Consider the following 57,671-nt stretch of genomic DNA (forward strand, 5'->3'; position numbering starts at 1 on the left):
ACATGGGCAATTAAAAGCCGGCGATATCTTACTATGTGGTATTGAATACGGTCGCGTTAAAGCAATGCGTGATGAAAATGGTAAACAAGTTAATGTTGCTGGTCCTTCTACTCCGGTTGAAGTACTAGGTTTATCAGGAGTTCCACTTGCCGGAGAAGAAGCTTTAGTCGTGCAAGACGAGCGAAAAGCTCGTGAAGTGGCCTCTAAACGTAATATGAAACAGCGTGAGCTTAAACTGGCTAAGCAACAAAAATCTAAATTGGAAAACATGTTTGCCAATATGGAAGCGGGTAAGTTTAGTGAATTGAATGTGGTACTTAAAGCTGACGTTCAAGGCTCTGTTGAAGCAATCGCTGAGTCATTGATGCGTTTGTCTACTGATGAAGTTAAAGTGAATATTGTCGGTAGCGGAGTAGGCGGTATTACTGAAACAGACGCGAGTTTAGCGAATGCTTCAGGTGCGATTGTTATCGGCTTTAACGTTCGTGCGGATGCTACAGCTCGTCGTATCATTGAAGCTGAAGAAATTGACTTACGTTACTACAGCATTATTTATAATCTAATCGATGAAGTTAAGTTTGCGATGACGGGTATGTTAGCCCCTGAATTCAAACAGCAAATTATCGGTTTGGCTGAAGTTCGTGATGTATTTAAGTCTCCAAAATTGGGCGCAATCGCTGGTTGTATGGTAATTGAAGGCTCGGTTAAACGTAGTAATCCAATTCGCGTATTGCGTGATAACGTGGTTATTTATGAAGGTGAGCTTGAGTCATTACGTCGCTTTAAAGACGATGTACAAGATGTGCGTAACGGCATGGAATGTGGTATCGGCGTGAAAAACTACAACGATGTTAGAGCTGGCGATCAGATCGAAGTCTTTGAAATTGTAGAAGTTAAGCGCGAACTATAATGAGATAGTCACTCTCAAAAACTAGCTTTGGTTCGAGAGTAAATATAAACGGAGGCTTAGGCCTCCGTTTTAGTAACATACTAAACACCTCAATGGTGTTAGGAGACATTAAGATGGCAAGAGAATTTTCCCGCACTGATCGTGTTGGTCAGCAAATTCACAAAGAAATCGCCAGCATATTGCAGAATGAATTTAAAAACCGCGATCCTCGCTTAGGCATGGTGACGGTTTCATCTGTAGAAGTATCTCGTGATTTGGCCTACACCAAGATTTACGTGACCTTTTTTGAAAATGATGAAGAATTGATGGAAGAATACCTCAACATTTTACAAGAAAATAAAGGTTATATTCGGACCTTACTTGCTAGTCGTATGCGCATGCGTGCGGTTCCCGCCTTAAAGTTTTTGCGCGATGGCTCATTAACTGAAGGGATCCGAATTGCTAACCTAGTCAGTGAAACCCGCAACAAAGATGCCGAACGTGCCCGTTTAGCTGGCCGCACGCCAGATGAACAAGAATCTGATAAGCCAAGCGAGGAATAACACTTGGCCAGAAAACGTAAGGGTAGGTTGGTCGACGGTATTTTACTGTTAAATAAACCGCTGGATATCTCGTCTAACCAAGCCATGCAAAAGGTCAAATGGGCATTCGGTGCTGCCAAGGCTGGTCACACGGGGGCGCTTGACCCTCTCGCCACAGGTATGTTGCCAATATGCTTGGGCGAAGCAACGAAGTTTTCACAGTTTTTACTCGATACTGATAAAACCTATCAAGTGACGGCTAAGTTAGGGGTACGGACAACAACGTCTGATGCAGCTGGTGAAGTGGTTGAAACCAATGAGGTTGCAGTCACTGCTGAACAGTTAGCCCAAGTATGTGAGTTGTTCCGTGGCCCTATAAAACAAGTTCCTTCGATGTTTTCTGCTTTAAAGTACCAAGGTAAACCGCTTTACACCTACGCACGTCAAGGTATTGATATTCCTCGTGAAGCCCGTGATATTACTATTTATAGTTTAGTGGTAGAGCGCTTTGAAGGCGACGAAATTGATATGACAGTGCATTGCAGTAAAGGGACCTATATCCGCTCTTTAGTCGATGATATGGGCCAAGCACTGGGCTGTGGTGCCTTTGTCAGCAAATTACATCGCTCACAAGTAACCGATTATCCTAGTGATAAAATGCTGACCTTTGAACAGCTCGATGCATGTGTTTCAAAAGCCAAAGAGCAAGGTTTACCGATAGCTGACATACTTGACCCGCTATTGCTACCAATGGACACCGCTGTTAAGTGTTTAGCTGAGGTTACTCTTAGCCCTGAGCAAGTGATTTATTATAATAATGGTAACTCCGCACGCTTATTGAGTGATATTCACACCACAGCAAACCCTGGCGATGAGGTACGAGTTTATTCACCCACTGCGCGGCTTTTCTTAGGTGTGGGAGTGCTTGAAGAAGGGCACAGAGTGCAACCTAAGCGAGTTGTTGTCAGAGAAGCCGTTTAGTCATACTACCGCAGTGCGACAGCGTCGCGCTGTAGTTTGTTTTATTTTTGACTAAAAACCTGTTTTACCCCTCTTGTTAATCCCTCATTTAAACCTGAAATCACTGAGAAGCAGTTTACTCAGTTGACATCAATGGCCCTTTTGCTTAGAAATGAAGCTCAAAGTAGTGAATTAAGCAGGACCAGCATGCCTTATCAAGTCAATATTGGTGTAACCCGCTATGTTTTTCCAGATCTTCGAACTTTACTTGCCAAAGCAAGTCCATTGCGTTCAGGTGATTGTTTAGCAGGCTTGGCGGCAGAAAATGCCACAGAGCGTGTCGCTGCTCAGATGTGTTTAGCTGATGTACCTTTGAAACGTTTTCTTGAAGATTTGCTTATTCCTTATGAGCAAGATGAGGTAAGCCGTTTGATCATTGATGGCCACAATGTGCAGGCTTTTGCGATGGTCTCCCATATGACAGTTGGTGATTTTCGTAACTGGCTTTTATCTACTGAGGCAAATCAAGGCAGTTTGCAGCAGATATCCAGTGGGCTAAGCCCTGAAATGGTCGCGGCAGTCTCAAAGATAATGCGTATTCAAGATTTAATCTTGGTGTCGCAAAAAATAGAAGTTATCAGTCGGTTTCGCAATACACTTGGGCTTCGCGGCAATTTGGCTACTCGCTTGCAACCTAACCATCCATTGGATGATCCTGCCGGTATCGCATCTTCCATACTCGATGGATTATTATATGGTAGTGGTGATGCTGTAATTGGTATCAATCCTGCCACAGATAATTATCAGGCTGTAACACGTCTGATGCACCTAGTTGATGATGTTATTCAACGATTTGATATTCCAACTCAATCCTGTGTGTTGACTCATGTCTCCACTCATCTTGAAGCGATTGAAAAGGGCGTGCCAGTGGATTTAGTCTTTCAGTCTATTGCGGGTACCCAAGCGGCTAACATGAGTTTTGGCATTGACTTATCGATGTTGCATGAAGCCCATCAAGCTGCATTGTCGTTAAAACGCGGCACTATCGGCAACCAAGTCATGTATTTTGAAACGGGGCAGGGAAGTGCGTTGTCTGCTAATGCGCATCATGGCATCGATCAGCAAACCTGTGAGGCCAGAGCCTATGCTGTTGCGCGCAAGTTTAATCCACTTTTGGTTAACACTGTGGTCGGTTTTATTGGACCAGAATATTTGTACGACGGTAAACAAATCATTCGAGCAGGGCTTGAAGATCATTTTTGTGGCAAATTATTGGGCTTACCAATGGGGTGTGATGTTTGCTACACCAACCACGCTGAGGCGGATCAAGATGATATGGACAGTCTTCTTACGCAATTGGGGGTGGCTGGTGTTAACTTTATTATGGGGGTGCCAGGTGCAGATGACATCATGTTAAATTATCAAAGTACCTCATTTCATGATGCCTTGTACCTGCGCCAAACGTTACATAAACAACCTGCTCCAGAATTTCTTGCGTGGTTGGTGAAGATGGGGATTACTGATACGCGAGGTCTATTAGTCGGTAATGGATCTTTACCAGAGGGCTTTTCATTTTTAGAGGCAAGGTTATAAGCCATGAAAAACCATCATGCAGACAAACAAACAATAGCGATTGAGAATCCATGGAGCAGCTTGCGCCGCTATACTGATGCAAGAATAGGCCTGGGCCGCACTGGTATTAGTCAAACGACTCAAGCGCAATTGGCATTTCAGCTAGCCCATGCTCAAGCTCGTGACGCAGTAAATATCCCAATCGATTTTGAAAATATCCAACAACAGTTGTCAGAGGCAGCCTTACCCTCTATTACCCTACACAGTAAAGCAACGGATCGGCAGGTTTACCTGCAACGCCCTGACTTAGGCCGACAATTAAACCTTGCTTCGCGAGCAATGCTAAAAAAACAAATTCAGACTGGCTTGGTATACGATGCCACCATAGTCGTAGCTGACGGTCTGTCTTCCACAGCCGTGCAGCAGCATAGTGCTGAGGTGACGGCTCTTATTGTTGAGCACCTTACACAATCCGGTTTGAGTTACGGCCCGGTGTGTTTAGCTCAACAAGCCAGAGTAGCTGTTGGTGATGAAATAGCTGAAATAGTAGGGAGTCGACTCCTTATCTTGTTAATTGGTGAGCGACCAGGCTTGAGCTCTCCAGACAGTTTAGGCATCTACTACACCTATAGGCCCAAAGTTGGCTTAACGGATGCTTCTCGTAACTGTATCTCTAACATTCGACCCCAAGGTCTACAAATTCAAGCAGCGGTTAGCCGTTTGATGTGGTTAATTAAAGAGTCTGAACGTTTAGATTATTCTGGTGTACGTCTAAAAGACAGAACGAATATTGAAAATGATTTGCTAGAAAAACAGAGGAATTTTTTACTTGAATAAAACTGTTTTAGCCCAGCCTCCAAGGGCTAGGCTAAAACGTTTCTTTACGATTTTGCTGGAGTAATTTTAAATACCAAACTATACAGCACTGGTACAAATACGAGGGTAATGAAGGTAGAAAAACCCAGTCCACACATGATTGCCACAGCCATGCTACCGAAAAAGTCGTCGAATAGCAGGGGGATCATACCTAGTATTGTGGTGATAGCTGCCATACATACCGGCCTTACACGGCTTAAGGTGGCTACAAATAACGCGTTGTAGGCGTCTTTACCTTGCTCAAGTTCAAACTTGATTTGCTCTACCAAAACGATACCATTTTTGATGATCATGCCAGACAGGCTCAACATACCAAGCAAAGCCATGAAACTAAATGCATAGCCGCTAAAGAGTAATCCGTAACTCACGCCAATCAACGCTAAAGGCACGCAAGCCCAGATAACACCTGCAATGCGGGCTGAGTTAAAGAGTAGTACGGTAATGATAAACATAATCAAATACCCCAGTGGTAAAGAGCCAAATAAGGCTTTTTGGGCATCAGTCGATGACTCATGTTCCCCCCCCCATTCTAACGAATAACCCTTAGGTAACGGGATTGCTTCGATGGGGGCTTGGATCCGCGCAAATAAATTTGCCGCGGTTTCACTACCTAAAATATCATGATCGGCCATCACAGTGATGGTGCGCTTGCGGTCACGTCTGGCGACGATGGGATCTTCCCATTCCACATCAAAGCCGCTTACTACTTGAGTGACAGGAATAAACTGCCCCGCGACTGAGCTATAAATTTGTAAGCTCTGCAAGTTTTCTACGCTTAAATGTTCTGTCGCAGGTGGACGAGTTACGATGGGTAACAAATTAACACCGTCTCGATATACCCCAATGGTTTTACCACTAAAGCTAGTTAACAATAAATCGTCTAAGTCGGCTTTACTGACCCCAACTCGGCGTGCGCTGGCTTCATTAAATTGAGGTCGTATGACAGAGGTTTTTTGACGCCAATCATCGCGAATATTAAGTGCGCCTTTATCCGCTCTTAGAATTGCTTTACTTTGCTCTGACAACTCTCGCAATATGACGGGGTCGGGGCCTGAAAAGCGAGCTTCAATTTTAGCATCGGTAGAGGGGCCAATTTCCATCAACTTGATCTTAAAAAACACATCACCGTGCTCAGATTGCATATAGTCTCGCAATTTAGGTAAGCCTGCTTGCAAGGCTTCTAAATCAGTCATTCTGATGGCCATTTGCGCATAGGTGCTGTATTGCTTTTCTGTTTGATAAGTTAGTAAAAAGCGCAATAAGCCTTGGCCGACCGTTGTGGTTATTTCTTCTACACCGGGCTCTTTAAGCAAATGCGCCTCGATTTCTTCCATAACCTTTGCATTTTCTCGAATGTCAGTACCCGATTTGTGCCACACATCAACAAAAAACATGGGGGTTGTTGAAGGGGGGAAAAATGATTGTTTGACCTGTCCAAAACTCACGATAGAGCCGATAAATAAAGCGACTAAAGCGACGACAGTGGTTTTACGCCAAGCAAGGGCTAAAGTTAATAAACGACCAAACGCTTTAAAAATAATACTTTGATACAGCTCTTCTTCTTCCTCATCTTCGCCTTTTTCAGTAAACATAAGGGATGCGAAAAAGGGAGTGAGAGTAATAGCGGTTACCCAACTCAGTAATAAGCTAATCAGCAATACCCAAAATAAGCTACCGGCAAATTCACCTGTTGCATCGCTTGAAAGACCAATTGGGGCAAAGGCAATAATGGCAATCACAGTGGCACCTAAAAGAGGCCATTTGTTTTGCTTAACAATAGCAGAGGCACCCTGGGCTACGGTTAATTTACGTTGTAAACCAATGAGTATGCCTTCGGTTACCACGATAGCGTTATCAACTAACATACCCAGTGCAATAATCAGCGCCCCAAGTGATATGCGCTGGAGGGTAATATCCATTTGCTGCATGAAAATAAAAGTGCCGAGCACCGTTATCATCAATATAAGACCAATTAGTAGACCTGAACGTAAACCCATAAAGAGCAGCAATACGATAACAACGATGACGATGGCTTCAACTAAATTAAGTAAAAAGCTTTGAACAGATTTATCGACTTCTTGCGGTTGGTTATAAACAAAATTGGTTTCCATACCCACTGGGCGCATGTAATCAAGTTCTTGAATACGCGCTTCTATACGGTGCCCCACCTCAACCACATTGACCCCATCCGCAAATGAAATGCCTAAAAGCATGGCTTCTTGACCATTAAAGCGAATAAGATTGGTTGGAATCTCTGCATAATCGCGATAGATAGTCGCTACATCACCTAAATGAATAAGTTTGCTAGAACCGGTACTGCTGATAATCAAATCTTTAAGCTCATCTACTGATTGAAACTCGCCCGTGGGATTAAACCGAATATATTCACTCCCTATTTTGACTTTACCTGCATTTGATACTTGGTTTTGAGTCGATAATAAGGCGCTGAGATGGTCAGGGCTAATCCCTAGGTTTGCGATTTTTGTACGCGAGATTTCTACTACAACTTGTTCCTTTTGCTCACCTTGCAACATAACTTTACCCACGCCATCCACTAATACTAGATCGCGTTTCAGATAGTTGACGTAGTCGCGAACGTCATCGTACTGGTAGCCTTTACCTGAGATGGCCAACATCATGCCATACACGTCGGCAAAATCGTCTTTCACAATAGGTTCATAGGCCCCTTGTGCGATGCTCGAACGTTTATCACTGATTTTTTGCCTCAGCTCTGTCCAGATTTTTCTCAAGTCATCTTTGCGATAAGTGCTTTTCATCTCAACTAATATTTGAGACAGTCCAGCACTAGAAAATGAACGGATATTTTTTACGTAGGGTAACTCTTGAATGGCATTCTCAAGGGGATAAGTGACCTCTTCTTCAACTTGGGTAGGAGAGGCGCCCGGATAAGACGTAATGATCATGGCTTGTTTGATCGTAAATTGAGGATCTTCTAAACGGCCGATCTCCAAAAAAGCCATAATACCACCAATGAGCAGTATCAATGTCACCATCCAACTGGTGGTGCGATTTTTAATAAAATAGCGAGCGAAATCCATGTTACAAGCCTCGCTCTTTTTGCCACACTCTTACGGTGTCACCTTCGTTAAGCATTTGCACACCTGCAGCGACAATGCGATCACCAAAACGTAAACCAGATGTCACGGTAAAGCCGCTCTCAGTGATTCCGCTTACCGTGACTTGCACTTTTTCTAATTTGTCTTGCTCATTGACCCGCCAAACATAGCTCAGTTCTTGCTTGTCTTGGTTCTGCCCAAAAAAAGCAGACGCTGGAATTTTCCAACCGTCTATTTTTGATTTCATGACCTTATCAAGCTCAACTTTGACCGTAGCCGACATACCGGGCAACACATTAAACTCCTCTGGCCTTGGCATGGAAAAAACCACCTTAAAGCTTTTGGTCGCTGCATTTGCTTCGGTATCATATTCTTTTAATTTAGCGCGAAAGATGGCGCTTTTATTGGCTTCAAAATGCACTTCGGGTTGATATCTTGTGGATTTATCAATATGCGACAAAAAGTCTTCTGGCAGTTGGATAGCGATATCTAGCGTCTGCATCTTTTGCAGGGTCACGATGGGCTGCTGAGCAGTAATGTTTTCGAAATTTTGCACAAAGCGCTGGGCCACTTGGCCATCAAAAGGGGCGATAAGCTTGGTGTAAGCTAAGTTTTGTTGCGCTACCTTTAGCGCTGCCTGCGTCAGTTGAAGCTGTGATTTCACTTCATCAAACCCAGCACGAGAGACAAGTTGTTGAGACAGCAGTTGTTCTGAACGTTTAAACTGTGACGATGCTAAATCAAAATTGGCTTGAGCACTGTCTAGGGCTAACTGATAGTCGGTAGGGTCAAGAGAGGCAAGAACATCTCCTTCTTTGACTTCCGCTCCAGGCAGGACCAACAGTTTATTGAGTTGCCCTGCGACTCTAAACGCTAAGATTGCGTCCTCACTGGCTTCCACTATTGCTGGAAAATCACGGTACTGACCATAGCCTTCATCAACCAATGTAATAACCTTGACGAGTTTGGCTTGCGGTGCTGCCGCCTCTTTCGGTTGCTCCTGACAACTACTGATTAAAACCGTAGAAAAGATCATCGATAAAATAACTAAGTTAAGACGCACTGGCACCACTCCTTTAAATAAGTATTCCTACTATAAAGTAATATGAATTTATATTATATTTAATTAGATTTACCAATTAATTAAATTAAATTTATATGACACTTGAGCAAATTAAGATGTTTGTCACTGTGGCGCAGCTAGGCAGCATTTCGGCTGCGGCTAAAGTGTTACACAAAACACAACCCGCAATATCCATTGCACTTAAACGATTACAAGATGAGTTAAAACTGGAACTATTGCATAGAGAACAGTATAGATTGTCTTTGACAGATGCGGGTCAAAAGTTACTACGACATTTTGAATTTTTACTTAAACAACAAGTACATATTGATGCTATCGCGGTGCATTTAGCCAGTGGCTTAGAGAGAAAAGTTGAACTAGTGTACGAAACTATTAGTCACAGCTTGCCTATTTTTAATGCGGTCAGTGAGGTGCAGCAACGTTTTCCCTTAACAGAATTTTACCTAAGTTCAGAAAGTAACTTAGGTGCCATTAAGCGGTTAATTGAGGGGAAGGGCGATATTGCTATCTCTCCTTGGATTGACCGTTTTTATGAACTTGCTGATTTTGATACCTTACCTTTTAGTCGATTTGAGATCATTACGGTAATTCATAAAAATGCACTACCACTTAAGGAACAGGTGCCTCGTTTTGTTAGCGAAATCGACCATTTGCCTCTATTAAAACCCCAAACCGTGTTGTTTGATCTCGACCTTGATGGCTTGTTTGGCTATGTGGCCCCATCACAGGTTCGCACAAACGATTTGTGGGCACAAAAATCAATGTTACTTAGTGCCAGTGGCTGGGGCTATATCCCTAAGCATCTCGTGGAAAACGAGTTAGCAACAGGCGAGTTGATTCAACTTAATTTAGAAGATATTAATTTTGATGCTAAGGGAGAAAGTCGCATTGTAAAACTTGCGAACCATAACTTGGGAGTGACAGGCTTAGATCTATGGAAGACCTTAGCCAAACTGAGTACTGAAGGGTAGTTTGATTGTCACTCAGGTTAAGGATACAGGGGGTTAAGTAAATTACTAACAACGCAATTACTTAACCCAATGATCAGCAGATGATTAGCTCAGATCCATACCTTGGATTATTTCGTGAGCAATTTCAGGCGTGGTGCAAGTAGGCTTTTGATGAAGCTTACCTTTTAAGTGTCCTTTGCGGTGACTAAGTGCTGCATCGAGTTTTTTCGCTGCTTTTGCTAATGCGGGATACATTATTGCGTCACTACCAGAGGCAGATATTTTGCTGCCTTCATAATTAGTGCGAATTTCAACCTCATACTCGCCATGCTCTTTTGCTACGATAATGTCTAGAGAAATAAGAGTGGGAAAATGACTTTCGATTTTGGAAAACTTTTCGTCAACGTATTGTTTGACGGCATCGGTAATATCAACATGGTGACCAGAAAGCTTTATTTTCATAGGTTTTCCTTTTGCTTTAAATGAATACAATTTTCTTTGGTGACTCAATTACAAGCTTGGGGCAAAGTGACAGAAAAGCAAGCGCATTTTGTCACAAGTTTGTCATATTAATAGAGTAGGGCAATTTCGTTTAGTTCACGTAATAGTCTGAACAAATAACTGTTTGCACGAAATTTAATCATCTTGAAATCGCAACGAGTATAGCGTTATTTCTCAAAGTCTTGATATTCATAGTAAAGTGGCTTCATTGAGCCGCAAAAGCCAAGTTTTCGATAAGTTTCATTTGCGCTTGGTACTGCCGATTTACTCACAAATTCCGTGATACAAGTTACATCGTCGAATAATAAAATAATTTGATCATAGCTAGGTGCAGCTTGAATTTGATGCACTAATAAACGTTGATTGTTTGGCAACAGAGCGCTTTCATATTTTTGCCTAATATGTGATTGCTCTAGTTCCTCAAGTTTTCGTAAATACAGTTGGCTATCTAATAGAATTTCGATATTTTTATAAGTCAGCATTCCACCTCGTTGAAAATGTCCCATATAAACATCAGCATTGATAGTAAGTCTTTCGCCGCGTATAAGATGCTCAAGGTTAAAAGCGCTTGGTACTATGGTCACTAAATCAGCGTCACGCACTAAATTTAATAAAGGTAGATTAGTATTATCTAGGTCATAAATAAGCTGTACATTTCGAGGTTCTTCATAAGTAGGCATTACAGAGGCGTAAATACGAGAGCCGTTACTGACCAAAACCATGGGGTGTACGCCCATGTATTTTTCATCCACAGGTGGAAGAGGGGCGGGTTCTTCCTGTGCAAAAGCGAAAAGATTCACTAAACACAGCAATATCGTGGCAACACTTTTTTTCATAACAATACCTTTAATAACTGAAACCCTATGGAATATCTGAATATACAACAAGTTTGCTAATTTTTTGCAAATAGATCTCTTTATTACACTGTAATTTTAATGCTTACAGGCTTTTAGTTAATATTGATTAAAAACGCCTAAAGTAATGGCTTAAACTGCTTTGTTGGCCTTGCTATCTTTGTTTTCATCGCTATAATACGCGCTCTTTTTGACTTGCTGAATTAGTGATTGGCAGGTTTGTTTAAATATTCCGGTTAGCGCCGGTCATACATTGGAGAAAAATATGTCACTAACTAACGTAGAAAGTGCAAAGATTTTAGCTGATTTTGGTGTTAAAGAAGGTGATACAGGTTCACCTGAAGTACAAGTTGCTTTATTGACTAACAACATCAATAAATTACAAGGCCACTTTTCAAAGCATAAGAAAGATCACCATTCACGTCGTGGTTTGTTACGCATGGTAAGCCAACGTCGTAAATTGCTTGATTATTTGAAAAGTAAGAATGCCGAGCGTTATCAGACTCTGATTGAACGTTTAGGTCTTCGTCGCTAAGATAAGATTCAAATGAAAAAAGACGCTTAGGCGTCTTTTTTTATGTCTGGAATATCGTTATTTATCAATGCGTTATGTTGTTTTTGTTTTTTATTGTGGCGATAGATTGGCTGCGCTTAGTAAATTAACGCTCAAAGCAACGGCGCGCTGTTTGCGTCCGTTTAAGCAACTTGTTAAGTTGATTTACCAACTACTATTGCAGAGTTGCCTCTCACAAGGCTCTCCATCATTATTGCCGTCTATTTTTACATTTGGGCAATGAGCTAGATAATATTTCGCTTCATCACAAGATATCATCTGACTACAGTGAGTTTTACCCTCACAACTAAATCCCATTTCTTCATATGCAGGATAAAGCTTAGGCTTAATTACAAATGAATAAACGATAAAGGCGATAAGCATTATAAAAAGAATACTAATAATATTTGATGTTAATGAAGGTTTATCTTTTGGATTAGGTTTAACACCAATTAAAGATATTAATTTAGCATTTTGTTTGCCATTTTCATTCACAACTTGAAATAATACGGCATCACCAACTTTTGGTCTTCGATACCCTTTCTTAAACTGAGAGATATGAGCAAACACATCACCTTTTATTTCTTTCGATGAGATGAATCCAAATCCTCGATCATCATTCCAGCGAACTATACTTCCTTGCATCATACTTCCTATGTTCGATTATCAACTTAACACCCAAATAAGGGGTACAAACATGGCGGCTATAATCGGAACGAAGTGCCACAGCCGTCATGTTTGTATCCCAGCGAGCCAGCGAGCGACTTAATTTGATTGTTAGCTGCCACTTACTAGTAATGGTAACGACACGAGATAATCGTAATTGAGGTATCGTCCACGGCATATACCAAACGGTTGGTGTCATCTATTCTGCGGGACCAGAAACCTGAAAGATTTTCTTTAAGAGGTTCCGGTTTTCCAATTCCATCAAATGGAGAACGCTTAACATCCGAAATTAACTTATTGATACGTTTTAAGGTTTTCTTGTCTTGAGTCTGCCAATAAACGTAACTATTCCAAGCTTCATCAGTCCATGATAACAACCTGTTACTCATCAATAAGTTCTCGCTGGATCGTTTTTGCCGCTTTAAACTGTGCTATTGAACGATTTAAGTGTTCAGCGTTCGCTGGAGAACGAAGTAGATGAACGGTTTCCATAAGGCTGTTGTAGTAATCTAATGACATTACAACAGCATCCTCAGAGTCACGACGAGTGATTACTGTTGTATCTGCATCGTTGATTACATTGTCCAAAACGGCTTTTAGACCATTTCGTGCTTCGGTAAAAGAGACAATTCTCATTTTGCACCCCTCTTGTACATTATATGGGACAAGTTTAGACTGAAAATGGGAACATGTACAGGATGTTGTGCATTACTGCGCCGTGGCAGCTAACGCCTCATTCAGAGGCAAATAATTGTTGGCTAAAATCGCGACGCAGGAGCAAAGCCAACTGTTATTTGTCCTGCTGCAATGACTTGTTAGGTGCCTATACTTGAATTGTTAACCAATATGCATAGAACAAAGGTGAACCTATAGCAATTACCAATAGGATTGTCCCAACATAAAATAAATTTGCGGTTAACTGAACTCTATCAAAATCATATTGTGGTTCAAAGTCATCACCTAGTTTGTCTTTTAATTCTTGTTCTGTTTCAAGTTCTGCCTTATGAATTTCATCAATAAAATTTTTACGGCTAAATGATTTTTGGTATGCCCAGCCAGACCACCCGAAAGTAAATAAGAAGCAAAGAGAGCTAATAACTACTTTGTTCTCCGACTCAATCACATTGTATGCGAGCAAAAATATTAATATGCAACAAGAAGCATTTAAAACTTCTCCAAATGGTTGGTAAATTGCCTTAAGTCGATTTTTGTCAAATAAATTAAATAACGTTCCAAGTACAATGAGTAGAACGTAAAAATATACCCAAGTTGGCAAACTAACTCCTTGGCACCTAACAATATTAATGTCCGGAAAAGTTCCGTGTTTAATCGCGGTTGCTAAACACGGATTTATTCCGCCTTTCTACATTGTTCTTTTTTAACACGGCATCTAACTATCTGTACAGGTTAAATATATTTCCAATTTAAAAAAAAGAGTGTTCTGGAAAGACGGAATAATTCCTAAATCTTGCTGTTTACCGGAACACTGGATTAATTTTTACCAATAAGCATTACACCAAGGCTCTTTTTAAACCGTACTTCGACATTCTAAAAGCTGGTAAAAGATACCCCCCTATTAGTAATGGGGGGTACCCGTCAGAGCTAGGATTTTTTAGCTTTGGTACTAATCGCAAAAGCACTATGCTCCCGCAAGGTTCGCTCGCCGCGAAAGGCAGTAAGACCCCAATGACACAACCCATAATCGAGTAAATTACATAAATCGGAACCCCAAAGGGGACCCATCGCAAGCGACCCTACGGGCGATTTATTTCATTAACACGATTCTGTGTCTTAGTCCTCTTCGTTATCACTCAGTAAGCGCGGACTAATGGCTGCAGGCAGCCGCCACACTATATGAATGATTTACTTTGGGTGATTAAAAGACATGAAAATTAGCATCACTAATCATCTAGGACCTAGGGCTATGTTTCAATTCGCCTTCTTCCATAAATTCTGGAATTTTTTATAGCCAAAATAAGTGTAAGGGTTCCAGTGACTTGGGATGAGTTCCAAGTTTTTACGCTCTTCAAAGTTTGAACAGAGTTGGCTTAATATTTCATTTAAACGATTAGGGCTGATTTTGGCAAACTTTTTCCGGGTTGTGGCAAAATAGAGATTATTACTCACCGGTACAACGAGCATTTTCCCCGCTGAATTAAAGGTTAAATGCCGTGTCGCAGTGCGGCAAATCGGGGCAAAAGAATTTACAGGGTTAAGTGCGCATACAATGGCGTATTCGTAGCGGTCTAAATCGTGACCATCGTCATCTTTAGGTATATAAGTTACACCAAATCCTTGTGGAAAATGGCCAACCATTTGAATAAAGCTTTTGGTGTATTGGGCTGAAATAGACTTTATTTCTGCTGCTTTTTCCAATACGAGTGTTGCCTTAGGTAGATTTGCGAGGCTTGGATCTGGTTTGGTTGAAAATATCACAGAGGCATAAATTTGTGGAATTTTTAATAAGTGCCCTTCAACTTGTTTGGGTTTTATAGAGTCATTTAGCAGAATGGTGATAAATTTTTGTCGATGTATTTCTGTGGTATCAAATTGACTTTTTTCCTCTTTAGAGTTGCCGTTATAGTTGCCCAGCCCAATGCCATGCACCAAATAATCGAGGGTTTGTTGATAATTGATTTTTAACAACGACAATCGCTCTTCATTTTTAAGTACACGAAATTCATCCAAATCGCCGTTTTCTCCTTTTAATATGTGCTGAGCTTGGGGATGTTGTAGTCCGATATCTTGTATCAGCGCCGCAATAACAATCGGTATACAAACGTCATGTTGAAATTGACTTAATTGTAAGCCAGTCGCGCTGTACCGTTGTCCTAATGCCTGTTTTTGTAAAATGTAATTCGTCGCAATGTGGTTATCGACCAACAACTTATCTAACAAACGAAGAGCCAGAACAGCCTTGTAAACAGGCTTTAACTTTTGATGTTGAATGGCCAACTTACTGCCCTCGTGAGGCGACAATAATAGCAGTGTACCGAGTAGCTTAGCGCTGTTAGTCAGGGTTTCTTGCTGGTCACTGGCTTCGCTTAATAAAACTAGCGATTCACTGGTATGAAATAAACTGTCATAACGCTTTTGTTTCTCTTGTTTTTGATTTTGCTGTTCTTGTAAAAGTAAAGCCTGTGCTGCCTCAAGTTCAGTGCTGAGTTTTTGTTTATTGGTAAAGTTACCCTGTGCAAGTGCTGTTTGACTCGCTTGTACACTTAAGCTCAGTTTTTCTAGATTTTCCTTGTTGGTTTGATAGTGTTGGAAATAGTGTGATGCTTGTTCATACAGTGACGTTTGCAGTGAGCTGCGATTCACTATGCGTTTGACTAGGTTTGTTATTTCTTGGGTGTAGCTTGATTCAGCTATTTCGCCGTGCATGAAAACGTTACTTATCCACCAAGTCAATTCAGAACATCACCATAGTACAGTTTTGGATGAGAAGCTACCGAGGGAGCGGGGCAGTTACAATGATGTCGATTTTTTTAATTTGTTTCTAAAGACAGCAGTGCTTGTTGGCGTTCTTCTTCACTTAATATCCCCACGAAAGGGGTCTTTCGTCGATATTTTTTCATAAGAGGTGAATCTTCTAATACTGCTGCCACAAAGGTGTCTTTGTCGTTTACGTGCTCTAAAATACACTGCCAAGTTAAAAATGCGCCGTAGCGCAAGGTGCCATTTTCTAATCGTTCTTCAAGGGTGAGCTTTACTTGTTCGACTAGGCTTGGATTGTCGACAATTTTTTCTGCCATCGCCTTGTGTAAAATACTGATTTGTTGATCAACAAAGGAATGAGTAATACTTCCTTTGCGTAAGGGGCGTCTTGCTCTCATTGGTCACATACCTCGCTTATTCGCGCAGTAAAGGCGCTAACATAGACTCGAGTCCGTTGAGCTTGACCTCATACATTAATGCTAATTGTTGACCTAATTTACCTGCGGGAAATCCTTGTTTTTGAAACCAGACGAGATAAGGTTCAGGTAAATTAAGTAACTTTCGTCCTGCATATTTGCCAAACGGCATGGTTTGATTAATGGCTTCAATCAGTGCTTCATTATCCATCTTTAGCCTCTGTTTTACTGCTATTTTGTTGGGTATTCCACAAGTGAGCGTAGCGCCCCCCATGGGCCAGCAACTCGGAATGCGTCCCTTGTTCTACAATGCCGCCCTTGTGCATCACGACAATGTTGTCAGCATCGATGATAGTAGACAGGCGGTGAGCAATCACCAGGCTTGTATGACCATCAGCTATTTCTCGTAATGCTTGTAAAATAGATTGTTCAGATTGGCTATCTAGTGATGATGTGGCTTCATCAAATACTAAAATGGGGGGGCGCTTGAGTATGGTACGTGCAATAGCAACTCGCTGTTTTTCGCCACCAGAAAGCTTTAACCCCCGTTCGCCCACTTGGGTCTCTGTGCCAAGAGGCAGCGATTGAATAAAAGTCTGTAAATGCGCTAGTTTAATGGCTTCCTGTACTTCTTCATTACTTGCTTCTGGCCGTCCATAGCGAATGTTTTCAAAAATACTATCATTAAATAACACAGTATCTTGCGGCACGATCCCGATACTTTGGCGCAAAGAATGCTGGTTAACGTTTTTGATATTTTGTCCATCAATGTAAATCCCACCACTTTTAACATCGTAAAATCGAAAGAGTAATTTAACTAAGGTTGATTTACCTGCACCGCTTTCACCCACCACTGCGACTTTTTGACCGGGTTTGATGTCAAAGCTCACCTGTTTGAGTATCGCTCTGTCCTCATGGTAGTGGAAGCTAATCTGTTTAAACTCGATTTTACCCGCCGAGACGTTTAAGTGCGGTGCCGTTGGGGGGTCGCTTATATGCGGCACTTTGGCCAGTAAATCGAACAGGTTTTCTATGTTCGCTAACGAACTACGGATTTCACGATAAACAAAGCCTAAGAAATTTAGGGGCATAAAAATTTGCATGGTGAAGGCGTTAATCAATACAAAATCACCGATAGTCATTTGCTTGTGGGCCACTTGATATGCCGCCATGGCCATCATACTGGTCATCGCCAGTGCAATAATTGTTGCTTGTCCACCGTTTAGCGCAAATAACGACAAGCGGTTTTTTCGCCGAGCGCTTTCCCAATTCTCTAAATCGTTGTCGTAGCGGCTTGTTTCATAATGCTCATTATTAAAATACTTTACGGTTTCGTAATTAAGTAGGCTATCAATGGCTCTCGAACTGCTCTGAGAGTCAGCTTGATTCGCTTGGCGCACGTATTGTGTGCGCCAATCAGTCACTTTAAAGGAGAAACCAATGTAGACAATCACCGAAACTAAGATAATGAGTGCAAAGCTGATCCCATAGTTGTAAAACAGGACACCGATAACAATGATAATTTCTAGCAGGGTAGGCACTATATTAAACACTAAAAAGCGCATTAAAAAACTGATGCCGCTGGTGCCGCGCTCCATGTCTCTGGAAAGCCCACCCGTTTGTCTATTTAAATGAAAATCTAAATCTAGCCGGTGTAAATGCTCAAATACCTGCAGACCGAGTCGCCGCATTGCGCGCTCTGTCACACGGCCAAATAGGGTATCACGCACTTCACCTAGTAACACGTTTATGAGCCTGAATACTCCGTATGCAATAACTAAAGCAAAGGGCACCAAAATCAACTCTTGTTGAACGCTCGGGGTATTGAGTGCGTCAACCGTATGCTTCAACACAAAAGGTAAACCGATACTGGCGACTTTGGCTCCTACTAAGCACAGCAGGGCAAGCGCTACTCGTTGTCTAAATTCTAACAAATAAGGCCATAGCTGTTTAAATATACGCCAGTTGATGGGCCCTTCGTTAAAGTTTCTGCTGTGTCTTGAGGACATGTTTACCTTATGAAATCACTATATAGCGTTAAATGGATTGTTCTACGTGGATGACGCTGCGGTTTCGGCCAGAATTTTTTGCTTGATAAAGCCCTTTATCTGCGAGGGTTATCGCATGGTTGATAGAGTCACTTGGGTTGACCTGATAAACACCCATGCTAACAGTGACGTTGAAGGGCCGACCGTTGTCGTAAAAGTGTTTTTCTGCGATGGTGGTACGCAGTTTTTCGGCAATAATAAAAGCTTGCTGCTCGTTGGTTTCAGGCAACAAAAATAGATATTCCTCACCTCCCCAACGCGCCACATTATCATGTTGGCGTAGCGCCGTTTTGAACGTTTGCGCTATTTGTTCAATGACTTGGTCACCAATTTGATGTCCAGATTGGTCGTTGATTATTTTAAAATGATCAATGTCACACATGATTAAACTTAATTCTTTTTTATGGCGAATAGCGCGCGAAAATTCAGCCTCTAATACCTCCGACATACCTCTTCGGTTAAGTAAACCAGAAAGCAAATCAACCCGAGCCTGGTTTTCGAACTTGCGGCTAATTTGTAAACTTTGCTTGTAGGATTTTTGACGAGAATATTCGTAAAAAGCAAAAAGGAGGCTTACGGTGAGAAATGAGTAGAGTAGGCGCGACTTAAACTCAAAACTATAACTTGCCGCTAACAACGCATTGTTTGGATAAAACAACATAAAACTAATTGCTAAAATAAACAGACCAATGTTTCGGGTACCTTTACGTAGACCACCAAAAAATAACGCTACGGGTGGAACAATATAAATCCATAAGGGACCGGTTCCATGCACTCCCCCAGCGAAAATTAAATACACCATCAAAAGCATCAAAGAAATAGTGACTAAACTGCCAGATACTCGATAAGCATTTTTTAAACGTTTATTGACCAATATGAGGCGAGATGTGAAAAACAATGTAGAGGCAATCAATAAAACAGTAGCGAGCAGGTTGTCTTGCCGAATCACGGCGGCTAAGCCCATGATCAAGGTTAAGGTATAACCAATAAAACCAAATAAGTTGGCAACAAGAATTTGTTGGTTTTTTTCAGGATCGTTATTCCTATTGGTACCGGTATTCAGATAATTTCTGATGAGCTGCTCTAACTTCATTATTGACGTGATTCTCTTTTAACTATCGAGTTTGCTGAGTTCTTGTTGAATTTGCTGAGCAACAAGTTGTAACAGGGCTCTTTGTTGCTCAACCGCATGAGTAAAGCCATCTTTACTAAGGGGAAGCTGGAAGAAAAAAGGCTGCTCTAACTCCTTTTTTGCCTTGGCAGATGTAATCCAAAACGCACCACTGACCAACACTGTAGAACGATCAGTTGGATAAAAATGATCAATTTGTACATTTAGTTCCATCATATTTTGTTCTAATAAAGGCGAGTTGTATCCAATAATTTGCATGTGCTCGCTTTGATTAAGGTCAATCAACAGTACCTTAGCGATGGCTGCCTCTAATGATTCGGCCCACAAATCATGTCGAGAAAAATACATTTGGTTTTGATTAATTTGCATGCTCAAGCCTGATTGCTTGAGGTAGTCCGCCAACACAATTTTGTTCAGTCTCACCTTGATACTTTTATTTGCTTGGCTAAATGGGTCTGACACCTTAGTTGGGACATAGAGCATATAATAATTTACTTTATTGACTGGCGCACTGCAGGCAATGAGGCTAAAAATGAACAGTAAAATTGTCATTTGGCGCATATTAATTGTTTCCTGTGGGTGAAGGTGCTTGGCCACGTTTGGCCGCCTTGGGCTCCAATCGTTGCTCTTCTATTCCGTCACCAAAAATTAAACTGTTGGGTTTGTTATTTAATTGCAATAAGAGTGGTTGCATATCATTTAAGGTATTTTGAATAGTGCGCAGGGTTTGATTCACTTCTTGGTAGTTCTCTGAACCCGCAGAGAAGTCTTTAGTCAACTGACTCAAACTATTTAAGGTCTCAGCTAATTGACTATTTAGTTTCTCGCCTTGAAAACTAGACACCAAATGGTCAAAATTTTCGCTGGTCTTTTTCAGTGATTCTGCGGTTTGGGTCATGTTGAGTAACATTGTATTGGTGTTATCAGCAATATTTTGCAGTTTTATTTGATTGATATTATCCAGTACAGCCGATATTTTTGCGGTGATTTGGGCAAATTCATTACTCACCGTGGGAATAACGTCGTAGTTGAGCAAGGTACTTATTTTAGATGGTTTTTCATCTGGATAGTGCTGCAAGTCAACAAATAACGCGCCTGTTAAAAAATTGCCCATTTTTAGGCTGGCGCGCAGTCCTTCAGACACCCACACTAAGGTCTGTTTCTTTACATAATCTAAACCCCTTTGATCGTCGGATTGCTGCACTCGACCAGGCTGGATACCGATGATGACCGGGATATCGAAGCTCTCTTCTAATAAATAGGCTTTATTTAACTCAGGTGGATTAATGGCTAATACTTTACCGATTTCTAAACCCCGATATTCAACGGGGGCACCGACATGTAAACCGCGCACGGTATCTTTAACTAAAATCACAAACTCGACACTTAACTTGTAACGCTGCTCTGAGGCCTCATCGTAATTACTATGAATATCAAAATTAGTGCGTTGTGAAATAACATCTCCAGACGGGATCCCTTCTGGCACACCAAAGGTGACCCCGTTAGTGAGTAAACTTTCTAAGCTGCCAGTGTCAAACTTCACCCCCCCTGCGTTTAACTGTACTGATATGCCACTGGTATCCCAGAACTTCGTATTTTCAGTGATAAGCTTGTGGTAAGGCGCGTTAATAAAGGTGTTGTAATACACAACTCGTTCTTCAAAATTAAAATAAGTGTCTTCGATTTCACCGACTTTTAAGCCTTTATAAATAACTGGGTCGCCCTCTTTATAGGCAAATTCTGCGTTACTATTAAGGGTGATGTGCAAGCCCGGTGTGCCAGCTGGAGTGACAGGAGGTGCTGATAAGGCGGAAAAGTGGGTACTTTTTTCCTGCTCTTCGCCAGGCGCCATATTAATATAAGGCCCTGACATAATTGTGCCTAAACCAGATATTCCATTAAGTGAGATACGCGGGGATACAATCCAAAACTGACTGTCTTTATGTAACAAGGACGCCACATTGGCGTTCATTCTGGCAGTGACTAATACGCCTTGCAGGTCGTCAGCGAGTTCTATTTTTTTGACTACACCGATGTCAACGCTGCGGGTTTTAATTTTGGTTTTACCCGCTTCTATTCCGGTTGCGTTAGGAAATGAAATAACAATTAGCGGCCCTTGGCTACTCCACTGATAGTAAACCATCCACATACCAATAAATAAGGCCACCAAAGGAATAAACCAAATCTTGGAAATTCGCCTCACTGGTTTTACTTCGGCCACTTCCCTTGTAGAAGAATCGTTTTCAAGGTTTGAGTGATCACTCATTGTCTGATGGGTCCTTTTGCCAAATCAGGCGGGTATCAAATGACATGGCCGCCAGCATGGTAACAATGACGACGCCACAAAAAGCGATTACAGCGTGCCCTGGATGAATACTCATTACGTTTCCTAATTGAATTAAACTGACTAACACCGCCACTACAAATACATCAATCATAGACCAACGACCAATAAATTCGGTGAAGCGATACCATTTCATACGCTGAATAGTTAAGTCTTGATGAGCAAATTGCACGCTAAAGTTTAGCCAACATAAAATCACTATTTTAGCCACAGGTACCAGTACACTGGCAACAAAAATAATAAATGCAATGGGGTAAGAGCCTGATTGCCATAACAATACTACACCACCAATAATGGTACTGGGTTGCTCATCGCCTAGAGTATCGGTAACCATGATAGGGAGCAAGTTGGCGGGAATGTACAATAGAATGGCAGTCAGGAGTAAAGCCCAAGTGGTTTGAATACTTTTTGATGCATCAATGTTTTTTTTAGCTCTATTGGGTTGGCCTTTTATTTCGCTTCGTAACTGGTGTTCATCCAGGAAAAGCAACATCGCACTCATTGCTACAGTGAACAACAAAAAGGCATAAAACGACAAACCTATCCCCACATCGGCAAGTGAACTTATTTTCACAAGACTAACTAACACACCAACTAAAAATATTTCCGCCATTGCCCAAGGTAAAATAGCAAAGATAAAGGTCACAAAATAGGATGCTTTGGGTAAAACAATGCCAAATTGCAAAGGCACCAGGATCAGGAGTAGTGACAGTAAAATACATGCAGGTAGCACAATAATGGCGCTGGCCATTATTAGGCCTAAAATTGCATAATCTTGGGCAAATAATAATTCGATACTGCTTAGTATATCTATTTGTTGGCTTTGCCCTCCCGCGCTAAAAGACAAAAACTTGAAGGGCAGGGCTATGAGCAAAAATATTAACGCTGAAAAAGCCAGTGCACAGACCCATTGCGTAGCATGTTCACGATAGGCCGTGAGGCGATAACCACAACGGGGGCAAATCGCTTTGTGTTTATTGGGCAAGTGCGGAATATCAATATGATATCCACATTCATGACATGTGATTGAAGCAAACGCTGAGGTTTGAGATTGACTCAATGTTGATAATCGTTGTTCACTCACATTGAATTCTTATTAGGATTTCCTGATAATCATGTTACCAATATTCATTGAGCTAAGCCAAGGGAAGCGTGGTGCTTTTATAAGTTTGATGTATCAAACAGAAAAACCTAAAGGTGATGCTGAAAAAGCCACCTGTCGGTGGCTTTAAAACAAGACTAATTATTAGTAATTAGCGTTACCCGGAGTACGAGGGAAGGGGATTACGTCTCTAACGTTTTGCATGCCAGTCACATAGGCCACTAAACGTTCAAAGCCAAGCCCGAAACCAGAATGAGGCACTGTACCGTAGCGACGTAAATCACGATACCAAGCGTAATCTTCTTGGCTTAAGCCCATTTCTGCCAAGCGCGCATCAAATACATCTAAACGCTCTTCACGCTGTGAACCACCGATAATTTCACCAATGCCTGGGGCAAGAATATCCATGGCCGCCACTGTTTTACCATCGTCATTAATGCGCATGTAAAAGGCTTTAATATCTTTAGGATAATTTTGCATGATGATAGGTGCGCCAACATGTTCTTCGGCTAGATAACGCTCATGTTCTGAAGATAAATCCACCCCCCAAGACACCGGGAATTCGAATTTTTTACCGCAATTTTGCAGTATTTCGATAGCGTCAGTGTAATCCATTCGCACAAAATCTTGCTCAATAACTTGCTCTAATCGAGTCACTGCATCGGGTTTAATGCGCTGAGCAAAAAATGCCATATCATCGGCTCGCTCTGCAAGAACAGCTTTGAAAACATATTTAAGCATGTCTTCAGCAAGTTGAGCTACATCGGCTAATTCAGCAAAGGCCACTTCTGGCTCAATCATCCAAAACTCTGCTAGGTGTCTTGAAGTATTAGAGTTTTCGGCTCTGAAAGTGGGACCAAAGGTATACACCTTAGACATGGCGGTACAATAAGTTTCAACGTTTAACTGACCTGAAACTGTTAGAAAGGTTTCTTTACCAAAAAAGTCTTGGCTGAAGTCGATTTCGCCTTGCTCTGTCTTGGGTAAGTTCATCATATCCAAAGTCGATACTCTGAACATCTCACCCGCACCTTCGGTATCACTCGCGGTGAGGATTGGTGTACTTATCCAACAGTAACCCCGTTCGTGAAAAAAACGGTGAATAGCTTGAGATAGACAGTTTCTAACACGGGTTACTGCGCCCATCACATTGGTTCGCGGGCGCAAATGAGCATGCTCACGCAAATATTCCATGCTGTGTCTTTTAGGCGCCATTGGATACGTATCTGGATTTTCTACCCAGCCGATAATATCAATGCTATTTGCATCGATTTCTAGCGCTTGACCTTGTCCTTCAGACGCTTTTAAAACGCCGCTGGCGATAATAGAACAACTCGTTGTTAAGCGTTGAATATCAGCATAATTTTCTAAAGTATTCAAAGCAATAACTTGAATGGGATCGAAACAGCTTCCATCGTGCAAGGCAACAAAAGACAGGCCTGCTTTTGAATCACGACGAGTTCTAACCCATCCTTTTACTGTGACATGTTCGCCAACTGCGTATTTACCGGCAAATATATCTGCCACCGAGGCGTGCGCCATTTCTTCTTCTCCAAGCTGTGGGGATAATCCCTATTTATTAATATCAATTTACTATGACGCTTTTTCATCGCTAAAGCGTTAGCCTGCTAGGCTGACCAGATAGTTTAAAACGTCTATCAAGATGATGTACTCTTACCGAAACCAACATAAAACGCAGATGGCGAGTAATGGCCGTAAAATTACGTAAGTGAGCGTTTTAATTAAACGACTGACTTGGCTAAGTTAGCAAGGTGTGTAATCTTACTCAGCTAGCGCACAGACTCAAGAAAAATCGAAGTAGAGAAGGTATGCAACAGCAAAAAAATGATCGTAGGGGTGAAAAACAGGCGATGAATCGGCGTAAACAGCCCAGAGAGACTGATCGCTTGTTTAAATTCATGGTGGCAATCAATGTTATTGGCTGGCTGGTCTTCTTAGCTGCTTTAGTTGTGTTTCACTATGCCCGGCCAGAATTTATCTCAGGTGTTCAAGCTTTCTGGGGAGTGACAGGACGAGAGGAGTGGTCTTCGGCTTTGAGTCATTACCTTGTTGCCCTATTAATCATCTGTGTAGCGATCAGTTTGCTGGTTCTCATCATTAAGCGCAGACGCAATAGACGAGAAAACGACTATTACGGAATCAACGGCTATGTACTCATGTTTGCTGCCGCGAGTAGTTTAGTTATTTTATATTTTGAACTAAATAGTCAGTAAGGAAAATATGTGGTTTCAGGATACAGAATAAGCCACCAGTTTGAAGAGCAAAATATAGGAACCATTCATGGATTTTTAGCCACTTCATATTGGGCAAAAGGGATTCCGCTCAACACCTTACAAAAAGCCTTAGAAAACTCCTTATGTTTTGGTGTGTTTACCGAGGCGGGAGAGCAAGTTGGTTTTGCTCGAGTGATCACTGATTACGCTACCTTTGCTTATTTAGCGGATGTATTTGTAGTCGAAAAACATCGAGGGCGAGGCTTAAGTGTTTGGCTGATGGACGAAATACATCGTCATCCTGATTTACAGGGTTTGAGGCGTATGTTGTTAGCTACCAGTGATGCTCATGGTTTATATCAACAATATGGTTATAACAGCCTCAGCAGTCCAAGTGTTTTTATGGAAATTTGGCAACCAGATGTGTACAAAAACCGACTGGGTTAAATGAAAATAATGGCTTATTAGGGCAGAGTATTGATGTTAGATAAATTTATTCAGTTAATTCAACTTGGCGCCGGTGATTTTGAACATTTCGATGCGAAGCAAATATACCTGCTTGACAATGTTCGTTGTTTACTGAAAGCGTGGGCCGCAAACGAAGTGCTGCAAAAGGCCGGACTCTACCATTTAGCGCACTCGCCTTTAGACGAACTCAATGACGAAGCGAGACATCATTTGTCTGAGCAAAGAGCAGCCCTTGCGAGTTTACTTAGTCCCGAAGTTGAAATCCTAATTTATTATTTTCATGTTTGCGACTATCAGCGCCTGTTTGATGAGCCTAAAGATAAGAAAAATGTCACGATATATGACCGATATTTGCAACAACATACTCGAGTTAATGAGCGTTTGATGAGCCAAGTATGTGAGTTAGCGACAGCCGTCGCGCTCGGGCAATTAAGCAACCAAAAAAAAGAATTGAATTGTATTACCCCATTTTTACAACAAATGGAGGAAAAAATGCACCCCTATTTAAGTCGAGGGGCTAAAAATAGGCTCAATCAGATACCTAAGGGCGTTTAGTGGGGCAATAGCCCTAGCGTTTAAAAGATGATTGTTAGCCATAATAACGAGATTGAAAGAAGTCAATTGCTCGAGGCTTTAGGCCTTCGACGCGATTGATTTGACGTTAGTGAATGAGCAAAGACTCAAACCTTGAGCAAAATTAAATAGGAAAAATAGATGTTAAATTTAACGCTCGAAAGAATAAATAAAGGCTTCATTTTAGTGGGCTTGTGTTGCTTAATTATTGGCTGTGGTGCCGATAATAGTGATACAAAAAGTCATAAAGTAGCTGCTAGTTCTCATCAATCGGCTGTTGCAATGCCTGATAGTTATAGTGCTGACGCCGCAAAAGCGATCTTGGATAAAGGCGGTAATGCGGTTGATGCCGCCATTGCTGCGCAATTTGTATTGGCAGTGACACTGCCTGAAGCCGGTAATATTGGTGGCGGTGGATTTATGTTGATTCATAAAGATGGCCTAAATGACTTTATTGATTATCGTGAAAAAGCGCCCTTAGCTGCGCATCGAGATATGTATTTAGATGAAAAAGGTGAGGTGATCCCCAATCAATCACTTATTGGTGTATTGGCATCCGGCGTGCCTGGCACCGTGGCGGGCATGTGGCTAGCCCACCAAAAGCATGGCTCTTTACCTTGGAGTGAGTTAGTTCAACCCGCTGTCGAATTGGCGGAGCATGGATTTGTGGTTCATCCGAAGTTAGGCGGGTATATTGAACGTCATATAAAACGTCTGGCTGAACAGGGCTTTGACGTCAATTTTAAAACTTACTTTGAAAAAGCGAAAGCGGGCGAGATATTCAAACAAGCCGAATTAGCAGCGACTTTACGTTTGATTCGGGATAAGGGACGAGACGGCTTTTATTTAGGTGAAACGGCTAGGTTAATCAGCGATTTCATGCAAAAAGAGAATGGCTTAATTAGTTTACAAGATCTGGCTCAGTATGAGGCTATCGCGCGCAAACCTATCATTGCAAATTGGCAGCAATACCAATTACTCACTGCGCCACCACCTAGCTCTGGTGGTGTTGCGATTATTCAGTGGTTAGAAATGTATGAAATATTAGCCAAAAAACACCCAAACTTAGTGCACAACTCAAGTGCTTATATTCATCTTTTAGCCGAGATTGGTAAACGGGTTTTTGCTGATAGAGCTGAGTATTTAGGCGACCCTGATTTTATTCAAGTTCCCCTGACTCGTTTGATTGATCCCACTTATATGGAAAAACGCAGTATGGGTATTGTACCCAATGTCATCTCAGAAACAGAGAGTATTCAACCAGGTCTGAAGGAGAGTGAAGAAACCACGCATTTTTCTATCATAGATAGTTGGGGCAATGCGGTTTCTAATACCACTACAATTAATTTAGGTTTTGGCAATTCTGTGGTCGTTGAAGGGGCCGGCTTTTTATTGAATGACGAAATGGATGATTTTAGTGCGAAACCTGGGGTTGCCAATGTGTTTGGTGCCATAGGTGGCAGCGCTAACGAAATACAGCCGCAAAAGCGAATGCTTTCTTCTATGACGCCCACCATCGTCTTAAAAAATAATGATGTTGCCCTCGTCACGGGCTCACCAGGTGGAACCACTATTATTAGCTCGGTCTACGAGTCTATCCTCAATGCGTTAGTGTTTAATATGAGTGCGCAAGATTCCGTCGACCGTCCTCGCTTTCACCATCAGTTGTTACCAAAAGATCAAATTCGTTATCATCCAGGGCTAGATCCTAGGGTAATTACTGAGTTAGAAAAAATGGGTTATGTGTTAGATGAAAACCGGTTTGGTGACTTGCAGTTAATCATCAACCAAAATGGTAAAATTGATGCTGCTTCTGAATCAAGCGGGCGCGGGAAAGCGATGGTTTTTTAAACACGCTTAATAAACTAGGTTTGCTATTTTAAATGACTCGCAAGGTTCGTCTGGGCCTTGCTTGTTTAATGTGTTTGCGGCCCTTGAGCCTGCTCACTGTTTCGTGACATATGACAAGCTTTCGACACACCTAACTTGAGGCTGTGAAGGAGTTAACACCTCAATACATGTTAATTTTACTGCTCTGGGTAATGTTTTTATTGGTATTACACAACAATAAATAACTATACTTGCGGTCTTAGCGAGAACGCTGTAGCAATAGGCACTAACAAAGTTAGTAAAAATAATAATTATAAACGTATGGTTGTTTTATTCATGTTTGAAAAAATCCCACAAAATGCATTGAGGTCTTTCAGTATTACTTTGTTGCTAGTCTTAGGGGGATTTCATCAAATAGTGAGGGCCGATGATATTGATGACTTCATCAAAAAATCACAAGTTAAGACCTATGATTGCCCGAAAAGTGAGGTTCTTCCACAACTCGATACTTTTCTAAATAGTTCCAAAACTACTCATTCTCAATCAATTGCTTTACAAGTTATTAAAACTCAGTCAATGATTTGTGTAGGCCAGCTTGAACAGGCTCAAAACGTGCTCGAAGACATAATACGTGATCCTGCCATTGATAAGTTGTCATACAGCTATGCCAGCGCAATTTATCAAATGGGTTATATTTTTGAGGCACAAGATGATCCTAAACGCTGTGCTTATTACAAACAGGCTGAAGAGCTTGGGATGGATAGTTTTAAAGATATAACACTGAGTTCTCAAATTGCGCAATTATCAGGATGCAGTGGAAATAAGCAAAGTATTGGTGAAAGGCTTGGTAAACTATTTGCGCTCCTTGAATCCCATGTGTTAACTAACGATAAAGAGGAAGTGGCACATATTCATAATGAAATTGGGTATCTGTTTGGAAAAATTGGTCAAAATGTATTGGCTGTAGAGCAATACCAAAAAGCTTATGATATAGGCTTAGATGTGTATGAAGAAAAAAACCAAGTAGCGCCTTTGATGAGTCTTATTAGTGCTTACATCGGTAGTGGTAATTTTAATGAAGCTAAATTGATGATTGATAAACTGGCCGATGAGAATAAAAAAATCAATACGCCCCTGACCAATTCATGGTTATATTACTCATTAAGCCGGTATTACTATTTAACTGACGAGTATGCTCAGATGCGCGTCAATTTGGTTAAATGGCAAGCTTTTTTGCCTATGGTGACTAATAAACAAATGGACGATTTATTTGCATGGTATTCGGCTTTCATTTGCATGATAGATGACGATAAAGATTGTATTACACAATATCTTAGCGCGCGTGAAATTGAGGACGCCCAAGTATCAAACGCCCTATCAAACAACAAAGACTATCTGCGCTTTTTGGTGGAGGCTAATTTATATCTAGGTAATGTTTCTGCTTCCGAAAAAGTATTTCAACGCTATGCAGATAAATTGACCACTAAGTTAAATCAGCAACAAGCGTCTGGTCAAGTGCTTGGTGTTGCCAATTTGTACACAAAAATCAATATGTTAGAAGAGAATATCACGAAAATTCAACGAGAAAATATACAAACTATTGTGTTGGTGTGTTTACTAATAACCGTGATAGCTCTTTTGCTCTATTTGACACTAGGACGACATTACTTGCGTAAATTGGCAACCGATAGTCTTACAGGTTTACGTAATGAACAATCAGTACTCGGTGCTATCAAGCGAATAAGATCAGTTCAGCGAGACAAGGTCAATGCTATTGCAGTGTTTGACGTGACTAATTTTTCTGAAGTTAATGCGCAGTTTGGCTATTTAACGGCTGATACCTTATTAAAACGGGTGGCAGGATGTTTAAATCAAGTCACTCGTGAGAAAGACCTGTTAGGGCGACTTGGGACAGACCGCTTTATCGTGTGTTTGAAAAATATAGATGATGAAACGGCTCGAGTGTTGTTCGATCGAATTCAAAATAGTCTAACTGATATGGCTATCAATGCAGGTAGCGGTGAAAAAGTGAATATTCATTCTAGTATGAGCATGTATCTCTCTCAGGACGGATTGCAAGACATCGAACAGGTGCTCGAAGAAATGCGAATGTCTGCGCATTACAACAAGAGAGCATCGGCTTTGTGACGATGAGTCAACACGCAAAGGTGTGATTGTATGCAACCCATTATTGACCTTGAAGGTTTAAATTACTTTGGCAAGATTACTACTTGAGTTGAAATACTACGATGAGGCTGGTCGGGTAAAGCCATCAGCTATACTGTCTTGGTGTGCGTTGTTTTTATGCCGCAGTATGTTTATTTTTGCCTTGTCGTTTATCCTGCAACAAAATAGCTCTGAATTGTTATCTTGGATCTACCCTGAAAAACGCTATTTATACCTCTCAATGTTGATTGCTGCTCCCGCGTTTAGTGCATATCTGCTGCTGGCATTTCGTGAGTCATTGACTAAGCATGAGAGATACTGGCCACTACTACTTATTAAGCCTTTGCTATTGCTCAGCTGTTTACTTGATATTGGCTTGCACTACTTTTTAGCTAAATCGCTTTATTGGCAGTTTTCATGGTCAATCGCTTTGTCGTTTCTGATTAATGTGATGATTGGCTTTTATCTGTTTAAAGACCGGCATTTACGTTTGTTGGTGAGTGACTGGTCTAGACCAAATAGCCCTATAGAATAGGGCCATAATATTCGCCTAATAATGGCTTATTGCATCTTGTTGGCCACAGCCTGCTCAAAGTAACTCTTAATACTAATATCACTATCATTCACCAAACGTTGATAGCAAATTCCAGCAAAAGCATAGGTGTTTCCAGCATATTCAAGCACAACATAGGGTGCATCAGGATCACTGACATCGTAATTCCAATTACCACCGATTTTATGGCGGAAAATTTCGCCAACATAGGCGCCATAAATATTACACAGTGTAAAAACAGCATTCTCTTCAAGGGCTTGATTTCGATAACGAGCTAACCAACCTAGTATGACTTCATCGACCAACTCTACACTTTGATCGCTTCCGTCTAGTTCAAGTTTAAATTCTTCTTGAGTGGTAATCACGGCATTTTGCGCACAATCAATCATAAGTTCTGTGAGTTCTTCTTGGCTCATTTGCATGTGTATCTATCCTTTATGCTTGTGGTTCTGGTAGTTGTGAAGGACACTGACGTAACGCAAGTATTTGCTGGTACAACATTTCGGTACCCGGTCCTATCTTGTCAGCACTTGGCACAACTAAATAAAAGGGGATCACCCTAAAACTACTGCCTTTAATGGCTAATTTCACTAATTTTCCTTGGCTAAGCGCTTCTCTAATGGTGTATTCTGGAAGCCAGCAAAAACCAATGCCTTGAGCCATGATATCAATTGCCGCGCCAAAGTCACTTACCGTCCAGCGCTGCTCTGACTTTAGCCATCCCTGTTTTTCTATCGGCAGTTTACCCGAATCTTTGATAACTAACTGTAGGTGTTGAGCTAATTCTCGAGGATCTATTTGATGGGGTAGTTTAGCCAGCTCATGCTCTGGATGGCAAACGGCATAAAAGTAGTGTTGGCAAAGAGGCTCACCTAAGTAGCCGCGAGGAATGGTACCGGAAATAACCAAATCAGCCCATTTTTCGGTTATCGCTTCTTCGGTGCCGGTTAACACGGTATTAATTATTTTAAGGCGACTACCACGGCTATATTTGTGAAAGTCGACTAAGGCAGGATAAAGATATTCTCTTGGAAAGGCGAGCTCTACGGCTAAGGTAATCTCAGGCTCCCAGTTTTGATTAATGTTGGTAGCCAGTTCTTCTAATTCTTGAATATTTTGCGTGAGAAGTCTGGCTCGTCTTAGCATGACCTCCCCAGCTTCAGTTAAGTGTGCCTTACGCCCGATTACTTCAAGTAGTTCGACGCCGAGTTGGTCTTGAAGTTTTGTAACCGCATGATTAAGCGAGGATTGGCTTTTGTTTAATTTTGCTGCCGCATGAGCATAACCCCCGTAGTCAACTACTGCTTGTAAAATTCGCCATTGCTCAATCGTTGTTTTTGCGCGATACATAGTTGTTTCTATTTTTTCGAATAATAACTTTTTGCTATTGTGACCTGAAGTGTGCAACAACGCCAGAGTGATCTGAGATCCGCCTCACTCGTAATACAACGAAATATAATGATACTGACTATTATGAATTATCGATCGTGGTTACCCTTATCTGCACTATGTATATTGGCTTTATTCAGTGCTTTAATAGAATTCAACATAATTCCGCCCGGTTTAGCCTTACTCGAAAAACTGCAATCTCAATTTAGTGATTATTTTTACCTGCTCATCGGTTTGATTATCTTACTTGAATCGATTGTCTACGTTGGTTTTTATTTTCCTGGTCAATTTTTTGCTGTGGTCCTAGTGGTGATGGCTAAACCTCAATGGCAAGACATTGTATTTTTGACCTTAGCAATGGTCATTGCAGCAACAGTGGGCTCTTTGCTTAATTTTTTGCTAGGGCGCCGCCTAGCGAAATATAATCAAACATCGGCAAAATTAAAAATAAAGTCCTTGCTAACTGCCATGATACACATCAATTCGCTGGCATTTTTTATGTTTTCTCAAGGCGGCCAGAGGCAGAGTATGAAGGTTGTCTTACTAGCTGGTTTGCTAAACCTACCCTACTACTTACTGCTCATCTTTGTGACGAGTTTGTTAAGTGAAGAAGTCATGTTGTTGGCCGAAAATACATGGCTTTTGGCAGGGGCGATATTGCTATGGTTGGCCGTCACAGTAGTGTTGGATATCCGTAAATATAAGGATGAGAAAACGCCATAATCAATTTGTCCACAACAATGTCAGGTTTTATGGCAAATGGGCTTTTGCTATTAATTTTTCAATTACTCTGGCTGCAGCAACAAATCCGAAGGTGCCGGTGACTGCTACAGATGCACCAAAGCCTGTATTACAATCTAACTTTACGCTTCCGTCTGACAAACTTTTAGTCGCGCAAACAGAGCCGTCTTTTTGTGGATAGCGCAGTTGCTCAGTTGAATAAACGCAATCAATGCCAAAACGTCTCTTACTGTTGACGGTAAAATTATGAAAGCGGCGTAGATAGGAGCGAAGTTTGGCTGCAAGAGGGTCTTGAATTGTTTTACTTAGGTCAGTAACGGCTATTTGGGTTGGATCTATCTGGCCGCCAGCCCCACCAATAGTGATGATTGGAATTTTATTCCGTTTGCAATACACAATCATACTGGCTTTGGCTTTAATACTGTCTGTGGCATCAACCACATAATCAAAGCCTTTATTAAACATTTCGGCTACGTTTTCTGGGGTGACAAAATCTTCTATTGCGTTAACTATACAATCGGGATTAATGTCGAGAATACGCTTTTTCATCTCATCGACTTTAGCCAAGCCGACAGTAGAATGCATCGCATGTATTTGGCGATTGGTATTGGTTACACAAAGATCGTCTAAATCAATAAGTGTAAGCTGCCCTAAAGCTGTGCGGGCCAATGCTTCTACTACCCAACAACCCACGCCGCCAATACCCACAACACAAACATGAGATTTAGCCAGTACTGCTGTTTGATTCATACCGTAAAGGCGCTCAGTGCCACCAAATCGCTGTTTTATTTGCTGCATAAAGAATCATTTAAATCGAATAATGGAAGATTATACCAGTGTTCGGGATTAATTTTGACTGACTGAAGCAATTTAAAAGCATAAATCTGACGAAAAACATTCGAATTAATAGATCTATCAATTCATAAATCTGAGATTTTATTCATTTACTAAACGTGGTGTTATGCGGCATCGATTTTAAGCACTAGTTCAGAGGTTAACCCAGTGAAGCATCCCAAGCAGATAAAACAAATCGTTCGAGGTTTAGCTACTCAAGACGGGGCAGGGGTAACATTAACACGAATCATAGGTCAGCCTGCCTTACCGCGACTCGACCCCTTTTTGCTGTTAGATGAATTTGGTTCAGATAAACCACAAGATTATTTAGCAGGTTTTCCCGAGCACCCACATCGCGGTTTTCAAACCGTCACTTACATGTTAGCCGGTAAAATGGAACATAAGGATTCTGTCGGCAACACGGGCTTAATCGAAACCGGCGGTATTCAATGGATGAATGCCGGACGGGGGATCATTCATTCCGAAATGCCGAAACAAACGGAAGGCTTGATGCGTGGTTTTCAACTTTGGGTGAATCTACCAGCAAAAGACAAAATGTCTGCGCCTAATTATCAAGATATTAAGGCCGCGGACGTCCCTGTGGTTAATATCTCTGAAGGGCTAAAGATTAAGGTATTGGCTGGAGAGTTTGACGGTGTAATAGGGCCTGTTTCAGCGCAAGCGGTAAGTCCTTTGTTTCTAGATTGTGTTTTTGAAAAAAAGCAAGCTGTCGTTATTCCTCGAGAGGAACAGCAATACTTCTTTGTATATTGTTATGAGGGAGAAGTTGAAGTTGGCAATGAAAAAATCATCAAGGGCCAATTAGCCGTGTTAGAAAGTCAATCGACTATCGAATTAGGTGGTGAATCAGGTGCTCAATGCATCGTTGTTGGAGCATTTCCCATTAATGAGCCCGTGGCTCAATATGGTCCATTTGTGATGAATACGGAGCATGAAATTCAACAAGCTTTTGAGGATTATCAAAAGGGACGCTTTGTTTGATGGTATTTGCTCTTTTTATCGCTAAATAGCGTTTTAGTTTCAGCGATGTGTTGAATAAGGTCACTAGCTTTAATACCATTCACGAAGAGAAATTTTGCCATGTTGACAGTAGTAGATAACATAACTGAAAAAGGAACGTTTAATGAAACCTGTTGTACTTGCTGGTGGGAGTGGTAGCCGTTTATGGCCTAAGTCGCGTGCTGCCTTGCCAAAACAATTTTTACGCTTAACTTGTGAACTCACCATGTTGCAGGACACCATTAAACGCTTGAATGGAACTCAAATTGCCGATCCCATAGTGATCTGCAATGAAGCTCACCGTTTTTTGGTTGCAGAGCAACTGCGACAAGAAGATATCAAGCACGGAGGCATTTTACTTGAGCCGGTGGGTCGGAATACGGCGCCTGCGATTGCCCTTGCCGCTTTACATGCTTCATTGGCTGGCGAAGATCCGACCCTGTTGGTTTTGGCTGCAGATCATTTAATTGGTAACAAGGCTGAATTTCACAAGGCTATCGAGCAAGCAGAGAAACTTGCTGAGCAAGGAAAATTAGTAACCTTTGGCATCGTGCCAGACAGTGCCCATACTGGCTATGGGTACATTAAGCGCGGTCGCGAAGTTTCAGCTCAAGAAGTCGGCTTCGAAGTGGCTCAGTTTGTTGAAAAACCCAATTTAACGACTGCACAGGCATATGTTGATTCAGGTGAATATTACTGGAATAGCGGTATGTTTATGTTCAAGGCGAGTCGTTATTTACAAGAACTTGAGAAATATGCGCCGGACATGCTGGCGATTTGTAAAAGAGCCATTGCTTCTGAATCACCTGATTTAGAGTTTGTTAGACTAGATGCCGAAATTTTCTCTACGTGTCCCGACGATTCGATCGACTATGCAGTGATGGAAAAAACCGATTCAGCTTGTGTAGTGCCACTTGATGCTGGTTGGAGTGATGTTGGCAGTTGGTCTTCTTTGTGGGAAACCGCACAGCAAAAAGACAGTAATAACAATGTGGTAATCGGTGATGCCATACTAGACGGTGTGCACAACAGTTATATTAATTCTGAACAACGATTAATTTCGGTCGTTGGGCTTGATGATGTGGTTGTGGTTGAAACTAAAGATGCAGTGTTAGTCGCCCACAAAGATAAGGTGCAGGACATTAAGAATGTGGTTAATCAACTAAAGGCTGAAAAACGTCCAGAATTTGAATTTCACCGCGAAGTATTCCGTCCTTGGGGCAGTTACGACTCCATTGATAATGGGGCTCGATTCCAAGTAAAACGTATCACCGTCAAGCCGGGTGAAAAATTGTCGGTACAAATGCATCACCATCGTGCAGAGCACTGGATTGTAGTTGCCGGTACCGCGAAAGTCACCAACGGTGAGCAAACCTTATTACTCTCTGAAAATCAATCGACTTATATTCCTATTGGTGTGATTCATGCTCTTGAAAACCCAGGTAAAATTCCACTTGAGTTAATTGAAGTACAATCAGGTACTTACTTAGGTGAAGACGATATTGTGCGTTTTTCTGACCGCTATGGTCGAGTAGATAGTAAATAAGGATCGTTAATATGCAACTAAGCTGTTTTAAGGCCTACGATATACGTGGCAAACTAATCGAGCAATTAGATGAGCACTCGGCTTATCGTATAGGACGCGCTTTTGCTGAATATCTCAATGCAAAAAGTGTGGTCGTTGGGGGCGATGTAAGATTGACTTCAGAGCCACTTAAGTTAGCGCTTGCGGTGGGCCTGATAGATGGTGGAGCTAAAGTACTTGATTTAGGTATGACGGGCACTGAAGAGATCTATTTTGCAACAAAACATCTAGGCGTTGATGGCGGCATTGAAGTAACAGCGAGTCATAATCCGATTGATTACAACGGCATGAAATTAGTCAAGGCAGACTCGAAACCCATTAGTGGTGATACTGGCTTGTTTGCAATTAAAGAACTAGCTGAAAGCTATGAAGAAAATTCAGTAAAAGCAGGTTTAATGTCTTTTTCGAATGGCTTTGTGAGTTCAGCTGACTTTGTTTCAGGTCAAAGTTCCGTGTCAGTTGAAAAGCTCGTGTTGAGTCAGGCTTATCAAATGGTATCTACGGAGAATGCTTACGTAGAACATATGTTGTCTTATATTAATCAAGATAATATACGCCCCTTGAAGTTGGTGGTTAACGCGGGTAATGGTGCAGCGGGTAAGGCCCTAGATGCGATTGAACAAACTTTGATAAAACTGCAAGTGCCTGTTGAGTTTATAAAAATTCACCACCAACCCGACGGTACGTTTCCAAATGGTATTCCCAATCCTTTACTACCGGAAAGTCGGGCTGATACGGCAAATGCAGTGAAGGCCCACAAGGCTGATATGGGTATTGCTTGGGATGGCGATTTTGACCGTTGCTTTTTGTTCGACGAAAACGGTGATTTTGTAGAAGGCTATTATATTGTTGGTTTGCTAGCGAAGGCTTTCTTGGATAAAGACCCAGGCGCTAAAATTATTTTTGACCCACGGGTCTATTGGAACACCGAAGATATTGTGAAATCTTCTGGTGGCGTACCTATTATGAGCAAAACAGGTCACGCTTTTATCAAAGAGCGGATGCGAGCAGATGATGCTGTTTATGGTGGTGAAATGAGTGCTCACCATTATTTCAGAGATTTCGCTTATTGTGATTCGGGTATGATCCCATGGTTATTGGTGGCAGAGCTGATTTGTACATCTAACAAGCCCCTATCAAATTTGGTCAAAGAGCGCATTGCGGCATTCCCTTCATCAGGCGAAATTAACCGCACCGTCAGCGATCCTGATAAGGTAATCAAAGCGGTGTTAGCGAAGTATGAAGCAAGTGCAAAGTTAGTTGATTACACTGATGGTATTGGTGTTGAATTCGACGAATGGCGATTTAATTTACGCAAATCAAACACCGAACCTGTTATTCGCCTGAATGTAGAATCGCGGGCAAATATTCCCTTAATGGAAGACAAAACAAAAGAACTGCTTTCTTTACTGCAATAAATGATAAAGACGACTTTTTTGGCCTACTAAGAAAGTCGTCATCTTTCACAGCTATGCGAATAAACCTGCCATAACAAAATGCATCAAAACCGTCACTGCAGTGAGCTCTATTCTTAATCGTTTATAATGTTTGTCTGAACTAAATACTCGCAGATCATACAACAACATAAAAATAAAGCCGCTTGCTAACAACAATATTGAAACCCTGCCATTTGGATTGAACAAGCATAGCCAAGCCAATAATGAGGGTAACATTGCCACACTCATTTGCATTTTACTGAATGTTCTTGATAAGGCATCGCTCCAATGAACGCCCCCTAAAAATGCTAAAATAACCGCACTATATTGGATAAAAAGTGTTTGTGACAGTAAGGGACTTAACCCTTCCAGAAAAGATAAAAGGGGTAAGCCTAAAAAGGGTAACAAACCACAATAGCCGAGCAATTTTGAATAGGGAACTACGTTCATCTTATTAGGCCTTAATATTCAACAAGTCAAAAAAAAGCGCTGTTTCAGTGAACTGAAACAGCGCTCGATAGTGTACTGGTTACATCAATTATTTTTCAATTTTATTGTACGGACGCAATGTATGACCAGTATATAGTTGACGAGGGCGGCCTATTTTTTGACCAGGCTGACTTAACATTTCATGCCAATGAGAAACCCAGCCAACCGTTCTTGCTAAAGCAAATATGCAAGTGAACATGTTGGTAGGAATACCGATTGCTTTGAGAATGATGCCTGAATAAAAATCAACGTTCGGGAATAGTTTCTTCTCAGCAAAATACGGATCGCTAAGTGCAATTCTTTCCAATTCCATTGCTACGTTCAGCAAAGGATCGTCAATGTTTAATTCAGATAATACTTCATGGCAGCTTTCACGCATGACTGTTGCACGTGGGTCAAAGTTTTTATAGACACGATGACCAAAACCCATTAATCGGAAGGGGTCATTTTTGTCTTTTGCTCGTGCAATAAACTCTGGGATACGGTCTACAGTTCCAATTTCTTCGAGCATAGTCAAACATGCTTCGTTGGCGCCTCCGTGAGCAGGGCCCCAAAGTGACGCTACGCCTGCTGCTATAACAGCATATGGGTTGGCACCCGAAGAGCCTGCTAAACGAACTGTTGAGGTAGAGGCGTTTTGCTCATGATCGGCATGTAAGATAAAAATTCTGTCAACCGCACGTGCTACTGCTGGACTAATTTTATATGTTTCAGCCGGTACAGAGAACATCATATTTAAAAAGTTTTCTGCATAGCTAAGATCGTTTCTTGGGTATACAAATGGTTGTCCGATGTTGTATTTGTAACACATGGCAACCAAGGTTGGCATTTTAGCCACTAAACGGTAGGCACTGCGTAAACGTTGGTCTGCATCATGTATATTTAAGTCATCGTGGTAGAAAGAAGCCATTGCGCCTACCGTGCCACATAGCATTGCCATGGGGTGTGCATCGCGTCTAAAACCACGGAAAAAGTTATTTACTTGATCATGAACTAAGGTATGGCGAGTGATGGTATTTTTAAAATCTTGATATTCTTCTGTGTTTGGCGTTTTGTCGTGTAACAACATATAACACACTTCGATGTAATCAGCTTCTCTTGCTAAATCTTCGATTGAATATCCGCGATGTAATAAAACACCTTTCTCTCCATCTATGAAAGTGATGGAAGACTCACATGAGCCAGTGGCCATAAAACCGGGGTCGTAAGTGAAATAACCGCTGCTGCCTAGTTTACGAATATCGATTACATCATGCCCTGCTGAACCAGACAAAATGGGTAGTTCAATTTCTTTATCACCGGCTTTTAAAATGGCTTTATTGTCTGCCATACTTTGCTCTCCTCAGACTGGTTACTTTTTGATAAAACAGCAATTGATTATGCTTACACGGGGAAAATCGCCGCTATTTGTACTGATAATGTCGTGTTATGTCAATTTTAATGCTTAGTTAAACGCATAATTATTTAATTAACTTTATTATTTATAAAAATTAATTTTAAATCTAAGACTTATAAGGCATTAATAATGAACAACAATTGTAATTAGCGAATTCGCTGGATATACTTTGCCATCTTGTTTGAGTGATAGCAAAGGCATTAATTTATTAATATCTAGTTAACATTTGAATAACATTTTCAGGGATGAAAATACTGTTTTTAGCAGGCTGTGGTGCGCAATGCGCCGGAGCATAATGTAAAACACCCTACAGGTAAAAGAGCATAAAACGTGAAAAAACAAAGACCAGTAAATTTACAACTTAATACCATTAGTTTTCCTCCTGCAGCTATTACTTCAATTCTTCATCGCATCACAGGCGTCGCCTTGTTTTTTGCTTTGTTGTTTGTGATCTGGGCGTGGGCGGTTTCAGTATCTTCTTTAGATGGGTTTGCGATGGTTCAGCAACAACTTAACGGTTGGTTGGGTAAATTTATCGCTATTGGGACTATTTCAGCATTGAGCTACCACATCTTAGGTGGAATCAGACATTTCATCATGGATACTGGTGCTTGGGAAGAACTTGAGTCAGGCAATAATAGTGCTAAAGCTATTATTGGTATTTGGATCTTATTAACGATTGTTGTAGGAGTTGTATTATGGTAACTAGCCAAGCTAGTTTGAAACGTGATGGTGTGCAGGACTATGTCACCATCAGAGCAACTGCCATCATTATGACGGCTTTTTCATTGTTTATGCTGTGGTATTTTGTAACAACGCCTCAGGTTACATTTGAGAGCTGGAATGGCCTTTTTTCTAATATTGCAATGAAAGTATTTACTTTCGCTACACTAGTTTCAATCATGCTGCACGTCAGAATCGGTTTATGGCAAGTCTTAACTGATTACGTTAAAGCACCTACGTTGCGTGCGGTGGTTCAATTCATACTTAATTTAATTGCCTTCGTTTATGTCGCGGTAGGTCTTTTTGTGTTGTGGGGTATTTAGATGGGTATTACAGTTCATGAATATGATGCAGTAGTGGTTGGAGCAGGCGGTGCTGGTATGCGCGCTGCTTTACAAATTTCTCAATCAGGTAAATCTTGTGCATTGTTATCTAAAGTTTTTCCAACGCGCTCACATACGGTTTCTGCGCAAGGTGGCATCACTGTAGCATTAGGTAATGCCCACGAAGATAATTGGGAATGGCACATGTACGATACCGTTAAAGGTTCTGATTATATCGGTGATCAAGACGCTATCGAATATATGTGTAAAACAGGTCCTGAAGCGATTATTGAAATGGAAAACATGGGTTTACCTTTTTCTCGTTTCGAAAACGGAAAGATTTACCAACGCCCCTTCGGCGGTCAATCAAAGAATTTTGGAGGCGAGCAAGGTGCTCGTACGGCAGCAGCGGCTGACAGAACAGGTCATGCCTTGTTGCATCTATTGTATCAACAAAATGTTAAAAATAAGACCAAAGTGTTCAGTGAATGGTATGCCTTGGATTTAGTTAAAAACCAAGACGGTGACGTGGTGGGTTGTACCGCGATTGATATTGAATCGGGTGAAGTCGTTTACTTCAAATCAAAGGCCGTTGTGTTAGCAACGGGTGGTGCGGGTCGTATTTATGCATCAACCACAAATGCACACATCAACACTGGCGATGGCGTTGGTATGGCGCTTCGTGCTGGTGTACCAATGCAAGATATGGAAATGTGGCAATTCCACCCCACCGGTATTGCCGGTGCTGGTACTCTAGTTACTGAGGGGTGCCGTGGTGAAGGCGGTTATTTGTTGAATAAAGACGGTGAACGCTTTATGGAACGCTATGCGCCCAATGCTAAAGACTTAGCAGGTCGTGATGTTGTTGCTCGTTCTATGATGACGGAAATACGCGAAGGTCGTGGTTGTGATGGCCCCTGGGGTCCTCACCTTAAGTTAAAACTAGACCACCTTGGGAAGGATGTACTAGAGTCACGCCTACCGGGAATACTCGAATTATCTCGTACTTTCGCTCACGTCGACCCTGTTAAAGAGCCTATTCCTGTTATTCCTACTTGCCATTACATGATGGGTGGTATTCCGACTAACGTTGATGGTCAAGCTCTCAGTATCGACTTACAAGGCAAAGCGACGCCAATTAAAGGTTTATTCGCTTGTGGTGAAATTGCTTGTGTATCAGTGCATGGCGCAAATCGATTAGGTGGTAATTCATTATTAGACTTAGTGGTATTTGGCCGCGCAACAGGTTTGCATTTAGGTAAAGCAATTGATGGCATTGAAGCACGTGATGCATCACAAGATGATGTCGATGCGGCTCTAGTTCGGTTTAATCGTTGGGAAAATTCTCCTAAAGGTCAAGGCGAAGACCCAGTGCAAATTAAGAAAGATTTGCAACAGTGTATGCAACTTAACTTCTCAGTATTTAGAGAAGGCGAGGCAATGGCACAAGGTCTTAAAGAATTAGGTGAAATAAGAGAGCGTCTTCAGTCGGCTCGCTTAGACGATAAGAGCAACGACTTCAACACCGCACGTATCGAATGCCTAGAATTAGATAACTTGATGGAAACGGCTTACAGCACAGCAGTTGCCGCTAACTTCCGTACTGAGAGTCGCGGTGCCCATAGTCGCTTTGACTTCCCAGACCGTGACGATGACAACTGGTTATGCCACTCAGTGTATTTACCTGAAAACGATACGATGCTGAAGCGAGACGTGAATATGACGCCTAAGCTTCGTGAAGCCTTTCCACCAAAAGCAAGAACGTATTAATAGGAGTAGCGAAGATGCAATTACATTTCTCAGTTTACCGTTACAATCCTGATATTGATAACGCGCCCCGTATGCAAGACTATCAGTTGGATCTTGAAGAAGGTCAGGACATGATGGTTCTGGATGCGCTGATTTTATTGAAAGAGAAAGACCCAACTTTGTCATTTCGTCGCTCATGTCGCGAAGGTGTGTGTGGTTCTGACGGCGTTAATATGAACGGCAAAAATGGCCTAGCATGTATTACTCCTTTGTCAGCATTAAAAGGTAATAAGATAGTGGTTCGTCCATTACCTGGTCTACCTGTCGTGCGTGATTTAGTTGTAGATATGAGTCAGTTTTACACTCAGTATGAAAAGATTAAGCCGTTTTTGATCAATGATGACAATCAACCACCTGCACGTGAATTTTTGCAATCGCCAGAAGACAGAGCTAAGTTGGACGGTTTATACGAGTGTATTTTATGCGCTTGTTGTTCAACATCGTGCCCATCGTTCTGGTGGAACCCTGATAAGTTCATTGGTCCTGCTGGTTTATTACATGCCTATCGCTTTTTAGCAGATAGTCGTGATACGGCCACTGAGCAACGTCTAAGTGGTTTAGATGATGCCTTTAGTGTGTTCCGGTGTCATGGCATTATGAATTGCGTCAGTGTATGTCCAAAAGGCTTAAATCCAACTAAAGCCATTGGTCAGATCAAATCAATGTTGTTAAAACGCGCAGTATAAGTTAGCTTGCCATTCTTAATTGAATGGCAATACCTATTTTTTGATTTAAAGTAACCTGTGGGTTAAGCCCACTAAAGTAACGTGTGTATCTGCACACATAATTGTAAGTCTTATCAAATCAAGGGACGACAATGCAACAAAGCGTGATGAAAGCATGGTGGGACTCTTCTCACATGGCTGGTGGCAACGCTGCTTATGTAGAAGAAATGTATGAAGCGTATTTAGATAACGCACAAAGTGTCTCTGAACAATGGCGTGAAATTTTCGACAAATTACCCAAAGTTGAAGGCGTATCAGTCGAATCTAAACACAGCGTAATAAGAGAACAATTTCGCTCATTAGCCGCTTTAGGACCCGCTGCGCGGGTTGGTGGAAGTGCTTCACCTACTAGCAATACAAGTGATGAGAAGCAAGTCAAAGTATTACAGTTGATAAATGCATTTAGATTTCGTGGGCACCAACATGCCAATCTCGATCCTTTGCAGCTTTGGAAGCAGCCCAGAGTTCGTGATTTAGAACTATCTCATCATAATCTTTCCGAACAAGACTTCGATACTGTTTACAACGTTGGTTCTTACGCTATTGGCCAAGAAACAATGCCTCTGGGTGAGTTGTTTAAGTCACTGAATCGCACTTATTGTGGTTCGATTGGTACCGAATACATGCACATCACCGACACTGAACAAAAGCGTTGGTTACAGAACCGCATCGAGTCAGTACAAGCCAAGCCTGAAGTGCCTCGTGAAGAAAAAATTGCGATTCTCAAGGGGCTTGTTGCTGCCGATGGTATGGAAAAATATCTCGGAGCTAAATTTCCGGGTGCCAAACGCTTTTCATTAGAAGGCGGTGATTCTTTGGTACCGATGTTGAAGGGACTAATTTCTCACGCTGGTAATTGCGGTACTAAAGAAGTGGTCATTGGTATGGCTCACCGCGGGCGTTTAAACGTACTTGTCAATGTTCTGGGTAAGAATCCTTCTGTGCTGTTTGATGAGTTTGCCGGTAAACACGATAATTCGTTAGGAGCCGGTGACGTTAAATACCATGCGGGTTATTCTTCAGATTTTGCTACCCCAGGTGGAAACGTCCATTTAGCGCTAGCGTTTAACCCATCTCATTTAGAAATTGTTAACCCAGTAGTGATTGGTTCGGTTAGAGCACGTCTAGACAGACGCAACTGTACTGACGGTTCGCTTGTTTTGCCGATCACCATTCATGGTGACTCTGCGATTGCTGGCCAAGGTGTGGTGCAAGAAACCTTTAATATGTCACAAACTCGCGGTTTCAAAGTGGGTGGCACTGTTCGTATCGTTATCAACAACCAAGTTGGTTTCACTACATCTAAAACTGAAGATACGCGTTCTACTCAGTATTGTACTGATATAGCAAAAATGGTTCAGGCGCCTATCTTCCATGTCAATGCTGACGATCCTGAAGCTGTTTTATTCGTGACAAAACTAGCTTTAGATTATCGCAATCAGTTCAAGCGTGACGTTGTCATCGATCTAGTGTGTTACCGCCGTCATGGGCATAACGAGGCTGATGAGCCAAATGCAACTCAACCCTTAATGTACCAAAAAATCAAGAAGCATCCTGTTCCTCGCGAATTGTACGCTGATCAATTGGTAGCAGAGGGCAGTATCGAAGCCCATGAAGTTGAAAAATTAATTGGCGATTATCGTGCAGCGCTTGATCATGGTGCTTGCGTATTAGATGAGTGGCGTCCAATGACAGAACATTCTGTCGACTGGTCACCTTACCTAGGCCACGACTGGGACGTGAGTTACGATTGCGAAATCAGTGTAGAAAAACTTCAAGAGTTAGGTAATAAACTGTGTTCTTTCCCTGAAAGTCACCAATTACAGTCTCGTGTTGCCAAGCTTTATCAAGATCGCGTAGCGATGATTGCTCAAGAAAAACCCTTAGATTGGGGAATGGCAGAAAATTTAGCCTATGCGTCTATCGTGGATACGGGCAGTAAGATCCGTATGACCGGCCAAGACTCCGGCCGTGGTACCTTCTTCCACAGACACGCTGTTCTGCACAACCAAGCTGATGGCTCTGCCTATATGCCGTTGCAGCATATCAGCCCTAAGCAAGGAAAAATGGAAATTTATGATTCTGTTTTGTCTGAGGCGGCGGTACTTGCTTTTGAATTTGGATATGCCACTGCTGAGCCAGGTTGTTTAACTATCTGGGAAGCTCAGTTTGGTGATTTCGCCAATGGTGCTCAAGTGGTGATTGATCAGTTCTTGAGTTCTGGTGAAGCAAAGTGGGGCCGCTTATGTGGTCTAACCTTATTGTTGCCCCACGGATATGAAGGGCAAGGACCTGAGCATAGCTCAGCTAGACTTGAACGCTTCTTACAGTTATGTGCTGACCACAATTGGCAAGTATGTGTGCCATCTACCCCGGCTCAGGTATTTAACATGTTGCGCCGTCAAATACTCAGACCCACACGTAAGCCTTTGATTGTGATGTCTCCAAAGTCTTTGTTGCGTCATCCGCTGGCTGTCTCTTCACTCGAAGAACTCTCAACGGGGGTTTTCCATAACGTCATTGGTGAAGTAGACGAGTTAGTGCCGAGTAAGGTTAAGCGCGTAGTGTTATGTTCAGGCAAGGTTTATTACGATTTGCTCGAACAGCGTCGTAAAAATGAACAAGACGACATCGCGATTGTTCGAATCGAACAACTCTATCCTTTCCCTCATGCTGAGTTAGCTCAGGCTATTAGTGACTATCAACATGTGACTGATTGGGTGTGGTGTCAGGAAGAACCTCAAAACCAAGGCGCTTGGTACTGTAGCCAGCACCATTTTTGGGCGTCAATCCCTGAAGGTGCAAAACTGAGTTACGCTGGTCGTCTTGCTTCTGCATCACCTGCGGTAGGGTATATTTCTGTTCACAACCAACAGCAAGCTGATTTGATTGCTGATGCATTAACAATTAAGTAAGGAACCAGTATGACTATTGATATAAAAGTACCGGTATTGCCAGAATCAGTGGCTGATGCATCGATTGCAACTTGGCATGTGAAAGTTGGCGAAAAGGTCAGCCGTGATCAAAGCATTGTAGATATAGAGACAGACAAGGTAGTACTTGAAGTTGTTGCTCCAGCAGATGGTGTAATCAGTGAAATATTCCAAGTCGAAGGTGAAACTGTTCTTGGCGAGCAGGTTATCGCTAAATTTGAATCAGGTGCCAGTGCTGCTAAAGAGAGTAGCGCTCCAGCACCTACCGCAAAAGAAACTTCAAACAGTAAAGGTGAAGCAGTGGAAATTAAGGTACCGGTACTGCCCGAGTCAGTGGCAGATGCAACAATAGCAACTTGGCATGTTAAACCAGGCGAAGCTATCTCTCGTGATCAGAATTTGGTTGATATTGAAACCGATAAAGTGGTGCTAGAAGTTGTTGCGCCAGCTGACGGTTCACTTAGTGAAATCTTGTTTGAAGAAGGTGCCACAGTTTCAGGTGAACAAGTGATCGCTTTGTTTACTGCTGGCGCTGCGCCTGCGGTAAGTACTCCAGCTGCAGATTCGGCGAGTCCTGCATCGAATGAAGAAAATGATGCATTGAGTCCATCTGTGAGAAGATTACTTGCAGAAAAAGGCTTAGATGCAGCAAAAATTAAAGGTACAGGTAAAGGCGGTCGTGTAACCAAAGAAGACGTTGAGAAATTCCTACAGGCGCCAGTTGCTTCTGCTAAAAGTGCATCATCAAGTGCTGCAGCTCCAGTCTTAAACGTGGGGAGCCGCACAGAGAAACGTGTGCCGATGACTCGTTTACGTAAAACGATTGCAACTCGTTTGTTGGAAGCAAAAAACAGCACGGCAATGTTAACGACATTTAACGAAGTTAACATGAAGCCCATTATGGACTTGCGCAAGCAGTATCAAGATAGTTTCGAAAAACGTCATGGCATTCGTTTAGGTTTTATGTCGTTTTATGTTAAAGCGGTAACAGAAGCACTGAAGCGTTTCCCTGAAGTTAACGCTTCAATTGATGGCGATGATATTTGTTACCATAACTACTTTGACATCTCAATTGCCGTATCGACACCGCGTGGCCTAGTTACGCCGATATTGCGTGATTGCGATACGCTAGGAATGGCTGGCATCGAATCTGGCATCCGCGACTTAGCGGTAAAAGGTCGTGATGGCAAACTGACGATGGAAGATATGCAAGGTGGTAATTTCACTATTACTAACGGCGGTGTTTTTGGCTCTCTATTGTCTACGCCTATTATCAATTTGCCACAAAGTGCAATTTTAGGGATGCATAAAATTCAAGACAGACCAATGGCAGTTAACGGCAAAGTAGAAATTTTGCCCATGATGTATTTGGCACTTTCTTATGACCACAGAATCATTGACGGTAAAGAGTCGGTGGGGTTTTTGGTTACCATTAAGGAAATGCTTGAAGATCCTACACGTTTGTTGCTAGACGTGTAATGTAAACGAGGTAAGTAGCAATTCGTTACTTACTGAAGTGCCGTTTTCTTGTTGAAAACGGCTTCTAATCAAGCTGCATAATTGCGGCTTTTTCTAAATTAAAACGGATAGATACACCATGAATTTGCATGAATATCAAGGCAAGCAGCTATTCAAAGAGTATGGTTTGCCAGTTTCTGAAGGGTTTGCCACTGATACTCCTGAAGCGGCGGCTGAAGCAGCTGACAAAATTGGCGGAACTGAGTGGGTAGTAAAATGCCAAGTACATGCTGGCGGTCGCGGTAAGGCTGGCGGTGTTAAGTTGGTAAAATCTAAAGAAGAGATCAAAGCATTTGCTCAAAAATGGTTAGGTCAAAACTTAGTAACTTTTCAAACTGACGAAAATGGTCAACCTGTCAGTAAGATCTTGGTTGAATCTTGCACTGACATCGCAGATGAGCTTTATTTAGGTGCAGTTGTTGATCGTACTTCACGTCGTATCGTTTTCATGGCTTCGACTGAAGGCGGTGTAGAAATCGAAACTGTTGCTCATGAAACACCAGAAAAGATTTTAAAAGCTGAAATCGATCCTATCGTTGGTGCTCAGCCTTATCAAGCACGCGAAATGGCGTTTAAACTTGGTTTACAAGGCGTTCAAATTAAACAGTTTACGCAAATCTTTTTGGGTTTAGCGAAAATGTTCGTTGATTTGGATATTGCGTTGATCGAAATCAATCCACTTGTTATCAAAACTGATGGCAACATTCACTGTCTAGACGCTAAAGTAGCCATCGACGGCAATGCGGCTTATCGACAGCCAAAAATTCGTGAAATGCATGATCCATCACAAGATGACGCACGTGAAGCTGAAGCGGCGAAATGGGAACTTAACTACGTTGCATTAGACGGTAACGTTGGTTGTATGGTTAATGGTGCCGGTCTTGCTATGGGTACTATGGATATCGTAAACCTTCACGGTGGCAAACCCGCTAATTTCCTTGACGTTGGCGGCGGTGCCACCAAGCAACGTGTTGCTGAAGCGTTTAAAATTATCTTATCTGATAAGAATGTTAAAGCGGTTTTAGTTAACATCTTTGGTGGTATCGTTCGTTGTGACATGATCGCAGAAGGTATCATTGGCGCTGTTAAAGAGGTTGGTGTTAACGTACCTGTTGTTGTTCGTCTTGAAGGCACTAACGCTGAACTAGGTCGTGAAGTACTAGCAAAGTCTGGCCTTGATATTATCGCTGCAAGCAGTTTAACTGATGCGGCCCAGCAAGTTGTTAAAGCCGCGGAGGGCAAATAATGTCTGTATTAATTAATAAAGACACCAAAGTTATCTGCCAGGGTTTCACCGGCGGTCAGGGTACATTCCACTCTGAGCAAGCAATTGCTTATGGGACAAAAATGGTTGGCGGTGTAACACCTGGTAAAGGTGGCACGACACATCTTGGTTTACCCGTTTTCAATACAGTACGTGAAGCGGTCCAAGAAACGGGCGCAACAGCGACAGTAATCTATGTACCAGCCGCGTTTTGTAAAGATTCTATCGTTGAAGCTGCTGATGCAGGTATCGAATTGATCATTTGTATCACTGAAGGTATCCCCACTATCGACATGTTGTTTGTGAAAGAATATTTGAACGTAAAAGGCGTTCGAATGATCGGTCCAAACTGCCCAGGCGTGATTACTCCTGGTGAATGTAAGATCGGTATCATGCCTGGACATATTCACAAGCCAGGTAAAGTGGGTATCGTTTCTCGTTCTGGTACATTGACTTACGAAGCCGTAAAACAAACTACTGATGAAGGTTTTGGTCAATCTACTTGTGTTGGTATTGGTGGTGATCCAATCCCTGGTTCTAACTTCATCGATATTTTGAAGTTGTTCCAAGAGGATCCTCAAACTGAAGCCATCGTTATGATCGGTGAGATCGGTGGATCTGCTGAAGAAGAAGCTGCTGCTTATATCAAAGCACATGTGACTAAGCCTGTTGTTTCCTACATCGCTGGTGTGACTGCACCTGCTGGTAAACGTATGGGGCACGCTGGCGCCATAATTGCTGGTGGTAAAGGTACAGCTGATGAGAAGTTTAAAGCCTTAGAAGATGCAGGTGTCAAAACCGTGCGTTCTTTAGCTGATATAGGTAAAGGTTTACGCGAAATTACTGGTTGGTAAGGTAAGCTAAACATCGAGTTAGAAACCCGCTTTTATGCGGGTTTTTTGTTTTCTCGTCTCTATATTTTTATAAACATGCCCACTACATACACTTTCCTGCCTAATAACGTGTCCTTTTGCGCTAATTGAGAAGTTTTTGTTCCGTAAGTTGTACTATTTTTACCTGTAAACTACAGTCTTTTTTGTAAGGCTCCTTATCATGTAAATGGGTTATAACGTTGAGGTTTTTCAGAAACTAGGTACGAGCCGGCTATGGCTCAGTATTCTGCTCATACTAAACCATTTCAGTTTTCCATTTTCTTTATGGGGCGTTGCCGATTTTTTAACATTCATACGCCGTATTTGTTGCCAACTTGTAAAATTATTAACTAATTGTGCAGTGAATACGTATGCAGTGCGTTGAGTCATTGCCTATGCTACCTGTAGTATTCGGCCTAGAAAAACAAAAATGTAACAATTGAATGTGAGTTTTTAACGTTTCATTGTTTGCATCAGTAACTCTTAAAAACGGGACACACATATGAAGTACTTCAAACCTAATTTAATTAAAGCGGCACTTATCACCAGTGGTTTTGCAGTGGGATTAACCCCAGCCTTAGCCCAAGAAACACCTGAATCTGACAATCTTGAGGTGATTCAAGTCTCCGGTATACGTGGCTCACTTATCAGAGCACAAGCGGTGAAGCAGGACAATACCTCAATCGTTGAAGCGTTATCAGCAGAAGATATTGGTAAATTACCCGATTCCTCAATTGCTGAATCATTGTCTAGATTACCAGGTTTATCAGGTGAGCGCGTAGGTGGACGCACTTCTGGTATTTCTGTCCGTGGTTTTAAAGAAGACTTTACAGGTACGTCGTTAAATGGCCGTGAACTGATTGGTATTGGTGATAACCGGGGTGTTGAATACGATTTGTACCCATCAGAAATCATGACGGGTGCAACGATTTACAAAACCACTGATGCCACTTTGATGGTTCAAGGTATTGGCGGTACAGTTGATTTGCAAACAGTTCGCCCTCTACAAGCCCAAGAAACCTTAACCTTAAACGGAAATTATGAATTAAGCGGCAGTGAAGCAGATAATCCAGAGTTTGATAATAAAGGGCACCGTGTTTCATTGTCTTTTGTTGAAAAATTTGCAGATGACACCATCGGGATTGCGGTCGCACTAGCCACATCAAAGTCACCCAACAATCAACGTAAGTATGGTGTCTGGGGATACAGTGAAAATGACGATGGTCAGATATTGCCTAGTGGTTTAGACACTCAAGCTATCAGCACTGAGTTGAAACGCGATACTGCTTCAGTTGTTTTACAATTTCAGCCTACAGATGACCTTAGCATCACCCTTGATGCACTTAATATCGATTACTCTGACTCTGGGGTTATTCGCGGCTTTATTGAGCCCTTTAACGCTATAAATGTCACAGGCTCTGGTACCAGTTCTACTGGCACGCAAGTCGGTGCTAACCCAGTATTAAGAACTGACCCAGCGCAAAAAGACGGTGATTTGAAAGTGTTTGGCCTAAATGTTGAGTACAATCTGAATGATAACTGGTCGGTAGAACTTGACGCGGCAAATAGCAAATCAACTAAACGTGATTTACGTGGCGAGTCCTATGCTGGCTTAGCGCGAAATGGTGCCCTTACCAGTGAAGAGTTTGGCACACGTACCTTTGAAATGAGCCCTGATGGCGTATTTTTCACCGGCTCTACAGGTTTAGACGCCTTTGCTGACCCGACCGCGCTACAACTTGCTGGCCCACAAGAGTGGGGTGGTGGTTTAGCTAACTTGGCTTCACAATTTGAAACTGATGTCTTAAAAGCTAATGGTGACCCTTACAGCTACTTTAATGCTCAAGACGGTTTCTTAAACTACGCCGATTTCAGTGAAGAATTGACCACGGTTAAGCTGGAAGTTGTTGGTATACTTGAGGGTGACTTCTTTACTCAAGTGACTGCAGGTGTTAATTACAGCGACCGCTATAAAGATAAAGAAAACAAAGGCTTTTTTGCGACGTCTGAATCTTACCCTTTATCAACTGCAATTCCTTCAAATTATTTGTATAACGGTTTAGCTGACTTAACGTGGGCCGGATTTGGTTATGTTGTTGCTTATGATGGTTTTGCACCTTATGAAGATGGTACTTATACCTTAAATGACGCTGGTTTACTTGAGCCGGACCGTTTAGGCGATACCTATACCGTTGACGAAGAAGTCACCACCTTATATATCAAAGGTGACTTTGAAACTGAGTTAGGCGATTTCCCTGTCAGAGGTAACATCGGTGTGCAATACGTGCAAACAGATCAAAGCTCATCTGGTTATACAGGTGTTGTTGGCGCTAACTTTGCTGTGTGCGATGCCGACAACAATCAACAAATTGATGCTGAATGTGAAACGTCTATTGGTACCGATTACAATCACGTACTACCTAGTTTAAATGTCAGTGTTGAAGTGGGTGATAACAAGTTTGTGCGTTTTGCCGCCAATAAAACCATTAGCCGCGCACGTATTGATCAAATGAAAGCCTCTGGTTTTGTCAAATTTGACCAAAACATTGACTTAATCTCTATTCCTAATACTCAAGCAGCGGTAGCAGAATATGGTTCACCTTGGTCTAAGTTTGCAGGTAATCCTTTGCTCAAGCCTTTAGAATCAAATAACGTTGATTTATCATTTGAAAACTATTTTGAAGATGAGGGTTATGTATCAGTTGCGGTATTTTATAAAGACCTCGTTAACTGGACTCGCGATGGAAATTTATCTATCAATTTCAGAAACGATGAAACCAACAACGGTGCAGATTACTTTATTCCAGGTTTCCATGATCGTGTGGTGACCACTTCAGGTTTATATGGTCCAGCAAACGTGCAGTACACCGCTGGTGACACCGTAACCCCCCCTGATTTTGGTACGTTTTCGTATTTTGAAGATGGCTTAACCGGTACTGTTAAAGGTGCGGAGTTAACCGCTAATGTGCCTATGACCGTCATCTCTGATGCGCTTGAAGGCTTTGGTATTGCCGCATCTGCAACCTTAATTGATGCCGAATTAGAAGATGGCTCACCCATTCCGGGCCAGTCAGATAGAACCTATTCATTGACCGCTTATTACGCGATGGATGGTTTTGAAATTCGGATCGCCGGAACCGACCGCTCAGGTTTCTCAACCTATCAACGTGGTGGCTCCAATAAAATTGAGAGTGCAACACGTAACGGTGTAACGTTGGTAGATGCGCAAATCTCGTATGACTTCGAAAATTCAAGTAACGATTATTTGAATGGTCTACGTGTGTCATTGCAAGGGACTAACTTGACCGATGTAGATGAAGAAACCGTTGATGGTAATGGTATCGTGACCTTACGTCGTCAGTTTGGACCCTCGTACATGCTCAACTTCAACTATTCTTTTTATTAGAAAATAGTGAGTTTAAAAGACTCCTTAAGTTCATTGCTTAAGGGGTCTTTTTTGTTTGTGGGTTTTAGTATGCTTGTGACCAACGTGTTTCTAGGAATTGTTTATGCGGATTTGTATCGTCGGTGGTGGGACTGCAGGGTGGATGGCAGCAAATTTATTTGCACATCATTGGACTGATAAACCCATCGAAATAGTGTTGGTTGAGTCTCCTGAAGTAGGCATAGTAGGAGTAGGTGAGGGATCCACTCCTACATTAAAACGATTTTTTGAAATGTTGGGCATTGCTGAATCTGATTGGATGAGTCGATGCAATGCGACTTACAAAGTAAATATTAAGTTTGCCGGTTGGAGTCCTCAGTCGGGTATTGATGATTACAGTCATCCTTTTATTTCACAATTAGATACCTTTTCTCAAGGTGCTTTTTTTATGAATTGCCGCACACGGCGTTTAGGATTAGCTACTCACACCAGTCCCGCTGATTTTTTATTAAATGGAGTGCTCGCCCAACAAAATAAAGGACCCATTACACCGGATCACTTTCCATTTAGGATGGAATATGGTTATCACTTTGACTCTTATTTATTGGGTGATTTTTTAAAAGAGCACGGAAAAAAATTGGGTGTGATACATAAACAAGCTTTTATTTCAGGCATCGAAAAACAGCTTAACGGTGATATAAAACACTTACTATGTACTGACGGCGAGCGAATAAGTGCAGAGCTGTTTATTGATTGCAGTGGTTTTTCGAGTTTACTCATGCAACAGCAATTAGGGGTGAAGTTCAAGTCTTACCACAATAATTTGTTCAATGATGCAGCAGTAGTTATGCCCAGTACAATCAGTTCAGCTATTCCCGTTGAAACCACTGCAACGGCGCTAAGTAACGGGTGGTGCTGGAAAATTCCATTGACCAATCGATTCGGCAATGGCTATGTATATAGCTCTGATTTTATTAATAGTGAGCAAGCTGAAACTGAATTGCGTCAACATCTCAATATGATGGAAAACGAACACAATTGCCGTCATTTAAAAATGAAAGTAGGATGTTTAGAGACGCATTGGCAGAATAACTGCGTTGGTTTGGGTTTGGCACAGGGGTTTATTGAGCCTCTCGAAGCCACCGCTTTGCATTTGGTGCAAATATGCATCGAGATGTTTATCGATGACTTTAGTGCTGGTAATTTTACCCAACAATTCCAAGCCCAGTACAATCAAAAAGTAACCGAGCGGTTTGAGCGGGTCCGAGACTATATCGTGGCGCATTATAAAATAAATACTCGCAATGATTCTGAGTATTGGCGTGCAAATCGCAACAACCCGCATTTATCTGAATCATTAATTCAATTGTTAGAAGTATGGTATCGACGTGAAGATTTAGAACAAGAGATAAAACGCCAAAACATAGAAAGCCATTTTGGCACGGTATCCTGGCATTGTTTACTGGCAGGATATGGTGCATTCCCCCCGATAGCTGATAAACAGCCTGGCACTGGTGACTTGTATGTAGACCAGAAAATTAAGTCCTTCTTACACGGCTGCTCCCTCAACTTTCGTGCTCATCAACATAATCTTGAACGTCTATAGTTGCCGCTCGCTCATGGTTTGAGCCGATAGGTGAGGGTTAATTTCTTCATTGTGTTGCTATTTTTACTCCCTTTTCAGCTATTCAAGAAGAGTAGGGCGGACGCATCACAAACACATTTCCTACCCTTTTCATCTGCATACGTATGCAGGGATTGAATACGTATGCACGAGGTTGTTGCACTTGTTAACTGGGCGTTAATATTCCGTTAGAAAAATAGGGGTGGTTGCGGTTCGGGGAATTTTTCGCGTTCGACGACCATCTGACAATAACGGAAACGGGACACGTAAATGAAAAAATTTAGACCCAGTTTAATAACGGCAGCGTTGGTTGCCAGTGGTATGGCAATTATTAATCTACCAGTTTACGCACAGGAAGCCGACGTTGAGATAAAACCACTCTCAGGCGAAACGCCTTCTGATGAAATTGAGAAAATTGAGGTTAGGGGCTTTGCTACTAGCTTAATTCAGTCATTAAACCAAAAACGCTTTGGCGATACCGTATCAGAGCAGATCTCTGCGGATGACTTGGGGGGCTTACCTGACGTGTCGATGGCGGATGCCTTAACGCGTTTGCCAGGCATTTCTGCGGTACGTACTGGTGGCCAAGCTGCCGAAATAAACATTCGCGGTTTGTCAGGGGACTTTGTTTTTTCAACCTTAAACGGACGTGAACAAGTGTCCACCAGTGGTTCCCGTTCTATTGAATTCGACCAATATCCTTCAGAACTTATTTCCTCCGCTGCAGTGTATAAATCGCCAAAAGCATCCTTAATTGAAGGCGGTGTAGCGGGTACGGTAGAATTAGAAACAGCCAGTCCCTTAAGTATCGACGGTGATTACAAGTTCAATATCAATGCCCGAGGCATGTACAACGATCGCGCCAGTGAAGTCTCTGACGCAGAACAATATGGCCATCGTTTTAGTGTGTCATATCAAACTAAGTTTTTAGACGAAACACTAGGCTTAGCCTTAGGATACGCGCGTTTATACCAGCCTAGTGTATCAACTCAATTTATTGGCTTAGCGTATAACACCGAAGCCGATGTTGATGGTTTAGCCGGTGATATTGAAAACGTCAGTGCTACCTGTTTGGCCACAGAGCCATGCGCGGGTTATGAGAAAATCAGCGAAGGTTTTGAAATGCAGCACCAAGGTGGTGTTGAAACCCGAGACGGTTATATGGCTGCCCTTGAATGGGCGCCCACCGATAATTTCACACTTAAAACAGATGTGTTTTTATCTAAGTTTGAATCTGAGGAGTTTGCGCGCGGGTTTCGGGTAAAATTAGGTGGCAGTCAGGTGTCTATCGCCAATCCCGTGATTAAAGATAATCATGTGATTGGCGGCGCATTCAATCGCACTTCAGGTAGCTTTACCCGTGTTGAGTTAGTCAATGATGATAACCGTGACAGTGATCAAGTTTTTAGTGCAGGAATTAAGGCAAACTGGCAAGCAACTGATAACCTGAGCATGACCTTTGATGTGAGTTTATCCAAGGCTGAAAGTGATTTTCAAAATGGCTTGTTATGGAGTTTAGTGGGGGAAGACGCTACTGCTACCAATCCACAGTTTGATAAAAACATTTCTTTGTCTTATTTGTTAAATGGCCTCAACTTACCGGATTTAGCATTTAATCAAGCCGACGCATTCAGTGATATAGACCGAGTTATGGTCAGTAGGTACGGTATTTACCCCTTTAAAAATAAAGATGAACTTAAAGCGTATCGGTTTGACGTGAAGTACGAGCTTGATAACGACTTTATCTCTTCTATTGAATTTGGCGCCAGATACTCTGATCGAGAATACAATAACGATCGGTCGGTGTTTGAATACGGTAACGACTCTGCCTTTTCAGTTAGCCAACCACCGCTACGCTTGACTGACGATATGGTGAATCGTGTAGGTTGGGGCAGTGAATTTGCATATTTTCCTAATTATTTATCCATTGATTTAGACAAAGCCTTGAGCGCTTGGTTTCCTTCTGGCATTCCGCAGCCTGTGCAAACTTGGGGGGTGGGTCATCCCGGCGTGATTAACAGCCCAACCGGCAATGAAGGGCCCAATACGGCTTGGTCGATGCAAGAGAGTGGCGACGTATTCGAAGAAGTAACCGCCGCTTATTTGATGGCCAATATCGACACTGAAATCGCGGGTTTGCCTATCACCGGTAATATTGGAATTCGTCGTGTTGAGTCAACCCAAAGCTCAACAACGCTACAAGATGTCAGTACCACCGAGACCGTTTTTGATGAGCGTGGTAATGAAGTTGAAGTCACCGTTGGCGACCCTACGCGCGGCGCACAATATATCACTGATGATGCAGGTTTAATTAATAGCTTCTTTCGTCCAGCTCTATTAAGCGATACTTACACCGACTATCTACCTTCATTAAATTTAAATTTCCGTTTAACGCAAAGCCAGCAATTGCGTTTTGCTGCGGCAAAAGTGATGGGGCGCGCACCTATCAACCGCTTTGCAGCTAACACAACTACTAACGTTCAAACTGTAAGTGCGAGTCAAAACCCTGACACCGGTGAAATCATCCTGTCTAGTCCAACAGCTAAAATCAATGGTAACAGCCGCAACAGTCCATACTTGCGGCCGTTTTATGCTGACCAATATGATGTGTCTTATGAATATTACTTTACCGAAACTGACGGCGCTTTTGTCGCAGCTCTGTTTTATAAAGACATTAAATCATTTGTAGACGACATATCACTCGAACCTTATGACTTTGCTGGTAATGGCTTTGTGGTACCTACTGAGGTGTCGGTACCCGTATTTGTTGAGGCCGA

Annotated in this window: 50 protein-coding genes (2 of these 50 only partly in view); 28 read left to right on the forward strand and 22 right to left on the reverse strand. The window is 42.0% G+C overall.

What is annotated here, in order from left to right:
- The 5 genes from infB to eutC form a co-directional block, all read left to right on the forward strand.
- Window positions 1-910 carry the 3' portion of a translation initiation factor IF-2 gene (gene infB / locus ACEN2L_RS09305; RefSeq protein ID WP_441743393.1) on the forward strand. 1,700 nt of this gene lie to the left of the window's left edge, so only the last 910 of its 2,610 coding nucleotides appear in the window; its start codon lies off the left edge, out of view; it ends in the stop codon at window positions 908-910.
- Between the two features lie 113 nt (window positions 911-1,023).
- Window positions 1,024-1,452 (forward strand): 30S ribosome-binding factor RbfA, encoded by a 429-nt coding sequence (rbfA, locus tag ACEN2L_RS09310; RefSeq protein ID WP_306023481.1) that lies wholly within the window; start codon window positions 1,024-1,026, stop codon window positions 1,450-1,452.
- Window positions 1,453-1,455: 3 nt separating this feature from the next.
- The gene (truB, locus tag ACEN2L_RS09315) at window positions 1,456-2,412 is read left to right on the forward strand and encodes a tRNA pseudouridine(55) synthase TruB (RefSeq protein WP_441743394.1); all 957 of its coding nucleotides are present in this window, start codon (window positions 1,456-1,458) and stop codon (window positions 2,410-2,412) included.
- Window positions 2,413-2,598: 186 nt separating this feature from the next.
- Window positions 2,599-3,984, forward strand: a complete 1,386-nt coding sequence (locus ACEN2L_RS09320) for an ethanolamine ammonia-lyase subunit EutB (protein ID WP_441743395.1) — start codon at window positions 2,599-2,601, stop codon at window positions 3,982-3,984.
- A 3-nt stretch (window positions 3,985-3,987) separates the two neighbouring features.
- Entirely contained in the window at window positions 3,988-4,800 is an 813-nt protein-coding gene (eutC, locus tag ACEN2L_RS09325) for an ethanolamine ammonia-lyase subunit EutC (protein ID WP_441743396.1), read from the forward strand.
- A gap of 44 nt (window positions 4,801-4,844) precedes the next feature.
- Here the strand turns inward: eutC and ACEN2L_RS09330 are convergent, their stop codons facing one another.
- Together ACEN2L_RS09330 and ACEN2L_RS09335 are read right to left on the reverse strand one after the other, a co-directional pair.
- On the reverse strand, window positions 4,845-7,898 hold the full coding sequence (locus ACEN2L_RS09330) for an efflux RND transporter permease subunit (RefSeq protein WP_441743397.1): 3,054 nt from the start codon (window positions 7,896-7,898) through the stop codon (window positions 4,845-4,847).
- Between the two features lies 1 nt (window position 7,899).
- Window positions 7,900-8,979: an efflux RND transporter periplasmic adaptor subunit gene (locus ACEN2L_RS09335; RefSeq protein ID WP_306023476.1), complete on the reverse strand. Its 1,080-nt coding sequence runs from the start codon at window positions 8,977-8,979 to the stop codon at window positions 7,900-7,902.
- A 95-nt stretch (window positions 8,980-9,074) separates the two neighbouring features.
- On the opposite strand from ACEN2L_RS09335, the gene ACEN2L_RS09340 reads away from it, so the two are divergent.
- Window positions 9,075-9,971 carry a LysR family transcriptional regulator gene (locus ACEN2L_RS09340; protein WP_441743398.1) on the forward strand — a complete coding sequence of 299 codons (897 nt, stop codon included), beginning with the start codon at window positions 9,075-9,077 and terminating at the stop codon, window positions 9,969-9,971.
- Window positions 9,972-10,055: 84 nt separating this feature from the next.
- Here the strand turns inward: ACEN2L_RS09340 and hpf are convergent, their stop codons facing one another.
- Entirely contained in the window at window positions 10,056-10,412 is a 357-nt protein-coding gene (gene hpf / locus ACEN2L_RS09345) for a ribosome hibernation-promoting factor, HPF/YfiA family (protein ID WP_306023474.1), read from the reverse strand.
- 206 nt (window positions 10,413-10,618) lie between these two features.
- A complete protein-coding gene (locus tag ACEN2L_RS09350; protein WP_441743399.1) occupies window positions 10,619-11,287 on the reverse strand; it encodes a hypothetical protein in 669 nt (222 codons plus the stop codon).
- 283 nt (window positions 11,288-11,570) lie between these two features.
- On the opposite strand from ACEN2L_RS09350, the gene rpsO reads away from it, so the two are divergent.
- Window positions 11,571-11,840, forward strand: coding sequence for a 30S ribosomal protein S15 (rpsO, locus tag ACEN2L_RS09355; RefSeq protein ID WP_306023472.1), 270 nt, complete (start codon window positions 11,571-11,573; stop codon window positions 11,838-11,840).
- Between the two features lie 183 nt (window positions 11,841-12,023).
- On the opposite strand, the gene ACEN2L_RS09360 is transcribed toward rpsO, so the two are convergent.
- The 13 genes from ACEN2L_RS09360 to asnS form a co-directional block, all read right to left on the reverse strand.
- Window positions 12,024-12,506 (reverse strand): cold shock domain-containing protein, encoded by a 483-nt coding sequence (locus tag ACEN2L_RS09360; protein ID WP_441743400.1) that lies wholly within the window; start codon window positions 12,504-12,506, stop codon window positions 12,024-12,026.
- A 143-nt stretch (window positions 12,507-12,649) separates the two neighbouring features.
- Complete coding sequence (locus tag ACEN2L_RS09365) at window positions 12,650-12,913, reverse strand: Txe/YoeB family addiction module toxin (RefSeq protein WP_057794193.1); 264 nt, start codon at window positions 12,911-12,913, stop codon at window positions 12,650-12,652.
- Entirely contained in the window at window positions 12,906-13,160 is a 255-nt protein-coding gene (locus ACEN2L_RS09370; RefSeq protein WP_057794191.1) for a type II toxin-antitoxin system Phd/YefM family antitoxin, read from the reverse strand. Before ACEN2L_RS09370 ends, ACEN2L_RS09365 begins: the two co-directional genes overlap by 8 nt.
- Window positions 13,161-13,347: 187 nt before the next feature.
- The gene (locus ACEN2L_RS09375) at window positions 13,348-13,800 is read right to left on the reverse strand and encodes a hypothetical protein (protein WP_441743401.1); all 453 of its coding nucleotides are present in this window, start codon (window positions 13,798-13,800) and stop codon (window positions 13,348-13,350) included.
- A gap of 653 nt (window positions 13,801-14,453) precedes the next feature.
- Complete coding sequence (locus tag ACEN2L_RS09380) at window positions 14,454-15,908, reverse strand: hypothetical protein (protein WP_441743402.1); 1,455 nt, start codon at window positions 15,906-15,908, stop codon at window positions 14,454-14,456.
- A gap of 104 nt (window positions 15,909-16,012) precedes the next feature.
- Entirely contained in the window at window positions 16,013-16,360 is a 348-nt protein-coding gene (locus ACEN2L_RS09385; RefSeq protein ID WP_441743403.1) for a hypothetical protein, read from the reverse strand.
- Between the two features lie 16 nt (window positions 16,361-16,376).
- On the reverse strand, window positions 16,377-16,589 hold the full coding sequence (locus ACEN2L_RS09390; protein WP_306023176.1) for a DUF3820 family protein: 213 nt from the start codon (window positions 16,587-16,589) through the stop codon (window positions 16,377-16,379).
- Complete coding sequence (locus tag ACEN2L_RS09395) at window positions 16,582-18,387, reverse strand: ABCB family ABC transporter ATP-binding protein/permease (protein WP_441743404.1); 1,806 nt, start codon at window positions 18,385-18,387, stop codon at window positions 16,582-16,584. The genes ACEN2L_RS09390 and ACEN2L_RS09395 overlap by 8 nt, the downstream gene beginning before the upstream one ends.
- A 28-nt stretch (window positions 18,388-18,415) precedes the next feature.
- Window positions 18,416-19,519 (reverse strand): diguanylate cyclase, encoded by a 1,104-nt coding sequence (locus ACEN2L_RS09400; RefSeq protein ID WP_441743405.1) that lies wholly within the window; start codon window positions 19,517-19,519, stop codon window positions 18,416-18,418.
- A gap of 18 nt (window positions 19,520-19,537) precedes the next feature.
- Complete coding sequence (locus ACEN2L_RS09405; RefSeq protein ID WP_441743406.1) at window positions 19,538-20,119, reverse strand: PqiC family protein; 582 nt, start codon at window positions 20,117-20,119, stop codon at window positions 19,538-19,540.
- 1 nt (window position 20,120) lies between these two features.
- A complete protein-coding gene (pqiB, locus tag ACEN2L_RS09410; protein ID WP_441743407.1) occupies window positions 20,121-21,824 on the reverse strand; it encodes an intermembrane transport protein PqiB in 1,704 nt (567 codons plus the stop codon).
- Window positions 21,817-22,986 carry a paraquat-inducible protein A gene (locus ACEN2L_RS09415; RefSeq protein WP_441743408.1) on the reverse strand — a complete coding sequence of 390 codons (1,170 nt, stop codon included), beginning with the start codon at window positions 22,984-22,986 and terminating at the stop codon, window positions 21,817-21,819. The genes pqiB and ACEN2L_RS09415 overlap by 8 nt, the downstream gene beginning before the upstream one ends.
- Before the next feature lie 162 nt (window positions 22,987-23,148).
- Window positions 23,149-24,546, reverse strand: a complete 1,398-nt coding sequence (gene asnS / locus ACEN2L_RS09420) for an asparagine--tRNA ligase (protein ID WP_441743409.1) — start codon at window positions 24,544-24,546, stop codon at window positions 23,149-23,151.
- A gap of 287 nt (window positions 24,547-24,833) precedes the next feature.
- Here asnS and ACEN2L_RS09425 point away from each other — a divergent pair, with 287 nt between their 5' ends.
- The 6 genes from ACEN2L_RS09425 to ACEN2L_RS09450 all read left to right on the forward strand — a co-directional run bounded on the left by ACEN2L_RS09425 (window position 24,834) and on the right by ACEN2L_RS09450 (window position 30,810).
- Window positions 24,834-25,238 carry a hypothetical protein gene (locus ACEN2L_RS09425; RefSeq protein ID WP_306023169.1) on the forward strand — a complete coding sequence of 135 codons (405 nt, stop codon included), beginning with the start codon at window positions 24,834-24,836 and terminating at the stop codon, window positions 25,236-25,238.
- A 9-nt stretch (window positions 25,239-25,247) separates the two neighbouring features.
- Window positions 25,248-25,685 (forward strand): GNAT family N-acetyltransferase, encoded by a 438-nt coding sequence (locus tag ACEN2L_RS09430; protein ID WP_441743410.1) that lies wholly within the window; start codon window positions 25,248-25,250, stop codon window positions 25,683-25,685.
- Window positions 25,686-25,718: 33 nt separating this feature from the next.
- Window positions 25,719-26,261: a DUF6817 domain-containing protein gene (locus ACEN2L_RS09435; protein ID WP_441743411.1), complete on the forward strand. Its 543-nt coding sequence runs from the start codon at window positions 25,719-25,721 to the stop codon at window positions 26,259-26,261.
- Window positions 26,262-26,420: 159 nt separating this feature from the next.
- The gene (ggt, locus tag ACEN2L_RS09440; RefSeq protein WP_441743412.1) at window positions 26,421-28,130 is read left to right on the forward strand and encodes a gamma-glutamyltransferase; all 1,710 of its coding nucleotides are present in this window, start codon (window positions 26,421-26,423) and stop codon (window positions 28,128-28,130) included.
- A gap of 315 nt (window positions 28,131-28,445) precedes the next feature.
- Window positions 28,446-30,257, forward strand: a complete 1,812-nt coding sequence (locus tag ACEN2L_RS09445) for a diguanylate cyclase domain-containing protein (protein ID WP_441743413.1) — start codon at window positions 28,446-28,448, stop codon at window positions 30,255-30,257.
- A gap of 67 nt (window positions 30,258-30,324) precedes the next feature.
- Entirely contained in the window at window positions 30,325-30,810 is a 486-nt protein-coding gene (locus ACEN2L_RS09450; protein ID WP_441743414.1) for a DUF2919 family protein, read from the forward strand.
- Between the two features lie 26 nt (window positions 30,811-30,836).
- Here the strand turns inward: ACEN2L_RS09450 and ACEN2L_RS09455 are convergent, their stop codons facing one another.
- Both ACEN2L_RS09455 and ACEN2L_RS09460 read right to left on the reverse strand, forming a co-directional pair.
- Window positions 30,837-31,250 (reverse strand): hypothetical protein, encoded by a 414-nt coding sequence (locus ACEN2L_RS09455; RefSeq protein ID WP_306023163.1) that lies wholly within the window; start codon window positions 31,248-31,250, stop codon window positions 30,837-30,839.
- A gap of 13 nt (window positions 31,251-31,263) precedes the next feature.
- Window positions 31,264-32,178, reverse strand: a complete 915-nt coding sequence (locus tag ACEN2L_RS09460) for a LysR family transcriptional regulator (protein WP_441743415.1) — start codon at window positions 32,176-32,178, stop codon at window positions 31,264-31,266.
- 108 nt (window positions 32,179-32,286) lie between these two features.
- Here ACEN2L_RS09460 and ACEN2L_RS09465 point away from each other — a divergent pair, with 108 nt between their 5' ends.
- Window positions 32,287-32,940, forward strand: a complete 654-nt coding sequence (locus ACEN2L_RS09465) for a hypothetical protein (protein WP_441743416.1) — start codon at window positions 32,287-32,289, stop codon at window positions 32,938-32,940.
- Window positions 32,941-32,967: 27 nt separating this feature from the next.
- On the opposite strand, the gene tcdA is transcribed toward ACEN2L_RS09465, so the two are convergent.
- The gene (tcdA, locus tag ACEN2L_RS09470; RefSeq protein WP_441743417.1) at window positions 32,968-33,756 is read right to left on the reverse strand and encodes a tRNA cyclic N6-threonylcarbamoyladenosine(37) synthase TcdA; all 789 of its coding nucleotides are present in this window, start codon (window positions 33,754-33,756) and stop codon (window positions 32,968-32,970) included.
- 204 nt (window positions 33,757-33,960) lie between these two features.
- Here tcdA and ACEN2L_RS09475 point away from each other — a divergent pair, with 204 nt between their 5' ends.
- From ACEN2L_RS09475 to ACEN2L_RS09485, 3 genes are all read left to right on the forward strand, one after another.
- Window positions 33,961-34,794 carry a pirin family protein gene (locus tag ACEN2L_RS09475; RefSeq protein ID WP_441743418.1) on the forward strand — a complete coding sequence of 278 codons (834 nt, stop codon included), beginning with the start codon at window positions 33,961-33,963 and terminating at the stop codon, window positions 34,792-34,794.
- A gap of 142 nt (window positions 34,795-34,936) precedes the next feature.
- A complete protein-coding gene (locus ACEN2L_RS09480) occupies window positions 34,937-36,358 on the forward strand; it encodes a mannose-1-phosphate guanylyltransferase/mannose-6-phosphate isomerase (RefSeq protein WP_441743419.1) in 1,422 nt (473 codons plus the stop codon).
- Window positions 36,359-36,369: 11 nt separating this feature from the next.
- Window positions 36,370-37,815, forward strand: a complete 1,446-nt coding sequence (locus tag ACEN2L_RS09485) for a phosphomannomutase CpsG (RefSeq protein ID WP_441743420.1) — start codon at window positions 36,370-36,372, stop codon at window positions 37,813-37,815.
- Between the two features lie 51 nt (window positions 37,816-37,866).
- Here ACEN2L_RS09485 and ACEN2L_RS09490 read toward each other — a convergent pair whose 3' ends face one another.
- The gene (locus tag ACEN2L_RS09490) at window positions 37,867-38,283 is read right to left on the reverse strand and encodes a DUF3429 domain-containing protein (RefSeq protein ID WP_441743421.1); all 417 of its coding nucleotides are present in this window, start codon (window positions 38,281-38,283) and stop codon (window positions 37,867-37,869) included.
- 88 nt (window positions 38,284-38,371) lie between these two features.
- Entirely contained in the window at window positions 38,372-39,652 is a 1,281-nt protein-coding gene (gene gltA, locus ACEN2L_RS09495) for a citrate synthase (RefSeq protein WP_306023156.1), read from the reverse strand.
- Window positions 39,653-40,048: 396 nt separating this feature from the next.
- Between gltA and sdhC the strand changes: the two genes are divergently transcribed.
- The 11 genes from sdhC to ACEN2L_RS09550 form a co-directional block, all read left to right on the forward strand.
- Window positions 40,049-40,423 (forward strand): succinate dehydrogenase, cytochrome b556 subunit, encoded by a 375-nt coding sequence (gene sdhC, locus ACEN2L_RS09500; protein ID WP_306023155.1) that lies wholly within the window; start codon window positions 40,049-40,051, stop codon window positions 40,421-40,423.
- Entirely contained in the window at window positions 40,417-40,764 is a 348-nt protein-coding gene (sdhD, locus tag ACEN2L_RS09505) for a succinate dehydrogenase, hydrophobic membrane anchor protein (RefSeq protein WP_441743422.1), read from the forward strand. Before sdhC ends, sdhD begins: the two co-directional genes overlap by 7 nt.
- Window positions 40,765-42,534 carry a succinate dehydrogenase flavoprotein subunit gene (gene sdhA / locus ACEN2L_RS09510; RefSeq protein ID WP_306023153.1) on the forward strand — a complete coding sequence of 590 codons (1,770 nt, stop codon included), beginning with the start codon at window positions 40,765-40,767 and terminating at the stop codon, window positions 42,532-42,534.
- Window positions 42,535-42,548: 14 nt separating this feature from the next.
- Window positions 42,549-43,259, forward strand: coding sequence for a succinate dehydrogenase iron-sulfur subunit (locus ACEN2L_RS09515; protein WP_441743423.1), 711 nt, complete (start codon window positions 42,549-42,551; stop codon window positions 43,257-43,259).
- Between the two features lie 131 nt (window positions 43,260-43,390).
- On the forward strand, window positions 43,391-46,213 hold the full coding sequence (locus ACEN2L_RS09520; RefSeq protein WP_306023151.1) for a 2-oxoglutarate dehydrogenase E1 component: 2,823 nt from the start codon (window positions 43,391-43,393) through the stop codon (window positions 46,211-46,213).
- Window positions 46,214-46,222: 9 nt separating this feature from the next.
- Window positions 46,223-47,710, forward strand: a complete 1,488-nt coding sequence (gene odhB, locus ACEN2L_RS09525; RefSeq protein ID WP_441743424.1) for a 2-oxoglutarate dehydrogenase complex dihydrolipoyllysine-residue succinyltransferase — start codon at window positions 46,223-46,225, stop codon at window positions 47,708-47,710.
- 118 nt (window positions 47,711-47,828) lie between these two features.
- Entirely contained in the window at window positions 47,829-48,995 is a 1,167-nt protein-coding gene (sucC, locus tag ACEN2L_RS09530; RefSeq protein WP_306023149.1) for an ADP-forming succinate--CoA ligase subunit beta, read from the forward strand.
- Entirely contained in the window at window positions 48,995-49,867 is an 873-nt protein-coding gene (sucD, locus tag ACEN2L_RS09535; protein ID WP_306023148.1) for a succinate--CoA ligase subunit alpha, read from the forward strand. The genes sucC and sucD overlap by 1 nt, the downstream gene beginning before the upstream one ends.
- Window positions 49,868-50,387: 520 nt before the next feature.
- Window positions 50,388-53,291, forward strand: coding sequence for a TonB-dependent receptor (locus ACEN2L_RS09540; protein WP_441743425.1), 2,904 nt, complete (start codon window positions 50,388-50,390; stop codon window positions 53,289-53,291).
- A gap of 103 nt (window positions 53,292-53,394) precedes the next feature.
- Window positions 53,395-54,876, forward strand: a complete 1,482-nt coding sequence (locus tag ACEN2L_RS09545; RefSeq protein WP_441743426.1) for a tryptophan halogenase family protein — start codon at window positions 53,395-53,397, stop codon at window positions 54,874-54,876.
- A 288-nt stretch (window positions 54,877-55,164) separates the two neighbouring features.
- Window positions 55,165-57,671 carry the 5' portion of a TonB-dependent receptor gene (locus ACEN2L_RS09550; protein WP_441743427.1) on the forward strand. Its footprint extends 580 nt past the window's final position, so only the first 2,507 of its 3,087 coding nucleotides appear in the window; the start codon lies at window positions 55,165-55,167; its stop codon lies beyond the right edge, outside the window.

Origin of the sequence: Flavobacterium sp. W21_SRS_FM6 (assembly GCF_052119645.1) — a bacterium.
In the GTDB taxonomy this organism is placed as follows: domain Bacteria; phylum Pseudomonadota; class Gammaproteobacteria; order Enterobacterales; family Alteromonadaceae; genus Paraglaciecola.

Bases quoted from the DNA above. Each gene is read 5' to 3' on its own strand.
- rbfA (WP_306023481.1), top strand. From the start codon at position 1,024: ATGGCAAGAGAATTTTCCCGCACTGATCGTGTTGGTCAGCAAATTCAC.
- ACEN2L_RS09320 (WP_441743395.1), top strand. From the start codon at position 2,599: ATGCCTTATCAAGTCAATATTGGTGTAACCCGCTATGTTTTTCCAGAT.
- eutC (WP_441743396.1), top strand. From the start codon at position 3,988: ATGAAAAACCATCATGCAGACAAACAAACAATAGCGATTGAGAATCCA.
- ACEN2L_RS09330 (WP_441743397.1), bottom strand. From the start codon at position 7,898: ATGGATTTCGCTCGCTATTTTATTAAAAATCGCACCACCAGTTGGATG.
- ACEN2L_RS09340 (WP_441743398.1), top strand. From the start codon at position 9,075: ATGACACTTGAGCAAATTAAGATGTTTGTCACTGTGGCGCAGCTAGGC.
- hpf (WP_306023474.1), bottom strand. From the start codon at position 10,412: ATGAAAATAAAGCTTTCTGGTCACCATGTTGATATTACCGATGCCGTC.
- ACEN2L_RS09350 (WP_441743399.1), bottom strand. From the start codon at position 11,287: ATGAAAAAAAGTGTTGCCACGATATTGCTGTGTTTAGTGAATCTTTTC.
- rpsO (WP_306023472.1), top strand. From the start codon at position 11,571: ATGTCACTAACTAACGTAGAAAGTGCAAAGATTTTAGCTGATTTTGGT.
- ACEN2L_RS09360 (WP_441743400.1), bottom strand. From the start codon at position 12,506: ATGATGCAAGGAAGTATAGTTCGCTGGAATGATGATCGAGGATTTGGA.
- ACEN2L_RS09365 (WP_057794193.1), bottom strand. From the start codon at position 12,913: ATGAGTAACAGGTTGTTATCATGGACTGATGAAGCTTGGAATAGTTAC.
- ACEN2L_RS09370 (WP_057794191.1), bottom strand. From the start codon at position 13,160: ATGAGAATTGTCTCTTTTACCGAAGCACGAAATGGTCTAAAAGCCGTT.
- ACEN2L_RS09380 (WP_441743402.1), bottom strand. From the start codon at position 15,908: ATGCACGGCGAAATAGCTGAATCAAGCTACACCCAAGAAATAACAAAC.
- ACEN2L_RS09385 (WP_441743403.1), bottom strand. From the start codon at position 16,360: ATGAGAGCAAGACGCCCCTTACGCAAAGGAAGTATTACTCATTCCTTT.
- ACEN2L_RS09390 (WP_306023176.1), bottom strand. From the start codon at position 16,589: ATGGATAATGAAGCACTGATTGAAGCCATTAATCAAACCATGCCGTTT.
- ACEN2L_RS09395 (WP_441743404.1), bottom strand. From the start codon at position 18,387: ATGTCCTCAAGACACAGCAGAAACTTTAACGAAGGGCCCATCAACTGG.
- ACEN2L_RS09400 (WP_441743405.1), bottom strand. From the start codon at position 19,519: ATGAAGTTAGAGCAGCTCATCAGAAATTATCTGAATACCGGTACCAAT.
- ACEN2L_RS09405 (WP_441743406.1), bottom strand. From the start codon at position 20,119: ATGCGCCAAATGACAATTTTACTGTTCATTTTTAGCCTCATTGCCTGC.
- pqiB (WP_441743407.1), bottom strand. From the start codon at position 21,824: ATGAGTGATCACTCAAACCTTGAAAACGATTCTTCTACAAGGGAAGTG.
- asnS (WP_441743409.1), bottom strand. From the start codon at position 24,546: ATGGCGCACGCCTCGGTGGCAGATATATTTGCCGGTAAATACGCAGTT.
- ACEN2L_RS09425 (WP_306023169.1), top strand. From the start codon at position 24,834: ATGCAACAGCAAAAAAATGATCGTAGGGGTGAAAAACAGGCGATGAAT.
- ACEN2L_RS09435 (WP_441743411.1), top strand. From the start codon at position 25,719: ATGTTAGATAAATTTATTCAGTTAATTCAACTTGGCGCCGGTGATTTT.
- ggt (WP_441743412.1), top strand. From the start codon at position 26,421: ATGTTAAATTTAACGCTCGAAAGAATAAATAAAGGCTTCATTTTAGTG.
- ACEN2L_RS09445 (WP_441743413.1), top strand. From the start codon at position 28,446: ATGTTTGAAAAAATCCCACAAAATGCATTGAGGTCTTTCAGTATTACT.
- ACEN2L_RS09455 (WP_306023163.1), bottom strand. From the start codon at position 31,250: ATGCAAATGAGCCAAGAAGAACTCACAGAACTTATGATTGATTGTGCG.
- ACEN2L_RS09460 (WP_441743415.1), bottom strand. From the start codon at position 32,178: ATGTATCGCGCAAAAACAACGATTGAGCAATGGCGAATTTTACAAGCA.
- ACEN2L_RS09465 (WP_441743416.1), top strand. From the start codon at position 32,287: ATGATACTGACTATTATGAATTATCGATCGTGGTTACCCTTATCTGCA.
- tcdA (WP_441743417.1), bottom strand. From the start codon at position 33,756: ATGCAGCAAATAAAACAGCGATTTGGTGGCACTGAGCGCCTTTACGGT.
- ACEN2L_RS09480 (WP_441743419.1), top strand. From the start codon at position 34,937: ATGAAACCTGTTGTACTTGCTGGTGGGAGTGGTAGCCGTTTATGGCCT.
- ACEN2L_RS09485 (WP_441743420.1), top strand. From the start codon at position 36,370: ATGCAACTAAGCTGTTTTAAGGCCTACGATATACGTGGCAAACTAATC.
- ACEN2L_RS09490 (WP_441743421.1), bottom strand. From the start codon at position 38,283: ATGAACGTAGTTCCCTATTCAAAATTGCTCGGCTATTGTGGTTTGTTA.
- gltA (WP_306023156.1), bottom strand. From the start codon at position 39,652: ATGGCAGACAATAAAGCCATTTTAAAAGCCGGTGATAAAGAAATTGAA.
- sdhD (WP_441743422.1), top strand. From the start codon at position 40,417: ATGGTAACTAGCCAAGCTAGTTTGAAACGTGATGGTGTGCAGGACTAT.
- sdhA (WP_306023153.1), top strand. From the start codon at position 40,765: ATGGGTATTACAGTTCATGAATATGATGCAGTAGTGGTTGGAGCAGGC.
- ACEN2L_RS09515 (WP_441743423.1), top strand. From the start codon at position 42,549: ATGCAATTACATTTCTCAGTTTACCGTTACAATCCTGATATTGATAAC.
- ACEN2L_RS09520 (WP_306023151.1), top strand. From the start codon at position 43,391: ATGCAACAAAGCGTGATGAAAGCATGGTGGGACTCTTCTCACATGGCT.
- odhB (WP_441743424.1), top strand. From the start codon at position 46,223: ATGACTATTGATATAAAAGTACCGGTATTGCCAGAATCAGTGGCTGAT.
- sucC (WP_306023149.1), top strand. From the start codon at position 47,829: ATGAATTTGCATGAATATCAAGGCAAGCAGCTATTCAAAGAGTATGGT.
- sucD (WP_306023148.1), top strand. From the start codon at position 48,995: ATGTCTGTATTAATTAATAAAGACACCAAAGTTATCTGCCAGGGTTTC.
- ACEN2L_RS09540 (WP_441743425.1), top strand. From the start codon at position 50,388: ATGAAGTACTTCAAACCTAATTTAATTAAAGCGGCACTTATCACCAGT.
- ACEN2L_RS09545 (WP_441743426.1), top strand. From the start codon at position 53,395: ATGCGGATTTGTATCGTCGGTGGTGGGACTGCAGGGTGGATGGCAGCA.